The sequence below is a fragment of the Clostridium sp. genome (assembly GCF_036642255.1).
GTDB lineage: Bacteria > Bacillota > Clostridia > Clostridiales > Clostridiaceae > Clostridium_J.
Genome location: NZ_JAVWDJ010000004.1, coordinates 66,303 through 123,973, shown reverse-complemented (window position 1 = coordinate 123,973; position 57,671 = coordinate 66,303). Strand labels below are relative to the sequence as shown.

Annotated in this window: 54 protein-coding genes and 1 riboswitch (1 of these 55 only partly in view); all 54 genes read right to left on the bottom strand. The window is 30.8% G+C overall.

Features of this window, described 5'->3' with window-relative positions; translation table 11 throughout:
- Positions 1–83, bottom strand: the beginning of a protein-coding gene (gene rplU, locus RR409_RS03425; RefSeq protein WP_332556320.1) for a 50S ribosomal protein L21. It extends 229 nt beyond the left edge of the window; the window shows 83 of its 312 coding nt (coding positions 1–83); its start codon is at positions 81–83; its stop codon lies off the left edge, out of view.
- Between the two features lie 155 nt (positions 84–238).
- On the bottom strand, positions 239–1,702 hold the full coding sequence (locus RR409_RS03420) for an Rne/Rng family ribonuclease (RefSeq protein ID WP_332556319.1): 1,464 nt from the start codon (positions 1,700–1,702) through the stop codon (positions 239–241).
- A 21-nt stretch (positions 1,703–1,723) separates the two neighbouring features.
- Positions 1,724–2,428 carry a TIGR03936 family radical SAM-associated protein gene (locus RR409_RS03415; RefSeq protein WP_332556318.1) on the bottom strand — a complete coding sequence of 235 codons (705 nt, stop codon included), beginning with the start codon at positions 2,426–2,428 and terminating at the stop codon, positions 1,724–1,726.
- Entirely contained in the window at positions 2,406–4,256 is a 1,851-nt protein-coding gene (locus RR409_RS03410) for a TIGR03960 family B12-binding radical SAM protein (protein WP_332556317.1), read from the bottom strand. The genes RR409_RS03415 and RR409_RS03410 overlap by 23 nt, the downstream gene beginning before the upstream one ends.
- 185 nt (positions 4,257–4,441) lie before the next feature.
- A complete protein-coding gene (locus tag RR409_RS03405) occupies positions 4,442–5,293 on the bottom strand; it encodes a M50 family metallopeptidase (protein WP_332556316.1) in 852 nt (283 codons plus the stop codon).
- A 22-nt stretch (positions 5,294–5,315) separates the two neighbouring features.
- Positions 5,316–6,116, bottom strand: a complete 801-nt coding sequence (locus RR409_RS03400; RefSeq protein ID WP_332556315.1) for a M23 family metallopeptidase — start codon at positions 6,114–6,116, stop codon at positions 5,316–5,318.
- A 325-nt stretch (positions 6,117–6,441) separates the two neighbouring features.
- Entirely contained in the window at positions 6,442–6,813 is a 372-nt protein-coding gene (gene mgsA / locus RR409_RS03395; RefSeq protein WP_332556314.1) for a methylglyoxal synthase, read from the bottom strand.
- A gap of 193 nt (positions 6,814–7,006) precedes the next feature.
- Positions 7,007–8,104 carry a rod shape-determining protein RodA gene (gene rodA / locus RR409_RS03390; protein ID WP_332556313.1) on the bottom strand — a complete coding sequence of 366 codons (1,098 nt, stop codon included), beginning with the start codon at positions 8,102–8,104 and terminating at the stop codon, positions 7,007–7,009.
- 80 nt (positions 8,105–8,184) lie between these two features.
- Entirely contained in the window at positions 8,185–8,451 is a 267-nt protein-coding gene (gene minE / locus RR409_RS03385) for a cell division topological specificity factor MinE (RefSeq protein ID WP_332556312.1), read from the bottom strand.
- A 9-nt stretch (positions 8,452–8,460) separates the two neighbouring features.
- Positions 8,461–9,264 (bottom strand): septum site-determining protein MinD, encoded by an 804-nt coding sequence (gene minD / locus RR409_RS03380; protein WP_332556311.1) that lies wholly within the window; start codon positions 9,262–9,264, stop codon positions 8,461–8,463.
- A 15-nt stretch (positions 9,265–9,279) separates the two neighbouring features.
- On the bottom strand, positions 9,280–9,912 hold the full coding sequence (gene minC, locus RR409_RS03375) for a septum site-determining protein MinC (RefSeq protein WP_332556310.1): 633 nt from the start codon (positions 9,910–9,912) through the stop codon (positions 9,280–9,282).
- A 213-nt stretch (positions 9,913–10,125) separates the two neighbouring features.
- Entirely contained in the window at positions 10,126–13,047 is a 2,922-nt protein-coding gene (locus RR409_RS03370; RefSeq protein WP_332556309.1) for a penicillin-binding transpeptidase domain-containing protein, read from the bottom strand.
- A gap of 7 nt (positions 13,048–13,054) precedes the next feature.
- Positions 13,055–13,549: a rod shape-determining protein MreD gene (mreD, locus tag RR409_RS03365; protein ID WP_332556308.1), complete on the bottom strand. Its 495-nt coding sequence runs from the start codon at positions 13,547–13,549 to the stop codon at positions 13,055–13,057.
- A gap of 8 nt (positions 13,550–13,557) precedes the next feature.
- Complete coding sequence (mreC, locus tag RR409_RS03360; protein WP_332556307.1) at positions 13,558–14,403, bottom strand: rod shape-determining protein MreC; 846 nt, start codon at positions 14,401–14,403, stop codon at positions 13,558–13,560.
- Between the two features lie 2 nt (positions 14,404–14,405).
- The gene (locus RR409_RS03355; RefSeq protein WP_332556306.1) at positions 14,406–15,416 is read right to left on the bottom strand and encodes a rod shape-determining protein; all 1,011 of its coding nucleotides are present in this window, start codon (positions 15,414–15,416) and stop codon (positions 14,406–14,408) included.
- Between the two features lie 18 nt (positions 15,417–15,434).
- Positions 15,435–16,121, bottom strand: coding sequence for a DNA repair protein RadC (radC, locus tag RR409_RS03350; protein ID WP_332556305.1), 687 nt, complete (start codon positions 16,119–16,121; stop codon positions 15,435–15,437).
- A gap of 12 nt (positions 16,122–16,133) precedes the next feature.
- On the bottom strand, positions 16,134–16,709 hold the full coding sequence (locus RR409_RS03345; RefSeq protein ID WP_332556304.1) for a Maf-like protein: 576 nt from the start codon (positions 16,707–16,709) through the stop codon (positions 16,134–16,136).
- A gap of 10 nt (positions 16,710–16,719) precedes the next feature.
- Positions 16,720–16,980, bottom strand: coding sequence for a DUF4321 domain-containing protein (locus RR409_RS03340; RefSeq protein WP_332556303.1), 261 nt, complete (start codon positions 16,978–16,980; stop codon positions 16,720–16,722).
- Between the two features lie 253 nt (positions 16,981–17,233).
- Positions 17,234–17,950 (bottom strand): SPOR domain-containing protein, encoded by a 717-nt coding sequence (locus RR409_RS03335; protein WP_332556302.1) that lies wholly within the window; start codon positions 17,948–17,950, stop codon positions 17,234–17,236.
- Between the two features lie 174 nt (positions 17,951–18,124).
- Entirely contained in the window at positions 18,125–18,712 is a 588-nt protein-coding gene (locus tag RR409_RS03330) for a C40 family peptidase (protein ID WP_332556301.1), read from the bottom strand.
- Positions 18,713–18,851, bottom strand: a riboswitch (cyclic di-AMP (ydaO/yuaA leader).
- Between the two features lie 123 nt (positions 18,852–18,974).
- A complete protein-coding gene (locus RR409_RS03325; RefSeq protein ID WP_332556300.1) occupies positions 18,975–19,475 on the bottom strand; it encodes a hypothetical protein in 501 nt (166 codons plus the stop codon).
- 87 nt (positions 19,476–19,562) lie between these two features.
- The gene (locus RR409_RS03320) at positions 19,563–20,546 is read right to left on the bottom strand and encodes a tyrosine-type recombinase/integrase (protein ID WP_332556299.1); all 984 of its coding nucleotides are present in this window, start codon (positions 20,544–20,546) and stop codon (positions 19,563–19,565) included.
- Positions 20,547–20,732: 186 nt separating this feature from the next.
- Positions 20,733–20,990 carry an HPr family phosphocarrier protein gene (locus RR409_RS03315; RefSeq protein WP_332556298.1) on the bottom strand — a complete coding sequence of 86 codons (258 nt, stop codon included), beginning with the start codon at positions 20,988–20,990 and terminating at the stop codon, positions 20,733–20,735.
- 29 nt (positions 20,991–21,019) lie between these two features.
- A complete protein-coding gene (locus tag RR409_RS03310; protein WP_332556297.1) occupies positions 21,020–22,213 on the bottom strand; it encodes a pyridoxal phosphate-dependent aminotransferase in 1,194 nt (397 codons plus the stop codon).
- A 452-nt stretch (positions 22,214–22,665) separates the two neighbouring features.
- Positions 22,666–22,926 carry a stage V sporulation protein S gene (locus RR409_RS03305; RefSeq protein ID WP_017414479.1) on the bottom strand — a complete coding sequence of 87 codons (261 nt, stop codon included), beginning with the start codon at positions 22,924–22,926 and terminating at the stop codon, positions 22,666–22,668.
- Positions 22,927–23,382: 456 nt separating this feature from the next.
- Positions 23,383–24,933 carry a ribonuclease Y gene (rny, locus tag RR409_RS03300; RefSeq protein ID WP_332556296.1) on the bottom strand — a complete coding sequence of 517 codons (1,551 nt, stop codon included), beginning with the start codon at positions 24,931–24,933 and terminating at the stop codon, positions 23,383–23,385.
- Between the two features lie 316 nt (positions 24,934–25,249).
- Positions 25,250–26,284, bottom strand: a complete 1,035-nt coding sequence (gene recA / locus RR409_RS03295; RefSeq protein WP_332556295.1) for a recombinase RecA — start codon at positions 26,282–26,284, stop codon at positions 25,250–25,252.
- A gap of 167 nt (positions 26,285–26,451) precedes the next feature.
- Positions 26,452–26,994 (bottom strand): CDP-diacylglycerol--glycerol-3-phosphate 3-phosphatidyltransferase, encoded by a 543-nt coding sequence (gene pgsA / locus RR409_RS03290; RefSeq protein ID WP_332556294.1) that lies wholly within the window; start codon positions 26,992–26,994, stop codon positions 26,452–26,454.
- Between the two features lie 127 nt (positions 26,995–27,121).
- Entirely contained in the window at positions 27,122–28,459 is a 1,338-nt protein-coding gene (rimO, locus tag RR409_RS03285; protein ID WP_332556293.1) for a 30S ribosomal protein S12 methylthiotransferase RimO, read from the bottom strand.
- Positions 28,460–28,482: 23 nt separating this feature from the next.
- Positions 28,483–30,840, bottom strand: a complete 2,358-nt coding sequence (locus tag RR409_RS03280; RefSeq protein WP_332556292.1) for a DNA translocase FtsK 4TM domain-containing protein — start codon at positions 30,838–30,840, stop codon at positions 28,483–28,485.
- Positions 30,841–31,254: 414 nt separating this feature from the next.
- Positions 31,255–31,986, bottom strand: a complete 732-nt coding sequence (locus RR409_RS03275; protein WP_332556291.1) for an ATP-dependent Clp protease proteolytic subunit — start codon at positions 31,984–31,986, stop codon at positions 31,255–31,257.
- Positions 31,987–32,216: 230 nt separating this feature from the next.
- Positions 32,217–33,404: an aspartate kinase gene (gene dapG, locus RR409_RS03270; RefSeq protein ID WP_332556290.1), complete on the bottom strand. Its 1,188-nt coding sequence runs from the start codon at positions 33,402–33,404 to the stop codon at positions 32,217–32,219.
- A 16-nt stretch (positions 33,405–33,420) separates the two neighbouring features.
- Positions 33,421–33,696: a YlmC/YmxH family sporulation protein gene (locus RR409_RS03265; RefSeq protein WP_332556289.1), complete on the bottom strand. Its 276-nt coding sequence runs from the start codon at positions 33,694–33,696 to the stop codon at positions 33,421–33,423.
- A 59-nt stretch (positions 33,697–33,755) separates the two neighbouring features.
- A complete protein-coding gene (locus RR409_RS03260) occupies positions 33,756–35,039 on the bottom strand; it encodes a pitrilysin family protein (protein ID WP_332556288.1) in 1,284 nt (427 codons plus the stop codon).
- Positions 35,040–35,380: 341 nt separating this feature from the next.
- The gene (locus tag RR409_RS03255; RefSeq protein WP_332556287.1) at positions 35,381–37,489 is read right to left on the bottom strand and encodes a polyribonucleotide nucleotidyltransferase; all 2,109 of its coding nucleotides are present in this window, start codon (positions 37,487–37,489) and stop codon (positions 35,381–35,383) included.
- A 92-nt stretch (positions 37,490–37,581) separates the two neighbouring features.
- Positions 37,582–37,845, bottom strand: a complete 264-nt coding sequence (gene rpsO / locus RR409_RS03250) for a 30S ribosomal protein S15 (RefSeq protein ID WP_017414490.1) — start codon at positions 37,843–37,845, stop codon at positions 37,582–37,584.
- 151 nt (positions 37,846–37,996) lie between these two features.
- Positions 37,997–38,950: a bifunctional riboflavin kinase/FAD synthetase gene (locus tag RR409_RS03245; protein WP_332556286.1), complete on the bottom strand. Its 954-nt coding sequence runs from the start codon at positions 38,948–38,950 to the stop codon at positions 37,997–37,999.
- Between the two features lie 10 nt (positions 38,951–38,960).
- Positions 38,961–39,869 carry a tRNA pseudouridine(55) synthase TruB gene (truB, locus tag RR409_RS03240; protein WP_332556285.1) on the bottom strand — a complete coding sequence of 303 codons (909 nt, stop codon included), beginning with the start codon at positions 39,867–39,869 and terminating at the stop codon, positions 38,961–38,963.
- On the bottom strand, positions 39,869–40,828 hold the full coding sequence (locus RR409_RS03235; RefSeq protein WP_332556284.1) for a bifunctional oligoribonuclease/PAP phosphatase NrnA: 960 nt from the start codon (positions 40,826–40,828) through the stop codon (positions 39,869–39,871). Before RR409_RS03235 ends, truB begins: the two co-directional genes overlap by 1 nt.
- Positions 40,815–41,180 (bottom strand): 30S ribosome-binding factor RbfA, encoded by a 366-nt coding sequence (rbfA, locus tag RR409_RS03230; protein WP_332556283.1) that lies wholly within the window; start codon positions 41,178–41,180, stop codon positions 40,815–40,817. The genes RR409_RS03235 and rbfA overlap by 14 nt, the downstream gene beginning before the upstream one ends.
- Positions 41,181–41,198: 18 nt before the next feature.
- A complete protein-coding gene (infB, locus tag RR409_RS03225; protein ID WP_332556282.1) occupies positions 41,199–43,280 on the bottom strand; it encodes a translation initiation factor IF-2 in 2,082 nt (693 codons plus the stop codon).
- Positions 43,281–43,297: 17 nt separating this feature from the next.
- On the bottom strand, positions 43,298–43,612 hold the full coding sequence (locus tag RR409_RS03220; protein ID WP_332556281.1) for a ribosomal L7Ae/L30e/S12e/Gadd45 family protein: 315 nt from the start codon (positions 43,610–43,612) through the stop codon (positions 43,298–43,300).
- Complete coding sequence (locus RR409_RS03215) at positions 43,602–43,871, bottom strand: YlxR family protein (RefSeq protein ID WP_332556280.1); 270 nt, start codon at positions 43,869–43,871, stop codon at positions 43,602–43,604. Before RR409_RS03215 ends, RR409_RS03220 begins: the two co-directional genes overlap by 11 nt.
- 10 nt (positions 43,872–43,881) lie before the next feature.
- On the bottom strand, positions 43,882–44,997 hold the full coding sequence (gene nusA / locus RR409_RS03210) for a transcription termination factor NusA (RefSeq protein ID WP_332556279.1): 1,116 nt from the start codon (positions 44,995–44,997) through the stop codon (positions 43,882–43,884).
- A gap of 13 nt (positions 44,998–45,010) precedes the next feature.
- Positions 45,011–45,472 carry a ribosome maturation factor RimP gene (gene rimP / locus RR409_RS03205; protein WP_332556278.1) on the bottom strand — a complete coding sequence of 154 codons (462 nt, stop codon included), beginning with the start codon at positions 45,470–45,472 and terminating at the stop codon, positions 45,011–45,013.
- Between the two features lie 223 nt (positions 45,473–45,695).
- Entirely contained in the window at positions 45,696–50,036 is a 4,341-nt protein-coding gene (locus RR409_RS03200; protein WP_332556277.1) for a PolC-type DNA polymerase III, read from the bottom strand.
- A gap of 17 nt (positions 50,037–50,053) precedes the next feature.
- Entirely contained in the window at positions 50,054–51,103 is a 1,050-nt protein-coding gene (gene ispG / locus RR409_RS03195; protein ID WP_332556276.1) for a flavodoxin-dependent (E)-4-hydroxy-3-methylbut-2-enyl-diphosphate synthase, read from the bottom strand.
- 10 nt (positions 51,104–51,113) lie between these two features.
- On the bottom strand, positions 51,114–52,115 hold the full coding sequence (gene rseP, locus RR409_RS03190) for an RIP metalloprotease RseP (protein ID WP_332556367.1): 1,002 nt from the start codon (positions 52,113–52,115) through the stop codon (positions 51,114–51,116).
- A gap of 51 nt (positions 52,116–52,166) precedes the next feature.
- The gene (gene dxr, locus RR409_RS03185; RefSeq protein WP_332556275.1) at positions 52,167–53,324 is read right to left on the bottom strand and encodes a 1-deoxy-D-xylulose-5-phosphate reductoisomerase; all 1,158 of its coding nucleotides are present in this window, start codon (positions 53,322–53,324) and stop codon (positions 52,167–52,169) included.
- Between the two features lie 150 nt (positions 53,325–53,474).
- The gene (locus RR409_RS03180; protein ID WP_332556274.1) at positions 53,475–54,473 is read right to left on the bottom strand and encodes an AI-2E family transporter; all 999 of its coding nucleotides are present in this window, start codon (positions 54,471–54,473) and stop codon (positions 53,475–53,477) included.
- Positions 54,474–55,271 carry a phosphatidate cytidylyltransferase gene (locus RR409_RS03175; protein WP_332556273.1) on the bottom strand — a complete coding sequence of 266 codons (798 nt, stop codon included), beginning with the start codon at positions 55,269–55,271 and terminating at the stop codon, positions 54,474–54,476. It lies immediately after the preceding gene.
- Positions 55,272–55,290: 19 nt separating this feature from the next.
- Complete coding sequence (locus RR409_RS03170) at positions 55,291–56,049, bottom strand: isoprenyl transferase (protein WP_332556272.1); 759 nt, start codon at positions 56,047–56,049, stop codon at positions 55,291–55,293.
- Between the two features lie 303 nt (positions 56,050–56,352).
- Positions 56,353–56,910, bottom strand: a complete 558-nt coding sequence (gene frr / locus RR409_RS03165; protein WP_332556271.1) for a ribosome recycling factor — start codon at positions 56,908–56,910, stop codon at positions 56,353–56,355.
- A gap of 14 nt (positions 56,911–56,924) precedes the next feature.
- On the bottom strand, positions 56,925–57,656 hold the full coding sequence (gene pyrH / locus RR409_RS03160) for a UMP kinase (RefSeq protein ID WP_332556366.1): 732 nt from the start codon (positions 57,654–57,656) through the stop codon (positions 56,925–56,927).
- Positions 57,657–57,671: the final 15 nt, after the last annotated feature.

Below are 57,671 nucleotides of genomic sequence, written 5' to 3'. Positions count from 1 at the left end.
TCAGCCTCAAGTTTTTCAACGAATAAAACGTCTCCCTCTTGAACTCTGTATTGTTTTCCTCCAGTAAGTAATACTGCGTACATTAAATACACCTCCTCAATCCAGTCTCGCCATCTCGGGTACAATTTAAATAAATTTAGAATTGTTTTAAAAACCCTATGTGTGCGGTCTACAAAAGCCATTTTAACACATATAAATATCTTTGTAAAGAAATTTATATTCGTTTTATGAAACTTTACTAAATTGTAGAAATCTTAGTATAATCAAAAATCTTCATTCCTTCAAGATTCCTTATTTGATTTGCAAACAATAAAGGTTCTACCCTTACACCTTCAAAATGCGGTGTAAAGTTCATATAAACATTTCTGTCTAGGGTTTCTATAGAAGTTATGAAGTCTATAATATTATTTCTAATTTCCTTTTCATAACTAGAATCAATCTCTATAAAAATTTCTTTAACCCCTTGTTCTACTTTGATTCTATTAATTTTATTTCTTATTATATTGGTTAAATATGATAACTTTACCTTTTGACCTTTTCCTTTACAAGTTTCACAAGGTTCTAAAATAAAATCGTATATGGACTTTCCATATCTCTTTCTTGATATTTGAACTAAATTTAACTCAGTAAAAGGATAAATCATAGGATTACTTTTATCATCTTTAAATCCTTGTTTTAATGCATTTATTATTTTAGTTTTATGACTTTCATTTTTCATGTCTATGAAATCTACTAAAATGATACCACCTATATTTCTTAATCTGATTTGATGCACTATCTCTTTGGCTGCTTCTAAATTAGTGCTTAATGCAGTATCCTTAAATGTTGTAGCTTTTGTATTCTTTGCCGAATTTACATCAATAACATACATTGCTTCAGTTTTCTCTATAACAATGTTTCCCCCGCTTGGAAGATTAATCTTACTATGTCTTAAGGATAATATTTCATTTTCTATATTGTAATAATGAAAAAGTGATAATTCTTCTTTATACAATTCCAATGAGCAATTTTCCAAACCAGCACCGTCTAAGGTGTTTTCACAATACTTGTAATCTGCTTCACAATTTAAAGTCACTTTAATATTGCCTTGGTAAATAGAATTTCTCAATATCCTACTCAAAATTCCTTCATCACTATACATAACACCTAATTTGCTTGAGTATCTAAATTTTCTAACTATCTCTAAATAATTATTATTCAAACTGTCAATCTCTTTATTTAACAAGATTACATCTACTTTTTCAGATTTAGTTCTAACCACTATTCCTAAGTTCTCTGGTTTAATAATATTTTCCTTAATATAGTCTTTGAATTCTTCATCCTTAATTTTAGGAGAAAATTCTATGTTACTATGTAAGTTTGTAAGAACTATGTATGTACCTGGCAAAGAAATTTTTTCACTAACCTTCGGCCCTTTTTTATCTATTTCTTCTTTCAGTATTTCAACTAATACCTCATCGCCTTTTTTTAACGAGGTCCCTTTGATACTATTAGTAAGATTTAAGTAAGCGTTTTTGCCATACCCAATATCAACGAAAGCACATTTTATGGCCGGAACAATATTCTTTACTATTCCTTTATATATTTCTCCAACCTTAGGGGTATTGTCTTCCTCTTCAATATAGCATTCTTTAAGCTTGCCATTTTCCTTTATAGCAATCCTAAGTAATCTATCTTCTCTCTCTATAAAAATTTCCTTCAATTAATCACACTTCCTATGTTTTTAGAAAAATTTATTAAGTGGAACTAATGCATTACCTTTATAGGCATACATATCTATTCTCTCAATATCTATAAATGCATCTTTATCTATTGCTTCAACATTTTCCTTAATAAAATCACCTAAAAGACTAGCAGACAAATTCTCTCTACTTCCACAAGCAACTAAAGTTTCAAATTCTAAGGTATCTTTATCACTTATAAGTCTAAACTCTTTAATTAAAGGTTTTATATCTACTTCCTTTTCGCCACTTTTGGACTTTTTTACAATATTCCATTGTGGCATGGCATGAAGTTCTTCTAATGAGTTTAAACTTCGTTGATTATTGGTAGATCTAAACTTCATTAAATATCTTGCTCCATCAATAATTGCCATTGCTTGTGGAGCTTTGCTATTATCATTTTTTTCTACCTTCGTAACATCTATAAATCTTACTCCACTCGGAGAATTTTCATTTAATTTATTTAAAATAACTTCTGTGTCTATATCTTCCTTTAAAACTATATCCATGTACTCTCCGATAGAATAAACTCCAACTGAAAGTGGTTGTGCAATAGATATAGCCATATGGGGATTAAAACCCTTTGAGTATTCAATAGGAATACCTGCTCTTCTAATTATTCTTTGTATAGTTCTCATTAAGTCTAAGTGAGATATAAATTTAATCTCGCTTTCTTTGCTGTATTTAATTAAGTAACGCACCTTCAAAACACTTCCCCTCTTTAAAGCTTCTATTTATTCCACAGTTTGTACAGTTGCCTCTACAATCTGGAGTAACTATAACATTCTTAGCTTTTTCATTCTCATCAATTAAGAACTCTTTGTTTATTCCGATATCTATAAAATCCCAAGGAAGTATTTCATCATAGTTTCTCTCTCTATAAGCATAAAAGTCACCATCTACATTGCATTCCTTTAGTGCTTCTTGCCACAATTCAAAATTAAAATATTCTGCCCATCCATCAAAACGTGCACCTTTTTCAAAGGCTTTAATTAACACATCGCAAAGTCTTCTATCTCCTCTTGCAAATATCGCTTCCATATAACTTAATGGAGATTCGTGCCAGTTATAAATTATTGCTCTACTTTTAATAGAATTTCTCAATTTATAAATTTTATCCTTTACATCTGGCATCTTATCCATTGGAGCCCATTGGAAAGGAGTAAATGGCTTAGGAACAAATATTGATGTACTTACAGTAACCCTAAGACCTCTTTGTCTTATATGTTTAGGAACTGCAAAATATTGTTCAACAACCTTTTCTGCCAAGTCACCAATTCCTAATACATCTTCTATCGTTTCATATGGAAGTCCTATCATAAAGTATAATTTAAGAGTAGACCATCCTGCTTCAAAAGCACTTTTGCTTGATTCAAGCATATTTTCTTCTGTAACACCTTTATTTATTATATCTCTCATTCTTTGGCTACCAGCTTCTGGTGCAAAGGTTAATCCTGTTTTTCTTACCTTTTGAATTTCTTTAATTAAATCTACAGAGAAAGAATCAATCCTTATAGACGGTAAAGATACTCCAACTTTTTCTCCTTCATATTTTTTTACTAAAGAGAAAATAAGGTTTTGTATATCCGAATAATCACAAATACTTAAAGATGATAAAGATACTTCTTCATATCCTGTATTATTTATTAAACCTTCTACTTGATTTAAAAGCTTATCTGTTTTCTTTTCTCTAACTGGTCTATATATCATGCCAGCTTGGCAAAATCTACAGCCTCTTGTGCATCCTCTAAAGGTCTCAAGAACAACTCTATCATGAACTATTTCTGTGTATGGAACTATTAGCTTGTCTGGAAATATATTTTCATTAAAATTACTTATAATTCTCTTTTTAACTTTAGCTGGCACATCTTCAAATTTAGGTTCAAATGCCTTAATCGTTCCATCTTCGTTATAGCTTACTTCATAAAGACTAGGAATATATATTCCTTGAATTTTAGAAATTGCTCTAAGATACTCAGCTTTAGGCTTATTCTTCATTTCCTTAAACTTATCAAGAATCTCATGAATAACTTCTTCTGCTTCACCAATAACTACAATATCTGCAATATCGTATAATGGTTCAGGATTATATGAACAAGGACCTCCCAACATTACAATAGGATGTTTTTCACTTCGTTGTGAAGCTCTTAGAGGAATATCTGCCATATTTAGCATATTTAAAATATTTGTATAACTCATTTCATATTGAAGTGTAAATCCTAAAAAGTCAAATTCTGCTAAAGAATCTTTACTTTCAAGAGCATAAAGTGATGTATTATTTTCTCTTAAAAGCTTCTCCATATCTGGCCATGGTGCAAAACTTCTTTCACAAAAAGTATCTTCCCTCTCATTTAGAGTGTAATATAATATTTTAGTTCCAAGATGAGACATTCCCACTTCATATACATCTGGAAAACAAAAAGCATATCTAATGTCTACTTTATTTTTATCTTTATTATAAGAGTTGAATTCTCCACCAATATATCTAGCAGGTTTTTCAACTTTATAAAGTATATCGTCAGAAATTGTATTCATAAAAATTCCTCCTTAAGTTAATTCAATTACTTATTTTATCACAAGGTGGTAATATTGCAAGAAATTTACCATTATATAAAAGTTAGAAGTTAAAATAGTTTATTCTTCTGTGTTGCTTTGTATATTAAGTTATTATACTTTGAGTCTACCTATATTCTAAGCTATATAATATAAGTTTAATCCTACTAGTTAGAGTTATTTTCATATATTAATTCTTCTAAAGTTATATTTCCTGATGACTTTAGGCTATTTAGAATATCTTCTTCATATAGTATATCCACCACATTCATATCTTCATCAAGAACGGTGAATACATTATACTTATTTTTATCCACAAGTTCTAGCAGCTGTAATAAGGATAGCTTATAATACACTGAAATAGTTTTATTTTCAATATAACCACGTTTTATAAATTTTTCCTTTTTCTTTATAATATAGCCCATAATTATATACGCTATCCTCCTTTTTTCCTTATAGGAAACGCTCAAAATAAAAATAGCTATCAAGGCCAAGTTAATATTAGATATACCCATAAGCACGGATGCAAAAAAACCTAGTAGAAAAATATATCCTATAATTATACTTATTCTTAATGCTATTTCATTAGCTTTTTTATATATTAATCTAGTAGCCAATATACTTCTTAAAACCCTTCCTCCATCTAATGGAAATACAGGAATTAGATTAAATATTCCTATAACTAAATTATATTTCATTATATGGTTTATAAAATCGCTTTTACAAAAATAATTAATACCGAAACAGAGTAAACCAATAACAAAATTCCCAACTGGCCCACTTATTGAGATTATTAAGTCCTCTTTAGGGGTTGCCTCTTCTAAATCCTTTAATTTAAGAACCGTCCCAATAGGATAAATTTCTACTGTAAATCCTGAAAACCCCAAATATCTTGCTACTATTAAATGCACACATTCATGAATTAAAACTATTATAAATCCCATAAAAAGTTCTGATTTAAATCCAATAATTAAAATGATTATTATATAAGGAATTAGGTATTTGCTAATTCTAAACAATTATTTCCTCCTATAAAAATTGCTATATAACTAAGTAGTCTGTTACCTTTTGCCTTTCTCCCATATATAATAATTCAAAATAAAAGGTTTTAAAATTAGGAAAATCCGGCTTTATTTTTCCAATAACTTGACCCTTTTCAACCTCATCCCCTACTTTTACCGTAACTTCTGTAAGATTATTATATTTTGTTTCTATTCCTTTGCCATGATCTATAACAATATAAGTGCCAAAACTTCCATCGCTATCAATTTTTTTTATTTTCCCTTTTTGACAGGAGTTTATATCACTCTCATTATCCAACTTAATCCACAGCATATTTTCCTTATTTACGCCCTGTATTAATAATGAAGTGCTATCTTCTCCATTAGAATTATTCATTGATACTGGTAGCGCATAATCTGTTTTTACTTCATCTTGTAGTGTTTCCCCACCAGTAATGGTGCTCCTTATTTTTTCAATAAACATGATACTTTTAGTTTCAACTTCTTCAAAATTAAACTGTTTTACTTTGTCTAACATTGTGTTAATGTTGTAACTTTTTTCTATAACTTCTTTACTAAAGTCATATATATCCCTAGTATAAACATTATTAAAGGTCTTACAACTTAAAAGAACAATCATAAGAAATAGTACAACTGTTAACTGAATTATGAATCTACTCCCAAAATTCTGGAATCGATTTAAAATAAAATTACCTTTTCTTCTGCTTAATTTATACGAATTCATATTGCTTGTACTAATTTTTTTGTTCATATTTTGTCTGGAAGTTTGTCTTGGAATTGAGGAGTAGTATCTTTGATAATAATCATTATAGTTACCCATTCTTTTCACCTACACTAATAAGATTTTCATTAATAAATATATTACACTAGTTAAACTTTATGATTAAAAAATAAATTTTAACTAAGTTTAAGAAAAACAAACTTTCTCAAACCTATGATTAACCCCAATATTATTTCTTGTAAATTTGCATTTAATTAAAATTTCCACTCTAAGTTCACATGAATTTAAGATAGTTCAATAAATAAAAGAAGCATTGGAGGATTTTTCATTCCAATGCTTCTTTTTTAATTAAAGTATTCATGTTAATTTTTAAAGATTTATATTATGTCTACAATTGACCTGTGTAAATATTTCTGAATTAAATTTATTCTCTATTCTTTAACGCTTTAATCACTACTTCAGCAGTACCTAGATTGGTTGCTAGTGGTATGCAGTGAACATCACAAAGTCTTATTAATGCGGTGACATCAGGTTCATGGGGTTGTGCTGTTAATGGATCTCGCAAAAAAATTATAACATCCATCTCACCTTGAGCAAGTCTTGCTCCAATTTGTTGATCTCCACCTAAAGGTCCAGATAAAAATCTATTTACTGTAAGCCCTACAAATTCACTTATAAGCTTTCCAGTAGTTCCCGTTGCATATAACTCATGCTCACTTAATACATCCTTATATCTTTTTGCAAAGTCAATCATATCATCTTTCTTTTTATCATGAGCAATTAACGCTATTCTCAAAAAAATTCCTCCCTAAAATTAAATTTTACCTATTATATTAAAAATACAATTATTATAAAGATCAACACTAGAATAAATTTATATTTTTAGATCTTTAATCTTATATTTTGTACTTCATATTTACTAAATGTTGCTTCTATTCAAAGAAAATTAAGTTCCTTTTATAAATGTAGATTTCCTATGTTTAATTACTTTAAAAGTTAATCTTATTCCTTCGCATACCAACATTTAATACAAGAGCTAAGGAAATAAAATTAGTGAGCATTGAACTACCTCCATAACTTACAAAGGGTAGTGTAATTCCTGTAATAGGCATAATTCCAATAGTCATACCCATATTTTGAATTACAGAAAATAATAATGATGCTATTACTCCTATACATATAATACTTCCACTTAAATCCTTAGAAGTTTTTGCAATGGTTATTAACTTATAAAGTAATATTCCATATAGAGTTAAAAGAAATATAGCCCCTAAAAATCCCCATTCCTCATTTATAACAGCAAAAATGAAATCTGTGTGATTTTCTGGTATAAATTTATACTGTTTTCCATTTAAAAATCCTAAACCAAAGATTCCACCAGATCCTATGGCAATTCTCGATTGCAATAGCTGAAATCCATAAGTTAGCTCAAACTTCTCAGGATTTAAAAAGGATAACAATCTGCCCTTCCAATAAACTGGCATTAATGGAGAGTTCCAAAGACCTACTACTATGACCAATACAGTTGATAGCCCACCTACAATAACTCTCCAATCAAGATTTGCAACAATTAAAATCCCTAATACAATAAAAAAAGACACCATTGTAAGTCCCATATCTGGCTGGATTACAATTAATAACATAGGTATAGCTGCATACATAAGTACCTTTGATAAATTTTTTATTGTATTAATGTTGCCCTCTAAATCTTGTATTACCCTTGCAATCATTAATATCATACCTATTTTAGCAAACTCACCTGGTTGTATAGCTCTTTGCCCTATTTTTATCCATGCATTAGCACCATTTACACTTTGACTGAATATATCATTTATCAACAATAGTGTTACTGAACTCCAATAGATTATTGGTGCGTAATTTAATATCTGAACGTAATCTACAGTTAATATAAAGTAAGTTGCTACTAACCCAATAATAAGCCAAAAGAATTGAAGCCTAGCGTAGTAAAATCCTCCTGAGCCGTATATGTTTATTATACTAAATAATACTATCATGCATATAGTACCAATTATACCAAAATCTATATGTTTTATTAGTTTATCATTTATCTTAAAGTTTTTTATCATTAACATCCCTCCAACATAAGTATGATTATATCACAACAATAAAAAAAATAAAGCTATGTACAAACATAGCTTTACTTTTTTTATCTTGATTTTATTTTTTTTATTGGAATACTAGCAATAAGTGCTGGACAATGTCCTTCAAATTCCTCTGTTCTTGTTAATTTAACTTCCACTTCACCATCATCTATTTCTGCATAGTTAGAAATAACTTTTAGTAGGTCTCCCTTAATCATCTCTAAAAAGTCTGGTGAAAAATCAGCTCTATCATGTATAAGTATCAATTTCAACCTATCAGTAGCTATATCTTTTGAAGCTATTTTATTTGAAAAAATCTTAAAAATATCCATGCTTACCTCCTATTTGCCACCAAAAAATTTTTTAAGTGTTGCAAGAAATCCGTTTTGAGAATTTAATGCATTGAAGTCAATAAACGGTACTTCTTCTCCTACAATTCTTTTAGCAATGTTTTTAAATGCTTGTCCAGCAAGTGCTGTTGTATCTAAAACTATAGGTTCACCTCTGTTAGTTGATACTGTTACTTTTCTATCATCAGGAACTACACCTATAACCTTAATAGCTAAGCAATCTTTTATATCCTCTATATTAAGCATATCCCCATTTTTAGTCATTTCAAAATTAATTCTATTTACTACTAACTCGTGCCTTTCTAGTCCTTTAGCATCTAATTTTCCAATTACTCTATCAGCGTCTCTTACAGATGTTATTTCAGGATTTACAACAATAATTGCCCAGTCTGCACCAACTACTGCATTTTCAAAACCTTGCTCTATTCCTGCAGGGCAATCAATGATTACGTAGTCAAACTCTAGCTTAAGTTCGTTTACGATTTTAAGCATCTCGTTAATCTCTACGTCATTCTTATCTCTAGTTTGGGCAGTAGGAAGTAAAAACAAGTTATTAAACCTCTTATCCTTAATTAATGCTTGTTTAAGCCTACATCTGCCTTCTATTACGTCTAAAAGAGTAAATACCACTCTATTTTCGAGTCCCATTAATACATCTAAATTTCTTAAACCAGTGTCTCCATCTATAACAACTACTTTCTTGTCCATTGCTGCAAGGGCAGTCCCAATATTTGCAGTAGTAGTAGTTTTTCCAACTCCACCTTTTCCAGATGTTATTACTATAGCTTCTCCCATTTCATACTCCCTCCATTAAATATACTTATTTACTAAGTATGGTTCAACAATAATACTTCCATTTTTAATTCTTGCAAGTTCAGGATATTGCGGCCTTATATTGTCTTCTGGTGATCTTGTTATTACTCCTGCAATCTCAATTATCTGAGGTTGCAGAGAAAAAGCTGCTACGAAAGCCTTCTCATTTCCATTGCTTCCTGCATGTACAGCTCCCTTAATACTCCCTAATACAATAATATTTCCTGCTGCATAAACCTCTGCACCAGGATTTATATCACCTACTAGCACCAGATTTCCTGAGTATTCAAACTTTTGCCCACTTCTAATAGTTTTTCTTACAAATTTAGTTCTACCTTCATTAACTCCAGTAAATATCTTATTTTCACGTTCGCCGGAATCATGATAAATACAATCCCTTATCATAAACTCATCGAATAAAATATCCTTAATTTTAATTAAGTCTCTTTCATCCATTTGTTTAGTATCCATGGTAATATGTACAGTGGCTCCCCTATAGAACCTTCTTGTAAAAGATAATTTTTTTATAAGGCTACTAATTATTTCCTCAGTATTTTTAAATTTATTAACATCAATTACTACATTTAGCCCCTCTTTATTTCCTTTAAACACTATTCTGTTATCTTGCATATGTAACCTCCACATACTGAGATACTTCTATTATTTCAACGAAATCTTTGAAATTCCTTCTAATTATTACACAAAAATCAATATAATTTAAAAATATTATGATAATTTTAAAATTTTGGGGTTATAAACTTACTAATTAAGAAAAAATACAAAAATAACAAGTGTAAATACCACTTGTTATTTTTGTATTTTACTTATTAAAAATCACTTCACTTATCTTCCTTCATTTAAAGTTTCATTTCCTGGAGTCTGATTTGTGGTATTTTCACCATTAGTGCTTTCTCCATTCTTACTTTCTTCTATAACAGTTCCTGCATTTCCTGCTTGTTCTTCTCTACTATACATAAACTTATATCCTGGATATTGTGAAGTTATTTGGTCTCTGAAATATTCTTCATAAATAGCCCTTGCAATTGGTGCCCCATATCCACCACTACCTCCATCAAATATTACAACGCAAGTAACAATCTCTGGATCATCATAAGGTGCAAATCCTAAATACGTACCATAAGCTGTTCTTCCAATTGCATCTTCAATATTCTCATTTACGTTAGCAGAACCAGTTTTACCACCATTAGCTATTGGAAAGCCTTTAAATGCATTTACAGCTGTACCTTGCTCTCCTGCTGTAACGTCTCTCATACCTTTTTTAATTGCATCTAAATACTGAGCTTTTATATCTACATGATCTATAAGTTTTGGTTTGAATTCTGTAGCTTCGCCTGTTACAGGATCAACAATCTTGTTAACTAGTTGAAGTTCATATCTGTTACCACCATTTACTAATGTAGCCATATAGCTTGCTAGTTGTAATGGAGTAAAATAATTCATTCCCTGGCCTATAGATGCATCATAAGCATTTGCTGCAGAATTAATATATGAGTTAGCATCATTAATTGAATAAATTATAGCTAACATAATACCCTCAATATCATCTTCTGTATAACCCAATGCTTTAATCTCAGCATTTGAATTTATAACATCTTTAATTAAAGGTTCCATTACTTCTTTAACTTTTGCTTCAGTATTTTTATTTTCTTTCGCCATTTCACCTTTAATAGCTTCTATTAAATTATTCTTCTTCTCATTAATTTTCTTAATCTCTTCGATTTCTTTATTTGTACCAGCTTCTTTAGCTTTGATTATATTAAAAGGCTTATATTGGTTTAACTTTGTATTTAATGAATTAGAACCTTTATTTAAAAACTCAGCCAATTGATTTATGTATACACTTGACTGTCTATTTCTACTAGATTCATAGTTATAAACTTGGCCGAAATTCTCAGCGATTTCAATTCCTGTACTAGGTTCTAAGTCACTATTAGGTGGCACACCCAATCCAAAGCCCCAAGCATATTTAGCAATCATATCTAATGCAGCTGGACTTTCTCCATATTTATCATACAATCTATCAGCTACATCAAAGAAAAAGTAGTTGCAAGAAACCTCTAGTGCTTTTGCTACGTCAATAGCACCATGTGAACTATGTCTTTGATTATATATCCAGCAGGCACCTTTATAGTCTGCATATCTCTTATTATATGGTCCATTATCAACGATTTTTGTAGTTACATCTATAACTTCCTCAGTAAGTCCTGCCAGCGCAGTTACAGGTTTGAAAATAGAACCTGGAGGTATTAGTGCTAAAGATGCATAGTTATAAAAAGGTTTAGGAAAAATATCATACAAGTCTTGTCTTATAGTTGTATTTCCCTCTATTGTTGTATCGATTGGAAACATCCTATCTAAAAGAATTTTAGCTCTTTCTGCCGCTGGTAGATTCATTTCCTTTTCTGTCAATAGTCCTCTTTTATTTATTAGTCCTTTTTTAGCAATATATTCCTTACCCATTTGTTCTAAATTAGGATTAAAGTAACGTTCTGATAATTCTGGCGTCAATAGCCCTGGAACTGTAAATATGCTTGGGTCATATCCTGGTTTGCTTGCCAATGCTAAAACCTGACCTGTCTTAGCATTTAAAACTATAGCAGCTCCTCTAGTAGCATTACTTACATTACTTGTTCCCATAACACCTTTTTTCTGCATCTCTTTCATAGTGTCATCTAAAGCTTTTTCAGCTGCTTGCTGTATGTTTTTATCTATATTAAGTTGGATTGTTTTTCCTGGATACGAATCCGCTTCCACTATGGTTTTAACTTTTCTACCCTGCTTATTTACCTCAATAATTTCTTGACCTTTTGTACCCTTTAAATAAGTTTCAAAAGCTGCTTCTAACCCTGCTTTCCCTACATTATCTGTGCTTACGTCATATCCTTTTTCCTCAAACTTTTCACTTTCCCAAGGATTTATTTTTGAAATATATCCTAAGAATGCTGAACCCAAATCACCATTAGGATAATGCCTTATAGGCTGAGTTTCTACAATAATCCCAGACATACTCGCCTTACGTTGCTCAAATTCAAATGCTGCTTCCTTACTAAGATTATTAGCAATAACTACAGGTTTATATCCTGAAAAACTCTGCATTTTAATGCTATCCTTAACAATCATATATCTTCTTTGCACTTCAAGGCTGTACGACTTATCAATACCGTAATCTTCCAAAAGCTTATCATAAACTTCTTGAACAGGAACCTTTAAAAGTTCTTCATCTAAAAGTTTTTGATCTTCCGGGGTCAGTTCTTCCTTCTTCTTATCCTTGAAAATAGCTTTCATTACTACATCGTCGAAGCCTCTATCTTTTTTAAATCTTATCTCTAACCATCTTTTACTTTCTTCATCAGTGGATTTGAATTTAAATGCTAATTGTCCATTTTCTATTACAATAGGGAACTCATCCACCATATAAATGTTGTTTTTATCAAGCACTTGAAAAACTTCATCCATGGTTTCAAAAAACATTTCTTTACTTTCTTCTGTTTCAGTAAACATTAATATATAACTCTGTTTACTAGTGGCTAAAAGTTCACCTTTTAAGTCTACAATATCTCCTCTTGCTGCTACCTTAGGAACATTTTTACTCGACTTTTTATTAGCTTCTTCTCTATATTCTTCCACCATAATTACTTGAAGGTAGAGTAATCTGCCTATTATAGTAGCAAAAATCAATCCCATAGCAATGAAGAATATATTGAACCTGGAAAAACCTGATTTATCCTTTTTTTTATTCACCATACGCTCTTTAGAATCTCCATTCCTTTCTCATAGTTTTTGTTTCACTTAACTTGAAAACAAGCTTATATAAGAAAATTGATACTATCATATCATATAGAGCCTTGTATAAGATTACAGAAATGCTGGAACTCTTAATGTTCAGCAACAACAAAATTCCTAATACAAATAGCCCCTTTAAAAAACTTAAAAAGAAAGCTGAAACTATAGGTACAATTGACTTATCTTTAAATATGCCTTTACCAATTTGCGATGCTAATAAACAAACTAGCATATTGCTGAGCATATTTATACCTACACCATGGAAAAAATACAAATCTTGAAAAGCTCCTGAAAAAATTCCAAGTAATATTCCTTCTATTGGACCATTTATAATTGAATATGAAATAATAAAAACTAATAACAGACTTGGAAAAATATAATTTATAGAAAAAAAAGTTACTAAGGTATTATCTAAAATTAGGAGAAACAAGGTTATTAACAGTAGATACATTATCTTCTTCATATAGTCACCTAATATTTAACTTCTCTAGTTTCTTTAGGTACTACAATTAAAAGCTGTTCTAGCTTATTGAAGTCCACACTAGGTTTAATTATCGCATTTTTCACCACTGATGCCTTGTCTTCTTCTACTTCTATAACTTCCCCTATTTTAATACCTTTAGGATAAATTCCGCCAAGTCCAGAGGTTAATATAGTATCTCCTTTTGCAATTTGAGATTTTATTGATAACCCTGTAATTTGTGCTAGAAATCTATCTTCATTTCCCTTATACCCTTTAACTATTCCGTCACTTTCTTGAGTAGTTGAAATATAACCAGCTACAGCAATATTTTCATTAGAGATAGATTGTACTATTGACCAGTTAGTTCCTACTGAAGTGACCTGTCCAACTAAGCCATCTCCAGTAATGGCAACCATCCCTTTTCCAATCCCTGAATTAGTACCCTTATTAATTATATATCCATCTAAAAAATTTGCACCACTGATACCTACAATATCACTACCAACATAATTATATTCATTTCTTAAATCAGTAAAGTTAAGCATAGCTCTTAATCTTTGATTTTCTTGTTCAAGAATTACATTTTGTGTAGCTTTATATTCTAAATTTTCATTTTCGCTTTTAAGCTTTTCATTTTCCTTTTTTATGTCATTAATATTCAAAAGGAAGCCAAGTGAGCCTTTGACTTCATTTCCAATTTTATATATTACCCCTTGAATAGAATTTAAGGTAAAACCTACTCCATTTCCCACAAAAGACATTTTCTCTCTTTGTACTGAGTATCCTATTAAAAACAAAAAGCATACTGACAGTATAACTACTATAACTGCCAGTTTGTTTCTTATATTCTTCATAACTATCTTCTCTTACTCATAATGTCTATATTATCTAATGCCTTACCAGCTCCTATAGCAACACAATCAAGTGGTATCTCTGCTATATGAACAGGCATATGTGTTTCGTGGTGAATTAAACGGTCTAGCCCTTTCAGTGCTGCTCCTCCACCAGTAAGCATTATACCTTTATCCATAATATCTGCTGCTAACTCTGGTGGTGTTTTTTCAAGGGTAGTTTTAATTGAATCAATAATTGCTGCTACAGGTTCCTTTAGTGCTTCTCTTACTTCTGACTCTGCTATTTCAACAACTTTTGGTAGTCCTGTAACTAAATCTCTACCTCTTATTTCCATAGTTCTATCTGGGTCTCCTAAATCAAAAGCTGATCCTAAATCAATTTTTATAGTTTCTGCTGTTCTTTCACCTATCATTAAATTATATTGCTTCTTAATATAAGCAATAATTGCTACATCCAATTCATCTCCAGCTACTCGAAGAGATTTACTAGTAACTATACCTCCTAGTGAAATAATAGCAACTTCAGTTGTTCCTCCACCAATATCTACTACCATGCTTCCAGTGGGTTCGTTTACTGGAAGTCCAGCTCCAATTGCGGCAGCCATTGGTTCTTCCATCAAATAAGCCTCTCTAGCTCCAGCACTTTTTGTAGCTTCTTCTATAGCTCTTTTTTCTACTTCTGTGACTCCAGAAGGGAAACATACTACGATTCTAGGACTCTTAAAGGCATTTTTTGCTCCTACCTTATCTATAAAATGTCTTAGCATTTTTTCAGTTACATCAAAATCAGCTATAACCCCATCTTTCATTGGTCTAATAGCAACAATATTACCTGGTGTTCTTCCTATCATTTGTTTAGCTTCATTTCCTACTGCTAAAACCTTACCTGTATTTTTATTAATAGCAACTACTGAAGGTTCCCTCAATACTATACCTTTTCCTTTAACATAAACTAACGTATTAGCAGTTCCTAAATCTATTCCCATATCTCTTGATTTTGCAAAAAATCCCATAAACAATCTCCTCTCTATTTATAAAAATCCTTTTTCTTTTAAGCTAGTATAGGTGCCATTACCAATTATAATATGATCTAAAACTTCTATACCTAATAATTTTCCACACTCTTTTAACCTACTCGTAATATTAATGTCCTCCTTACTAGGCGTTGGATCACCTGAAGGGTGATTATGACAAATTATAATTGAAGCACTACTACATTTAATGGCCTCAACAAATACTTCCCTTGGATGGACTATTGAACTATTTAAACTTCCCATAGAAACATCCGTAACCTTTATGACTATATTTTTAGTATTTAACATAATAATCTTTAAATATTCCTTTTTTAAATGCCGCATATCCTCCATAATATATTCTGCAACATTTTGCGGCTCCGTAATCTTAATTTCCTCGCCGGATCTAAAGGATTTAAAACGCTTTGAAAGTTCAGAAAGGGCCATAAGTTGAGTGGCTTTAGCTTCCCCAATCCCCTTTAATTCTTGTAAAGTTTCAAAACCGGAACTTAAAAGACCGTTTATTCCCCCACATTGGCAAAGTATTCTATTACTTAAATTTAAAATATTTTCTGATTTACTACCTGTTCTTAAGATTATGGCTAAAAGTTCACCGTTAGACAGGCTTTCAGCTCCATACCTTAGAAGCTTTTCTCTGGGTCGTTCATTTTTAGGTAAATCTGTAAGTTTAATTTTTTCTTCCATTATAAAACTCCTTTAAAGATTTACCCCCATCTCCTCAAACATTGAATATAATCTATTAATTGAAAGTCCTACCACATTATAGTAGCATCCCTTTATGCTTTCCACAAAAATAGCACCATTATCCTGAATACCATAAGCCCCTGCCTTGTCAAAAGGTTCTCTTGAGCCTATATATTTATTTATCATGTCATCTGTAAGGTGCATAAACTTCACTTCTGTACATACACAAGTTTTCTTTATTTCCTTACTACTTGAGTCTATTAATACTATAGCCGAATAAACATAATGAGTATTGCCACTTAGCATTTTAAGCATAGAATAAGCATGCTCTTCATCTATAGGCTTTCCCAAAATGTTCCCTTTATAAAAAACGATGGTATCACAGCCAATTATTAATGAATGTTCTTGCACTTCCCTTAATATATCTTCTGCTTTTTTTTGTGCTAATGTACAAACATATTCACAAACATCTCCATCATATTTTATACTATCTTCATCAAAGTTACTCGCTATAATTTTAAAGTTTGTTGTCAATCTCTGTAAAAGTTCTTTTCTTCTAGGTGATGCCGATGCAAGTACTATGTTCATAAAATCACTCCTATAGTTTTCTAAATAGTATTATTGCCAAAATCACACCTATAATAGACATTAAATTAACATTAAACCCAAAACCAAAAGCTAATTCTATAACCTTTAGATCTAGTAAAAGTGGATTCCTTAATCCTATGGAGTAGGCTTTTCCTAAAAAGTTTAATACAGTAAAATTATTGGCCAAAATTTCTCCGATAAAACTACCTGATATGGCACCTAACAATACAACAAAAACATACTCTTTAGTCTTCATATCTCCACTTTTCATTAACATATCCCCCATTTTAAAACTAAAATTTCATATACTTTTTTATCTTATATAGTTTAACACTTAATATATGGTTACACAAGGCTATAACATATTTTTTAAAAATATTTTATAATTTTGTTATTTATTAGAATATAATGTTATTGCTATGTAATATTATACCTAATTTTGTAAGATTATTGTTCTATATTTCACAAAAATAAAGAAGAGTGTTAAAAAACTTTTAACACTCTTCTAATTTCACATTCTAATATTATTTTTTCAATAATTTTAACTTATTATAAGTTACACCAATCATCTCAGCAGCTTTAGTTTTATTTATTTCCTCAGGAAGATTTTGAATATAGGTTTTTAGCTCCATTACATCTTTATAGTGCTCCATTCCCTCTTCAAGAGGCTGAAGTGAATTAGCCCAACTTTTTAGTTCAGTACTTTTTATAGATTTTATATTTGGCTCTGACGCCTTATTTATTATTTTAAAATTAGCTTCGATTATTTGACAAAGCTCACCTGTAGATAAATCTTCATAATATACATCTAATGTAGATTTACTATAATTAATTCCCTTCTCCTTAAGGATGTTAGCAGCACTTTCCCATTGATCCTTAGAATATACACCAAAATACACCCTAAATAAATCGCCTTCCTCAACTATAAATGGATTTCCTATATTTTCAGCACTCTTTCTTAATGTCTCTGCATTTTCTTTTACTTTGAATACTCCACACTGTAAAAAATAGAAGCTATGATTAGGTTGTCCACTGTTAGCTTTTTTACCTTCCTCATTATTAATATTTTCTTTATTATCTGTAACTTTTGTAGGTGATTCTTCCCCGTTTTCACCCTGGTGAAACAAAAATGATAATCCTGTACCAAGTGTCAATGCTATCATTAAAGTAACAATAAGGTACATGATAAAATTATTTTTATTCTTATTCTTTTGTTTAATATTATATCTTGTGTATTTCATTTTATCACCCCAGTCATTTATTATAGAAATTCATATACTTAATAATGCCTTTACCTCATTATAGTGAGATACTGAACACACTTAATCAAATTGTAGTATATTGCAATTCTATAATAATCTTTATTAATCATATCTATTTAATATGATAAAAAAAAATCGACAAATATTGTCGATTTAAAAAATTCTTCTTGCTCCTGCATACCTAACTGTATAATATGAACTATCCAAATCACTTATCATCACTTTTCCACTAGACGCTGCATGAATAAACTTACTGCCTCCTGTATAAATTCCTACATGTGATATTGCTCCATCTGTATTAAAAAACACTAGATCTCCAGGTGATAATTTATCCCTTGATATGGATGTTCCCATTCTAATTTGAGAATGAGTGTAGTGCGGTAAATCAAATCCAAAATTTTCATACACAAATTTTGTAAAACCTGAACAGTCAAAAGCATTAGGACCTTCTGCTGCCCAAACATACGGTTTTCCAAGATGTTGTTTTGCATACTGAACAACTTCATAAGCCTCTTCTGGAACATTTAAGTTTCCACCTCTAGAGTAGCTATTTCTTTCAGCTTCTCTATCAGGAACCTTTATAGTTTTTCCAGTTGATAAGTTTACTGTTTTTACAATCACTTCAGTATTTACCTTCACCACAACATCTGCTTTAACTTCATCTGCATTACTAGTGCCAATTATTATAAAAGTGAAAATTAAGGTTGTAAAAAAAGTTTTTATTAGCTTTTTGTTAGACATTGATTCTCCCCCCTAGTTTCCGAAGTTAGCTGTCGGGTCGGACGGTGGTTGTCCTACTAATTTAATTATTAGATTAACCCCCAAATTTGGTTCCTCCGTACTTATAATTCAACATTATAAGATTCAACTATATATTTTATTATATTATATTAATTATAATTTATTCCATTATTTTTCGTCAACTTTTTTCGTGTTTTAAATTTCTACAATAAATACATTATATAAAATTCAGCAGAGAACTCTTCTCTGCTGAAGAAGTGCCTTATTCGAAATACATTAAACTAAGCCTGGCTATTCGTCTTACAAGCTTTCTTGCTCTTTCATATTTTATACCATTCATTTCTAAAAATCTATATATGCCTGGATTATTTTTTTCAATTTTTTCTACAATCCTATCTAATCTACTATAATTACTATTGTAATATTCTAACCCTTTATATTTAGGTAAGGATCTTTTTTCTTCATAATTAGAATCTCTTTCCTCAATCATTGCATTGACATCTGTGTATATATTGTCTTCTTTCCAAATGCTGTGATCTTCTATTACACTAGTGGTTTTTCCCACAAATGGCGTAATTCCTCCTAAAGAAAAACTTCTTTCCATTGGATTGATTAAGTTATTCATAGGCATCATACCCATCATACAGCACATAGACATAAATTCTTTCATCTCTTCTGGAATACTAGAATTATCCATTGGAGCCATTGGCACAAATTCATATTCTTCGTAAGTGACTTCGTCTCTATCCTGTTGAAAACCCATAACATACCTCCATTTTATTCATATAATAAAATGTATGCATATAAATTTAAATACATTCTAGTTTATTTATAAATTGATTTATTATATTTATAATAAATCAATAATATCACCTGCATTGTCTTTAAGTTTATCAATTGAATGAATATATCTATTGGTGGTAGATATATTTTTGTGTGCAGCAAATTCTCTAACTTTTTCAATTGTAACACCCTTTGTTATAGCAATAGTTATAGCTGTATGTCTTGTGGAATGCACCCTTAAGTTTTTATCGATATTTGCACTTTTACACGCTTTTTTGATCATGTAATTTAAAGTACTTGCATCTAGTTTTTCTTTATTATGCTTGTTTAATGAATGACCTATAAATAAATATGCATCTTCATTTTTTTGAAAAGATCTTCCACTTTCAATAACATAAGCATATATAAGTTCTTTCACTTTAGGTTGTAACTTTACCATATCTAACTTATTACCTTTTCTAGTAACCTTTATTACATCATAATCTCCATATTTAACAATATCCTTTAACTTTATATTTATAATTTCCGATTTTCTTAATGCAGTAGTTAAAGCTAAAGATAAAAGTGCTTTATTTCTTAAGCCTAAAATAGTCGATGTATCTATACTATTTAACAAAACTTTGCACTCTTCCTCTGTTAAAAATGCTGTTTCTTCATTATTTATTGTTGGTTTCTCCTCCTTCAAATTACTAAAAGGATTAAATTTAATTATTTGAAAACCACTATTATTATCTACATACTTCATAATCCACTTATATAATGCACTTAAAGAAGATATTTTTCTATTTATTGTGGCTGATGATAGACCTTTACTTTCTAGCTCCAAAATAAAATTCTGAGCATGAAAAATATTCACTTTTATAATATCATCTAAAGTAATTTCCTCCACTTTATTTACTTTGAAAAAATCCTTTATATCTCTTTCATAACCTAAACTAGTGTGTTTACTTTTCAAGCCTCTAATATCTAAAAAATATTGAATAAAATGCTTTTTCTTTAAAATATCAATCTCATTAAACTGATCTGCAATTTTAACCATTTCTTTATCCATGTTATCACCTTTAAAACTTTATATTACCTAACCTTTTACGATTTATCCATATCTAGTCACTGAATTTAATATTATTGAAATTATATATTTTTCTGTTATTGTTAACTTATTTTTAGAAGTTTTTATATACTAAATTTGTTTATGTTCATGTGAAAAAAACTGCTACAATTGTAGCAGTTTAATTTATTATTCAAAGCTTTCTAATAAGGTAATAATCTCTTTTAGTGCCATATTTTCATCAATACCTTTTGTACTAATGATTATTGTAGCTCCCATGCTTATGCCAAGTGATAGTATACCAATCAAACTTTTCGCATTAGCACTTTTCCCATTATACTCAACTTTTACATCGCTTTTAAAACGAGTTGCTTTCTGCACTACTAAAGTTGCCGGCCTTGCATGAAGTCCCTGAACGTTATTAATTTGTATTTCTTTTGATACCATATGTATCACCTCATTCTTTTAGAACATTGTTACTTTATTTCACTTACAAATTTTTCTATTCTGTCTAAACCATTTTTTATATTTTCCATAGAAGTAGCATAAGAAAGTCTTATAAAATTATCAACACCAAATGCAATTCCTGGTATTACTGCAACTTTCTCTTTTTCTAATAATAATTCCCCAAAAACTAAAGAATCTTTTATTATTTTTCCATCTATTTCTTTGCTTAACAGCTTTGATATATTTACCATTACATAGAAAGCACCCTGTGGTTTTACACAAGAAAGATTGTTTATAGAATTAATTCTATCTACCATAAAATCTCTTCTAGATTTAAACTCTTTTTTCATATTTTCAACTTCTCTTTGATCACCATTTAAAGCTTCTACTGATGCATATTGAGAAATTGAGCATGGGTTTGATGTTGTATGACTTTGTATATTAGACATTAATGCTGTAATTTTTTCACTAGCAGCAGCATATCCAATTCTCCAGCCAGTCATAGCATAAGCTTTTGATACTCCATTAATTACAATAGTTCTATTATAAGCATCATCACTTAAACTTGCAATTGAAACATGACCTTCTTCTCCATATAATAACTTCTCATATATTTCATCTGAAATTATTAATAAATCTTTTTCTTTTGCAAAATTTGCTAATGACTCAAGTTCATCTCTTGTGTAAACAGTTCCTGTTGGATTGTTTGGACTGTTTATAATTATTGCTTTTGTTTTTTCTGTTACTGATTTCTCTAATGCTTCAACAGTGAATTTAAATGCATTCTGTTCCTCAGACTGAACAAAAACAGGAACTCCATCCGCAAGTTGAATTAACTCAGGATAACTTACCCAGTATGGAACTCCAACTATAACCTCATCACCAGGATTTAGTATTGCTTGAAAAACATTTGCTAAGCTTTGCTTTGCTCCTGTAGAAATAATAATTTGAGAAGTTTTATAAGTTAAATTGTTGTCTTCCTTAAACTTCTTAACAATAGCTTCCTTTAACTCAATTATACCTGATGCTGCAGTATATCTTGTTAGTCCTTGCTCAATAGCTTTTATTGCTGCATCTTGAATATTTTTTGGAGTATTGAAGTCTGGTTCTCCAGCCCCAAATCCAATAACGTCTATTCCTTCTGCTCTCATCTTTTTAGCTTTTGCAGTAATTGCTAAAGTTAGTGATGGTGAAATTTGTGTAGCTTTTTTTGATAATATCATATTATGTACCCCCAAATTTAATTCTTCTTTTTTAATTTAAATTTTTAATCAATAACTTATATAACTATTCTTCATTAAAATTCTAAATTTTATTACTATAAAATCATAATTATAGAGAGAATTAATTTTTGAATTGTAACCTTCATTTTATAATAAAATGAAAGATAAACATCATAATAATAATATAGCATTTATTAACAATAGTGTAAACCTTTAAAATCACTTTATATAATTTATTTATCAATTAATATGTTTTCTTACAATTTTAAAAACACACTAACCACTTCCACAAGTATATTATCACAATAAAATGTATTTTAGAATAACTTATCTTCTTTAAGACTCTTGTATAATTCTTAGCAAGTGTCTCATCTTTTAAAAATCATTATTGAATAATAATAAAAAAGTAAAGAATTCAAAGGAATTCTCTACTTTATATAAATATATAATAACTATTTAGGCTGAACAATTAATCTAATTGCTGTTCTTTCTTCCCCATCAATTTCGATATCTGTAAATGCAGGTATACATACTAGGTCTACTCCACTTGGAGCAACAAAACCTCTTGCAATAGCTACTGCTTTAATTGCCTGATTAATAGCGCCTGCTCCTATTGCTTGAATTTCCGCTCCTCCTTTTTCTCTTAAAACTCCTGCTAATGCCCCTGCTACAGAATTTGGACTTGATTTTGCTGAAACTTTTAATACCTCCATAATAAACCTCCTAAGTTAAACTTTATTGTTGTATTATATTAATTCTACAGATATTACAAAATTCCTTTAAAATCATTAATATTTAATTTTGAAAATTTAATCACTTCTATATTTTGTAATAGCTATAAAAATTTCATTTACTAATAGGAAATATTTTAATTTACTCAAAAGAGCTTGGTAAATTAAAATATTACTCCTAAAATTAAGTTCTAAACTATTACTTTACGTATTTTGATTAAGCATTATATAGCCTTTCTATATAAGTTACAACATTACTTCTACATTACAAAAACACCACAAACAATTTATAAATAAAGAGGGTTCAAAACACAAATAGATATTTCTACAGTTCCACTATTTCCTTGTGACATTCTGTATATTTAAAAAAATCTTCTTAAATTAGAACATTAATTGTTCAAATTTAAGAAGATTTGTTGTCTACAAAGTTATTATTTTCTATTTGGCATATTCTATTGATCGTGTTTCTCTAATTACATTTACTTTGATTTGACCAGGATATTCTAGTTCACTTTCTATCTTTTTAACAATATCTCTAGCCACTTCAACAGCGCCTGCATCATTAATTTCTTCTGGTTTAATCATAATTCTAATTTCTCTTCCAGCCTGAATGGCATATGACTTTTCAACGCCCTCATATGAATTTGCAATTTCTTCAAGTTTTTCTAGTCTCTTAATATATGCTTCTAAAGTTTCTCTTCTAGCACCTGGTCTTGCAGCAGAAATAGCATCAGCTGCTTGAACTAAGATTGCTTCTAAGGATTGCATTTCTACATCACCATGGTGAGCTGCTATAGCATTTACTACTATAGGGGATTCATGATATTTTTTAGCAATCTCTGCACCAATTAGTGCATGTGGCCCTTCGACCTCATGATCAATTGCTTTTCCTATATCATGTAATAACCCTGCTCGTTTTGCCAACGTAGGATCAATTCCAAGTTCAGATGCCATAAGTCCTGCTAGGTAAGATACTTCAATGGAGTGTTTCAATACATTTTGACCATAACTGGTTCTGTATTTAAGTCTACCTAAAAGTCTAATTATTTCTCCATGTAATCCATGTATTCCTGTTTCAAAGGTAGCCTGTTCTCCCTCTTCCCTAATATCGTTTTCAACATCTTTCTTAGCCTTTTCAACCATTTCTTCAATTCTTGCTGGATGTATTCTTCCATCAACTATAAGTTTTTCTAAAGCTATTCTTGCAACTTCTCTTCTAATAGGATCAAATCCTGAGAGAATAACTGCTTCTGGTGTATCATCAATTATTAAGTCTACTCCAGTTAAGGTTTCAAGAGCTCTAATATTTCTACCTTCTCTTCCTATGATTCTTCCCTTCATTTCATCATTTGGAAGTGAAACAACATGCACTGTAGACTCTGCAACATGGTCTGCTGCACATCTTTGAATAGCATATGTTATGATTTCTCTAGCCTTTTTATCAGCCTCTTCTTTAGCTTTTGACTCTAAATCCTTAATCATAATTGCAGTTTCATGTTTAATTTCTTTTCTTACTTCATCTAATAAAACCTGTTTTGCTTCCTCAGATGTAAGTCCTGATAATCTTTCTAATTCTTCTCTTTGTTTTGTATACAAATCTTGTATACTTGACTCTAATATTTCAACTTCCTGTTGCTTTTTATTTAGATTCTCTTCTTTTTTCTCAAGAACTGCGCTCTTTTTATCTAAAGATTCTTCTCTTTGAATTATTCTTCTTTCAAGCCTTTGGATTTCATTTCTTCTTTCCCTTAACTCCTTTTCAGAGTCAGTTCTTAGTCTATGAACCTCTTCCTTAGCTTCAAGAATTGCCTCTTTCTTCTTTGACTCTGCTTCTTTTTTAGATTCATCTATAATTCTTTTTGCCTCTTCTTCAGACTTTACTATATTCGCTTGAGATATATTTTTTCTTGTATAAATAACAACAAAAATTCCAATTAAAATAACAATGAAAAGTACTCCTACTAATAAAATAGTTGTATTTATTTCCATTTAACTAACACCTCCTTTGCTTATTTTAGGATATCTATTTGTAATAAATTGAAAGCTAGAAAAGGTGTCATATTTATTCAATTGGTAGCAATTACATTATGCTAAACCAGTATTTGTATATATTTTATATTAATTTTACACTAATGTCAAGGTTATTGCCAAATAGTACACATAACTCGCATAATGTTCTACATTAATTCTTCACAATATTTACAATATTTATACTTACATTCCAAATTTGTAATTATTTTTTATTATAACTTGAAAAAGTAATAGGTAAGCTACTCTTACTTACCTATTACTTTAATCAAACTTTTTATTCTTTAATTTTTTCTTCTACTTTAGCTACTGGTTCTTTATATAAAGGTAAATTATATTTTTCTCTAATTTTATTCTCAATTTCTAATCTTACTTGTGGATTTTCTTTAAAGAAATTTTTAGCATTTTCTCTTCCTTGACCAAGTCTAACATCTCCGTAAGCAAACCATGCCCCACTTTTTTGTACTATCTCTTCTTTAACCGCTATATCAAGAACATCTCCTTCTTTAGAAATTCCTTGACCATACATTATGTCAAATTCAGCTTGTTTAAATGGTGGTGCTACTTTGTTTTTTGTAATCTTAACCTTAGTTCTGTTTCCAAGGAACTCGTCTCCTTGTTTTATAGTATCAACTTTTCTTACATCCATTCTTACTGATGCATAAAATTTAAGAGCTCTTCCTCCTGGAGTTGTCTCTGGACTTCCAAACATTACTCCAACCTTTTCTCTTAGTTGATTAATAAACACAGTAACACACTTAGATTTATTAATAGCACCTGCAAGTTTTCTTAATGCTTGTGACATTAACCTAGCTTGAAGTCCTATATGAGAATCACCCATTTCTCCCTCAATCTCAGCTTTTGGAACTAGGGCAGCAACAGAGTCTACTATTATTACATCTATTGCACCTGAACGAACTAATGCTTCAGCAATTTCAAGTCCTTGCTCCCCTGTATCTGGCTGAGATACAATTAGATTATCTATGTCAACTCCCAATGCTTTTGCATATACTGGGTCTAGCGCATGTTCTGCATCTACAAATGCCGCAGTTCCACCAGCTTTTTGAGCCTCTGCTACAATATGCAGTGCCACTGTTGTCTTACCTGAGGACTCTGGTCCAAATATCTCTATAATTCTACCTTTAGGAACTCCCCCTATTCCTAATCCTATATCTAAGCCTAAACAACCTGTAGAAATAGCATCTAAATTCATAACACTATTTTCTCCAAGTTTCATTATTGATCCTTTTCCAAATTGCTTCTCTATTTGACCCATTGCGGCTTCTAATGCTTTTAATTTTTCATTATTCATATATTTTCCCCTTAGGGTTCACCATCCTTTCAAGTATCGAACATTCGTTCTGTTATTATTATATAATAAAATTTCTTATAGGTCAACTATATAATATAATAAGAAGTTCCTACATTTTATTAGCAGGAACCTCTTATAATATTTACCATTCTGTTTACTTTTAAACACTACTTATCCATTCTTATGGCATTTTTATTTTTCACAAAATAGTCTACTCCAGAGATTATTGTTATAATCACAGAAATCACCATGGAAACTAATGTAAATATATTTATCCACTGAAGAGGATAACTTAAATAAATTAATCCTGATATTATAGCAACGATTTGAACAACAGTTTTTGCCTTTCCCCAGTTACTAGCAGCAATAACTAATCCTTCAGATGCTGCTAAGGTTCTTAATCCTGATACGGCAAATTCCCTTGCAATAATGATCATAGCTACCCAACCAAAAATAACTCCTCTTTCTACTAGAGCTATTAAGGCAGAGGTAACCAATAGTTTATCTGCTAATGGGTCCATAAACTTCCCAAAGTTAGTAATTTGATTTCTAGATCTAGCAATATATCCATCCAACTTATCTGTTATTGAAGCAACTATAAATATAACAGTGGCAATGAGGGTTCCCATCGCAGAGTTTAATGATATAAAGATTAAAAATATAGGTACTAATATAATTCGTAATACGGTAAGCTTGTTAGCAAGATTCATTATACACATCTCCTACTTCCACTTTAATACTTAACTATCTAACAACATTGAGGAATTAAATTAAACATCCTGAACTTTATTAGGCATTAATCTTCATCCGCAAGTTTTAATTAAACAGAAATTGTTATTATTTAATAGGACTATCAACAATTTTTCCAATTAAATCGTATTCTAATGCATCTACGATTTTAACATTTATAAATTGTCCCATATTAATAATATTATCACACTTTATGAAAATTTCACCATCAACTTCAGGTGCCATTTCATAACTTCTGCAAACATATTCTCCATCTTGTTTATCTTCTACTATAACTTCGTAGATATTACCTATTTTTTCCTTGTTAATCTGCTTTGATATTCTTTGTTGAATACTCATTAACTTATGATATCTTTCTTCTTTTAAACTATCTTCTATCTGATTATCCATTTCAGCAGCTGCTGTACCCTCTTCTTGTGAATACATGAACACTCCAAGCTTATCAAATTTCACAGTTTCCACAAATTCTAAAAGCTCATTAAAATTTTCTTCTGTCTCCCCCGGAAAACCTACGATAATAGAAGTTCTTAGTGTTACATTAGGAATGGACTTTCTTAGCTTATTAATATTTTCTAAAATTGCCTTTTTTCTTCCTCTTCTTTTCATTGCTTTAAGAATGTCATCACTAATATGTTGTACAGGTATGTCTACATAATTACACACCTTATCATTGGTGGCAAACTCATTAATAATATCATCAGTTAACTCTTCAGCATAACAGTACAATACTCTAATCCATTTGATGCTTTTAATCTTTGTAAGTTCCTGTAACAACAAATGAAGCTTTTGTCCACCATAGATATCTATACCATAATTTGTAGTATCCTGTGCTACTAAAATTAATTCTTTATACCCATTAATTGCAAGTTCCTTAGCTTCTACTAGGATATCTTCAATAGTTCTGCTTCTATATTTTCCTCTAATTTTCGGAATTGCACAATAAGCACATTGATAGTTACATCCTTCTGAAATTCTTATATAAGCAGTAGTACCACCAGTTGTTACAACTCTTTTTCCGATATTTATATTTGAATCACTATAATTCGTAAAACAACTTTTTTCACCTTTACTTAAGGCTTTATGTATAGCTTCATTTAATTTATCATAATCATTAACCCCTAGAATTATATCTAATTCAGGGATAAGTTCTAAAAGTTCATTTCCATATCTTTGAGTTAAACAACCGGTAGCAACTAATACCTTACAGTTATTTTCCTTTTTGTATTTAGCCATTTCTAGTATAGTATCAATTGATTCCTGTTTTGAGGTTTCGATGAATCCACAGGTATTTATCAATATAATGTCTGCATCTTCTGGTTCATTTATAACTTCATAATTTGTCTTTAAATTTCCTATTATAATCTCAGAATCAATTCTATTTTTATCACAACCTAAATTAACTACTCCAACTTTTAACTTTTCCACTAGTTTTCCTCCTGTTTTATACATTATCCTTCGTAATCATTATCCCTTATAAGCACTTGTCTTGGCTTACTTCCATTTCTACCTGAAATTACACCTTGTTGCTCTAATTGATCAATAATTCTTGCCGCTCTATTATATCCTATCTTCAACTTACGTTGCAATAGCGATGTGGATGCCTGATCAGTTTCTAAAACTACTTTAATTGCTTCATCTAAAAGATCATCTACATCATCTTCTTTACCACTAGCATTTACTTCTATTTGATCAATTATTTCTTTTTTATATTCTAACTCTTGTACACCATTTTTTACAAACTCTACAACTCTTTCTACTTCTTCTTCTGAAACAAAAGCTCCCTGTATTCTAATTGGCTTAGCTTCACCAACTGGATAGAATAGCATATCTCCTTTACCCAAGAGTTTTTCTGCTCCAGAAGAATCCAGAATTGTTCTAGAATCAATTTGACTAGATACAGCAAAGGAGATTCTTGATGGAATATTAGCTTTTATTACTCCAGTAATTACATCTACGGAAGGTCTTTGTGTTGCTATAACTAAGTGCATACCCGCAGCTCTTGCCATTTGAGCAAGTCTTCCTATATAATCTTCAATATCATTAGGACAAACCATCATTAAATCAGCAAGCTCATCAATAATCATTACAATCCAAGGCAACTTTTCTTCAATTATTCCTTTATTGGCCAGTTCATTATATCCTTCTATATTTCTCACATTATTATCTGCAAAAACCTTATATCTACGTGTCATTTCATTTACAGCCCAATTTAAAGCACCTGCTGCTTTTTTGGGTTCGGTGACAACTGGTATTAAAAGATGAGGTATTCCATTATATATATTAAGTTCAACAACCTTAGGATCAATTAATAATAGCTTTACATCTTCAGGAGAATATTTATATAGTAAACTTATTAAAAGTGTATTTATACACACACTCTTTCCTGAACCTGTAGCACCTGCTATCAATAGGTGAGGCATTTTAGTTAAATCTGATACAATACAATTTCCGCCTATATCCTTCCCAAGTGAGAATGCTAAGTTTTTGTTTGACTTACTAAACTCATCTGACTCAATAACCTCTCTTAAAAATACAGGGGATAAGTCTTTATTTGGAACCTCTATACCTACTGCTGCTTTTCCTGGGATAGGTGCTTCAATTCTTACTCCCGAAGAAGCCAAATTCAAAGCAATATCATCTGCTAAATTTACAATCTTACTGACCTTAACTCCCACATTAGGCTGTAACTCATATCTAGTAACAGAAGGTCCTTTAGTTACTTGAATTACTTTAGCTTCTACTCCAAAACTCAATAGAGTTTCTTGTAATTTATTTGCACTATTAAGAAGATCTTTCTTATCTCCTTTTTTCATATTTAAAGCTTCATTTTTTGATAATAGCTCAATAGAGGGATGCTCATATTCATAATTAATATCATTAGATGAACTATTGATTTGAATTTCCTCTTCTACTTGGGATTTAATTATCTCATTGAATTTTTTATCTTCTGCTATAATTGTTCTTTTTTCATAAACTGATTCTTCTTTTTCTTTATGTTCTTCCTCACTTTGTTCCATAGATTTCATAAAATCAATTATTTTTATTTTGTTATTTGAAATTTGAGAATAATCATCTTTAGCAAGATTTTCTTCTTTAAATTCTTCAACTACCAATTCATTACCGATTTTTATTTTATCGTTCTTTTTGTTCTTTTCCTTCCCCTTATCTTTACCCTTTAAAAATAATTCCTTACCATCATTGATTAAATCCTTTAAGGTTATTTCATTAATCAATGTTACAGAAATAATATATAAGGCAAACAATATTACATAAGTTCCACCTGTACCAAACAATCTAAAAAGAGGTACAGTTAATAATAACGAAATAACGCCTCCATGAAAAGCACTTTCCTGGTCAAATTGTGCAACTATAGCATCTGATAAGTATCCTTTTACGTAGAATTCAGATAACATAGTTATTTCCATTAATAAAAGGGTAGTACATAGAAATAAAACTATTCCATAAAATCGTTTATTAAACTTAAGCCTACCATCTGTAGCAATATAATTTAAACCTATAAATATAAAGAATACTGGTAATACATAGGCTCCTACACCAAACATTCCTGTAAAGAACTTATTAAAAAATATTCCCATAGTTCCTGATAATGATGTTGGATCAGAAAACAAGGTTGAAAAAAGACTTAATAAGATTAGCACACCTACAGTAATTAGCAAAATTCCTGTAAAATCAAAACTTTTTTCTCTTTTATTTTCTGTATCGGCACCTACTTTTGTGGCCTTTGTACGACTTTTTTTACTACTTTGACTATTTTTTGCGTCTAGCTCTTTTGTTTTTTTTGCCACAATATCACCTCCACCTTAAATATTTCTACACTATAACTGAATTTCCTTTATTTTATCATGGTTCCATTAAATTCATACTATAATTATAGTCCAAAATCAAATATTTAGGCTATATATTTAATTTTCTTAAATGCACATTAATAACTTCAAAGGTTAAATTATTAATTTTCCACGTAAACTTTTAATTATAGCTGTAGAAAAAAATGTTTTTAATTCTATGATCTTAAGTTACCTTTGGAGCATTAATTTAATAATATAATTCCTTGTTCGTTAATCTACATAATAAAACTAGCAAGAAAATTAAAATTTTCTTGCTAGTTTTATCTTAAAATAAATTTAGATTTTACAATTCACTCTTAGCTTTTACCAATTTAAAAATATAGCACTGATTTCCCATTACTTATGAAAATTTTATTAATCTCCTATTAATTCATTTAACTTATCAAGTGCTTGCCTTATTCCCCCAACTTCATCAATTAATCCACACTCTACCGCCTGCTTACCTATTAGAATAGTTCCTATATCATTTAAAAGTTCATCTGTTTGACTCATTAAATTTCTAAAACTTTCACTATCAATTTTAGAAGTTCTTACAACAAACTCAACTATTCTTTCCTGCATTTTTTTAAAGTATTCAAAGGTTTGATTTACTCCAATAACAAATCCGTTCATTCTAATTGGATGCACAATCATAGTGGCAGTTGGAGAGATAAACGAATAACTAGATGATGTAGCTAATGGTACCCCAATAGAATGTCCTCCACCAATGACAATTGAGACTGTAGGCTTACTTAAGCTAGCAATCATCTCCGCAATAGCGAGTCCTGCTTCTACATCTCCTCCAATAGTATTTAATACTACTAAAATTCCCTTAACCTTATCATCTCGCTCCATAGCTATAAGCTGAGGAATGACATGTTCATATTTAGTTGTTTTAGTCTGTGGATTTGATATATTATGACCTTCTATTTGACCTATAATGGGTAATATTTGAATTCTCTCGTCAGGATGAGCAACAGTCATTACCCCAACTTCTTTAAGATTGGACACTTCTTCACTTGGTCCGTTTTTAAGCTCTTCCTTCTTCACTTCTTCTTTTTCACTATTAATTTTTTTATCCAGCTTTTTTTTCTCCATTTTTGACATAACTCATTCCTCCTAATTCACATTTATTGTGTGCATTAGGAGGAAATAATATACTTATAATATACTCCTGATATAAATCATAAAAAGATACATTAACCTTAAATACATATAAAAGAGTCATAAACTTTTTATAATTAAAATTACAGAATTGCTCCTACTAACTTATAGTAACTCCTAAGCCATGAAGATAACTATCATTTATTATAATTCTTGTAAAAAATCTTCTCATACTAGCCTAAGTTAAATTCCTTATGAAGAGCATTAATAGCTTTATCAGTATGCTTAGATTCTACCAAACACCAAATGGTCATATGTGAGTCCGCAGTTTGTAATACTTCTATCTTTTCTCTCGTTAATGCCTTTAGTATTTTAGCCATTACTCCTGGTATACCCCTCATTTTAGAGCCAATGATAGCAATTTTGCTGCAATTTTCTACATAAGAACAAGGTAAATTAATTTGCTGAGCTATTTGCACAAATTTATCTAAGTCATAATTAGTTATGGTAAATATTTTTTCTTTCGGGAAAACATTTATTAAATCTATACTAATATTTTCTTCTGCTAGAATATCAAATAGATTGTAATAAGCTTCCTCATTATTATCACTAACTCTAATTTGAACTCTATTATTCATATGAGTTATTCCAGTAATTATATTTTCTTTATCCTCAACAAAATTACTAATTATAGTGCCTTCACAATCTGTTAAAGTATTCTTTATCACAAGAGGAATGTTATATTTTCTTGAAATTTCAACTGCTCTTGGATGTATAACTTTAGCTCCTTGATCTGCAAACTGAAATACTTCATCATAACTAATATTTTGAATCAATGTTGCATCAGATACTATTCTTGGATCCGCTGTCATTATGCCATCTACATCTGTATAAATCTGAACTTCTTCTGCCTTTAATGCAGCCCCTAGTATAGCACCAGTAACATCACTACCACCTCTACCCAAAGTAGTTATAAATCCATCCTCGCTAATTCCTTGAAATCCAGCAACCACTGGAATTTTACCCTCTTGTATTATCTTATATATCTCATCTGGCTTTACTTCTAAAATTGTAGCATTATTATAGACATTGTTAGTTTTAATACCTGCTTGACCACCAGTTAACGGTACTGCTAGGATATCTTCCTTATATAAATCATCACATATTATAACTGTACTTAGTATTTCTCCACAAGCCATCAATATATCTATTGCCTGTGGATTATTTCTTTTAAAGTTATCTTCCACTAGGGAAAGTAATGTGTCTGTAGCATAAGGTGCACCCGTTCTCCCCATTGCAGATACAACTACAACAGGAGTATAACCTTGCTGCATAGCATTCTTTATTTTTTTTACTACAAGTTTTCTGTTTTCCTCGCTAGATACTGAAGTTCCACCAAATTTTTGTACTAGGATTTTCATTGCTAAACCTCCAAATTTATATATGAGATCTCCTTAGGGTTTCACCATCAATGTCTATTATTATGGTTCTAGAACCAATTTTTTTAACATATTCCCATGGTACTTCAAGTACATCATTGTTCCGGAATAAGGTAAAACTGCCTTTGGATTCAGTTAATAATAAAAGTTTAAACTCACCATTTTCATCTATTACTATATCATTATTACCTAGAAAACTGTATTTGTCACCATCATTAATATTTATAATCTCATACCTTTCCATTTCACTAAGATATTTTATATTATCTTCCATAAATAATCACCTCACAATAATTCTCATAGATTACTATGAGAATTATTGTGAATATATACCTATTTTTTATCTACTTTAATCTCTATTAGGCTATCTTTATAAATTTCTTTTAACAAATTCATGTCTTTTCCTACAAAGGCGCTATTGTAAATGCCTTTTCTAAAAGTCATATCCATAACATTATTTATTTTTTCATAATTAATATTATCAATTTTATTTATAACATCAGTAGGAGTGTTTATTTTGTTTTTGAACAATACCGATTTTCCATTACTAAACATTCTACTACTGGTACTTTCTAACCCTAAAATATAACTTCCTTTTAGCTGTTCCTTTGCTTTATGCAACCTATTGTTTGAAATTTCATTAACAGAAAACTTTTTAAGCTCATGATTTATAGTTTCCATAGCTTCCTTGATATACTGTGGGTTTAGTCCTCCATATATATTTACAGAGCCTGTATTTATATGAGAGGTGATAAATAAATATATAGAGTAGCATATTCCTAATTCTTCTCTTATTTTTTGAAATAAAATTGAAGATGCTCCTCCTCCTAGCATATTAGAAAGTAATATAAGGGTATATATATCCTCGTGACCAATTTCTAGTCCTGGTATTCCTAGGGTAACATGCAATTGTTCAATATCTTTTTTTCTAAAAAAATTGTTCCTTTCAATGATTGGAGAATTGTATTTAGTTATACTTTTATTTTCACAACACCAATCTCCAAAATATTTTTCTACTAATTTTTCAATCTGTGACATGTTTACATTACCACAGATGGATATAACACAGTTTTCAGGTATGTAATAACGATGTAAATAATCAATTAATAATTCTTTACTAAAACTTCTTACAGTATGTTCATAACCTAGTATAGGCCTAGATATTGAATCCTTCTCCCAAACTGCTTTAGAATGTAATTCCATCAGTACATCCTCAGGAGAATCTTCGCTCATATTTATTTCTTCTATTACTACTCCCTTTTCCTTCTCAATGTCTTCTTCATTAAACTTACTATTGAAAAGCATATCTGATAATATTTCTAACCCAAGTTCTAGATAATTATCAAGTAACTTTACATAATAACAAGTGGCTTCTTTACCTGTAAAAGCATTGATTTGGCCACCAACATCTTCAATAGCTTCAGCTATCTCCTTTGAAGTTCTATTTTCTGTACCTTTGAAGAGCATATGTTCTATAAAATGAGAAATCCCATTATTTATATGATTTTCATTTCTCGACCCATTTTCAACCCATAATCCTACTGAAACTGAATTGAATTGTTCAATGTTTTCTACCACAACTCTTAGTCCATTATTAAGTTTAAATATATTATACATGCATTTAATCCCCTTTACATATTATGATAAAAAGGTCTTTTTCTATAGTATTTAGTTTAAACTAATACTATGTATAGTATGCCAAATACTATCATTTTGTCATAGTTAAAAATAAAAATCGAAAAACTTTATTGAAGCAAAACAATTAGTTCATCTATTTAACTTATGCATAATTTATGTTGTTTTATCACTTAGGCGTTAACTTCTAAATGTTTCTAAATTCTAAGCTTCATATTACTTTGTTTACATCAAAAATTTGTGTACTAACTTTAGATTATACCTTAGCTTTATCAATATTTCATCATAATATAAAACAAAAAAATAAAAAGGCATACGCCCTTTTATTCTTCTGTTTTATTTTCTTCACTATCTTTTATAGCATCTTTTCTTGATAAGTTAACTCTGCCCTGTGAATCTATTTCAGTAACTTTAACTAATATTTCATCACCAACTGAAACTATATCTTCAACTTTATTTACTCTTGCAGTATCTAATTTAGAAATATGAACTAAACCTTCTTTTCCTGGCATAATTTCAACGAATGCACCAAAAGTTGCAATCTTAGTAACTTTACCAAGATAGATTTCTCCTACTTCTACCTCTTTAACGATATCTTTTATAATTTTCAATGCTAAGTTAGCACTTACACTATCATTAGACATAATAACAACTTTTCCATCATCATTAGTATCTATTTTAACTCCAGTATCAGCTATTATCTTCTTAATAACTTTTCCACCAGGTCCAATTATATCTCTAATCTTATCTGGTTTAACCTGAATAACATACATTCTTGGTGCATATGGAGAAATTTCTGCTTTTGGCTCTGCTATACACTCTTTAATCTTATCTAAAATATATAATCTAGCTTTTCTAGCGTCTTCGATAGAAGTTCTTATGCAGTATTCTGATAATCCTTTAATTTTAGTATCAACTTGAATAGATGTTATTCCTTTTTCTGTACCTGCTACTTTAAAGTCCATATCTCCAAAGAAATCTTCTATTCCTTGGATATCAGTTAAAACTTCTTCGCTAGTTAAATCTTCATTTGTAATTAATCCCATAGCTATTCCTGCTGCTGGTCTCTTAAGTGGAACTCCAGCATCTAATAACGCTAATGTGCTTCCGCATACACTAGCTTGAGATGTAGATCCATTTGAGCTTAGCACTTCAGATACAAGTCTTATTGTGTATGGGAACTCTTCTTCAGAAGGAATTAGTGGTTCAAGTGCTCTTTCTGCTAAAGCTCCATGTCCTATTTCTCTTCTTCCTGGTCCACGTAATGGTTTAACCTCACCTACACTGTATGCAGGGAAATTATAGTGATGCATATATCTCTTAGTCTCTTCTTCTCCAAGACCATCTAATATTTGAACTTCTCCTAATGCTCCCAATGTAGCTACAGTCATAACCTGAGTTAACCCTCTAGTAAATAGACCTGTACCATGGGTTCTTGGAAGCAATGAAGTTTCACAGCTTATAGGTCTTATTTCATCAAACGCTCTGCCATCTGGTCTTTTTTTGTCTACTAACATCATATGTCTTACAATCTCTTTTTGAAGATTATAAACTACTTCAGCTACGTCTGACATTTTGCCTTCATATTTTTCTGCAAACTCTTCGTTGATTTTTTCTTTTATTTCATCAACTTTAATATTTCTATCACCTTTGCTAGTAGTGTACATTGCATCTTTTAACATATCAAATGCAAAATTTCTTACATCATTTTCTATTTCTTCATCAATTTTATGTAACTCTGGAACTATTTTTTCTTTACCAAATTTAGCTCTTGCTTCTTCTTGGAAAGCAACAATTTTTTGGCATTCTTGGAATCCGAAGTTAATAGCATTAATCATTATTTCTTCTGGTATTTCATCTCCACCAGCCTCAATCATCATTACTCTTTCCTTTGTTGCACATACAGTTAAAGACATAGAACTTAGTTCTCTCTCTTTAGCAGTTGGATTAACAACAAAGTTACCATCGATTAAGCCTATTGATACAGTACCTACTGGATCTACAAATGGAATACTAGATATATATAATGCCATTGATGCTGCATTCATTGCTAATATGTCAGGAGCATTATCTTGATCTACAGACACAACTGTACAAACAACTTGCACATCATTTCTATATCCTTTTGGGAATAGCGGTCTTATTGGTCTATCTATAGCCCTCCCGTTAAGAATTGCCTTTTCTGATGGTCTACCCTCTCTCTTTATAAATCCTCCTGGAATCTTACCAACAGCATATAATCTTTCCTCATACTCAACACTTAATGGAAAAAAGTCTATACCTGATCTTGGCTTTTCTGAAGCATTTACGTTAACAAGTATTACTGTATCTCCATAATTCATGAAGATAGCACAGTCTGATAGCGCTCCAACTCTTCCAAATTCAACTTTCATTTGTCTGCCAGCTATAGTAGTATCAATTGTATTTATCATATATTGGCCTCCTTTCGCCTTCTAATAATATTATTGTCAAATATTTATAATTTATAAATAGTTAAAATAATAGAGCGGCTTTGCCGCTCTTACTATTTTCTGATTCCTAATTGAGCAATTATAGTACGATATCTCTCTATATCTTGCTTCTTAACATAGCTTAAAAGTCCTTTTCTTTGACCAACCATCATTAAAAGACCTCTTCTAGAATGGTGATCTTTTTTGTGAACTCTTAAGTGATCAGTTAATTCTTTAATTCTTGCAGTTAATAATGCTATTTGCACTTCTGGAGAACCTGTATCTCCTTCATGTCTTGCATATTTAACCATTATTTCTTGTTTTGTTGCCTTATCCATCGTAAACACCTCCGAAAGTAAATCGCCAGATGCCATGTATTCCGTCGGCAATTCAGGAAACATAGCATAAGGTTCCTTTAGAATTATATCAAACAATTCTTCTTTTGTAAATTATAATTTATTATATTTACTAAATTGTAATAGTTTATCTTTATATTGAGCATTTTTCCTGGCTATTAGCAAAATTTTTATCTTTATCTAATTGTGTTTTTAAATCGTCAAGACATTGAAATTTCTTTTCATCTCTTATTTTAGTCATAAAACAAATTTTAACTTCCTCATTGTATATGTATTTATTAAAATTCAAAACATGAGTCTCTATGCTTAGTTTTTTACCTTCTACTGTAGGGTTATATCCTACATTAGTAATTCCTTTGTAAATCTCATTCTTATATAATACACAAGTATAATACACTCCACCTTGAGGAATTATAAATTTTTTATTATAATCTAAGTTAATAGTTGGAAACCCAATCGTTCTTCCAAGTTGTCTTCCCTTTATAACTTTTCCAGTAAGCATAAGAGGCCTTGTTAAAAATTTATTAGCTCTTTGAAGGTTTCCTTCTTGTATATGATGTCTTATAGCTGAACTACTCACAACTTCTTCATCTACAATAACAGGTTCTACAATTGTTAGTTTGAACCTTAAAGTGTCACTGAATTCCTTCAATAATTCTGTATCACCAAGATTTTTATATCCAAATCTATAATTAAACCCTACAATAATGCCTTCAGCGTTATAGCATTTTTTAAGATTTAATATAAAATCTTCTGGAGTAATTTTCATGAATTCCTTATTAAAATCCATAAGGTTAACCATGTCCACTCCTAGGTTTTCTAATACCTGTATCTTTTGTTCATTATCCATTATTAATTTTGGAACTAAATCTTTATTTATAATAGCAAGTGGATGATTTTTAAAAGTACATACCATTACTTTTGCTCTTAAATCTTCATTTCTTACAACTTCATTATACTCTCTTGCTTGATGTATAGCATTTTCAATGAGCGCTTTATGGCCTTGATGAATTCCATCAAAACTACCTAGCACAATAAAGGTAGGATTTTTTACTTGACTCTTAAAATTATCTCTAAGTATTTCCATAATTATTCACTTATGCAAAAATCTTTAATAATTTCAAACCTAATTCATTTTTATATGCTATACCAATAAGAGTATTATTTTTATTGTAAACTATATAATGATTCATATCTTTCAAGTTGGCGGTAATACTTTTATCCATAACCGCTACCCCATTTAATAATAGCTTTTCAAACTTTTCATCCACATCTATTTTATCATAATTATTAAAAGCACTATCAATTGGTAGTACATATTCCTTTATATTCATCTCATTTAACTCATTAATATTAATGCTATTCTCTTTGGTAAAGCTTCCTGTAGCATGCCTTTCTAGGCTCCACATCATAGCACCACAACCCAGAGTTCTTCCTATGTCATAGCATAAGCTTCTTATATAAGTTCCTTTAGAGCACTTTATAAGTATCTTTACAATTGGAATATTTATATCTAGTATCTGTATATTGTAAATAGTGATTTTTCTTCCTTGTCTTTCAACTTCTATACCTGCTCTTGCTAATTCATAGAGTTTTTTCCCATTATGTTTAAGAGCAGAATACATGGGTGGAATTTGCTCTATTTCTCCAACATATGAATACACTGCTTCTTTTACTTGATTTTCTGTAACGTCTACACTATGCTCCTCGATAACAGTTCCTTCTCTATCATAGGTATCGGTAACTACACCAAGCTTTAATTCTGCTTCGTAGACTTTATAGTCTTCCATAATAAACTCGATGGATTTAGTTGCCCTTCCAATGCATACTGGGAGAACTCCACTTGCTTCAGGGTCAAGAGTACCACAATGTCCAACTTTTTTATTGTTAGCTATTTTTTTTATTTTTCTAACTACATCAAAAGATGTCATACCCGTTGGCTTGTAAACATTTATAATTCCACATAACTCTTTAGGTATGTCATTACATTTTTTATCCAAAATCATTATATCAACTCTTTTTCTAATATTTCCATAAGTTGCTTTTTAATAGTATTAATATTTCCATTAAAAGCGAATCCTGCTGCTCTTATATGTCCTCCACCATTAAACTGTTCTGCAATACTTCTTACATCTATCTTGTTTTTGGATCTTAGACTAACCTTAACACCTTCATCACTTTCCTTAATTAAGGCTACTACTTCTGCTCCTTGGATCATAGTACCATATGTAATTACATCTGAAGTGTCTGAGTTTTCAAGCCCTAAATCTTCTATCATACCTTTTGTTATATACATAAACACTACATTCTCATTTAATTCTAATGACATAGAGTCAATAACTTTACCAAAAAGTTTTACCCTATGAAACTTTTTATTATCAAAGATTGTTCTGTGAATTTCACTAAAGTCTAATCCAGTGTTAATTATATCTCCAGCAATATTATGAGTCACAGAGGTAGTATTAGAATGTCTGAAAGATCCTGTATCTGTTAGTAATGAAGTATATAATGAGGTTCCTATTTCTTTATTTAGCTTTATGCCTAATAGTTGAAGCATTTGATAAATAATTTCTCCTACAGCAGAAGAATTAGTATCAACAAAATTATAGTCTCCATATAATTCATTGGAAAGATGGTGATCTATATTAATTAAAGTATACTCTCTATTTTCTTTTTCTATCTCTGCATTAATTCTTTTAAAGTCTCCACAATCTAATACTATTACTAACTCTGTACCTTCTTCTACCTTAAATCTTTCTCCAGTTATTTCATCACTAAATGGCAAATATCGAAAAACTTCAGGTATAGTTTCTTTGGATAATATATAGCAATTCTTATTTAGTGCCCTAAGCCCTTGTAAAAGGGCTGTAGCACTTCCTAAAGAATCACCATCTGGTGAAGTATGAAAAGTTATAGCAATGCTTTTACTATCCTTAATAGCCTTAAAGATATTATTCATTATCATTGCTATCTTTCTCCTTTATAGCTTGAAATAATGTGTTAAGTCGTTGTGCTTTATCTAGAGTTGCATCAAGCTCAATTAGCACTTGAGGAACATGTCTTAGCTTAACATTTTTACCTATTTCTTTTCTCATAAAACCTGTTGAGCTTTTTAAGGCTTCTAATGTGCCTTGCTTTTCCTCTTCATTTCCAAAAATACTAACAAATACTTTTGCATAGCTTAAGTCTTTACTTACATCAACATCAGTTACGCTTACCATAGCAGTTAATCTAGGATCTTTAATTTTATTTTGTATTGTATTACTTACTTCTTTTTTTATTTCCTCATTAATTCTACCGCCTCTATAATTTCCCACGTAACTCAACTCCTTACATTATATTTGTTTAGGTTTAATTTCTTCCATGATGAATGATTCAATTATATCGCCTTCTTTAATGTCATTAAATTTTTCTACGCTTAAACCACACTCATATCCTGCAGCAGCTTCTTTAACATCATCTTTAAATCTCTTTAAAGATGCTAAAGTAGATTCAAACACTACAATACCTTGTCTGATAACTCTTACACTACTATTTCTTGTAATCTTACCATTTAATACATATCCACCTGCTATAGTACCAACATTAGAGATTTTATAAACCGCTCTAACTTCACATCTTCCTTGAACAACTTCTTTATATTCTGGCTCAAGCATACCCATCATTGCAGATTTAATATCATCTAAAGCATCATAGATGATTCTATAAGTTTTTATATCTACATTATCTTTTTCTGCTACAGTAATAGCATTATTATCAGGTCTTACGTTAAATCCAATTATTATAGCATTTGAAGCATATGCTAACGACACGTCAGTTTCAGTAATAGCTCCAACTCCGCCATGAATAACTCTCACTTTAACATTGTCTGTAGAAAGTTTTTCTATAGACTGTCTTATAGCTTCTACAGAACCTTGTACGTCTGCTTTAACTATAACACCAAGTTCTTTAACTTTACCTTCTTGAATTTGGCTATATAAGTTCTCCATAGAAACCCTGTTAGAAGCTTGAAAATTATCTTGTCTATTTTTCTCTTTTCTTGCTTCTGCCATATTTCTAGCTGTTTTTTCATCTTTAACTACAATAAATCTATCTCCAGCTGCTGGCACTTCGGAAAGACCTAAAATTTCTACTGGAATAGATGGTCCTGCTGATTTAAGTTTTTTACCTTTATCATCAAGCATCGCTCTTATTCTTCCATAAGTAGTACCAACGATTATAGAATCTCCAGTAGTTAACGTACCATTTTGAACTAATAGCGTAGCTAGTGGCCCTCTTCCCTTATCAAGTTTAGCTTCAATTACTGTACCTTTAGCATTCCTGTCTGGGTTTGCAGTAAGTTCTAACATTTGAGAAGTTATTACTACCATTTCTAATAAAGTGTCTAATCCTTCTTTAGTATGTGCAGACACTGGTACAACAATTGTATCTCCACCCCAATCCTCTGAAAGAAGCCCGTGTTCAGTTAACTCTTGCTTAACTCTATCAGGATTTGCTGATGGTCTATCCATTTTATTTATAGCTACGATCATAGGAACTTTAGCTGCTTTACAGTGATTTATAGCCTCTACAGTTTGTGGCATTATACCGTCATCTGCAGCAACAACTAAAATAACTATATCCGTAATTTGTGCTCCTCTAGCTCTCATAGCTGTGAAGGCTTCGTGTCCTGGTGTATCTAAAAACGTTATTCTCTCATCATTAACGTCTACAGTGTAAGCACCTATATGTTGAGTTATTCCACCAGCTTCAGTATCAGTGACTTTTGAATGCTTTATAGCATCCAATAATGACGTTTTACCATGGTCAACGTGTCCCATTACTGTTACAATTGGTGGTCTCTTCATTTCAGTATCTTCTGTTTCTTCTATAGTCTCTTCATATACTTCTTCTTCAGCAAGTTTTCCTGCTTCTTCTTCTTTAAGCACTGCCATAGATCCAAACTTTTCTATAACTTTTTCAGCTATATTAAAGTCAATCTCTTGGTTCATATTTGCCATAACACCTTCAAAAATAAGCGTTCTTATTACTTCTACTGGTGGTTTTTTTAACTTTTCAGCTAGATCTTTAACAATAATTGTTTTTCCAAGTTCTATTACTTCATCTACTGAACCATCGTTACCTGAACCTGCTTCTCTCTTTTCAGTTATGCCTTTTCTACCCTTACTATTTTTTCTCTCTTGTTTGTTAATGTCTTCATTTACTAACTCTTCATACTCTTCAATGATTTCTTTCTTTCCTTCATTTAAGTCTTGTTGTTCTGAGTACAGCTCTTTTATAAGTTCAGCATCCTCATCATCTATGACACTCATATGATTTTTTGCCTCAATACCAAACTCATCCATTAAAACTGTTATAAGTTCTTTACTTGATACTTCTAATTCCTTAGCTATTTCATATATTCTTACTTTTGACAAAACTTTCACCCCCGAATTTACGCTTGTTTGTTTTCATTCCATAACTGTAATAACTTTTCACTCATGTTTTTGTCTTTTACACATAACACGTTAATCTCTTCCCTACCTAGGCAATGTCCCAATTCATTTTTAGAAACACTTTCTATGGTAGGTATATTTCTGTCACTACAATATTTTTTAAATTTATTTTTAGTATTCTCAGCACATTCCAAGGATAAAACTGCTAAATTAACCTGACCTTTTTTTATGATCTCTTCGCACTTATTATATCCCTCTACTAGGTTACCTGATTTTTTGGTAAGTCCTAAGAATTGAAAAAACTTATTCTGCATTCTCTATCTCTTCTTTCAGCTTAGCATAAATCTCTTCGCTAATCTTACTTTCTAAATTTCTCTCTAGTCGCCTTGTTTTAACGGCCTTTTCAAGGCACTCTGTACTTCTACAGATGTATGCTCCTCTACCAGGTTTCTTTCCATGTAAATCAATAGAAATCTCATTTTCCTTGTTTTTTACAACTCTTATGAGCTCTTTCTTACATTTCATCTCCATGCAACCTGTGCACATTCTTTGTGGTATCTTCTTAGTCTTCATAAGATATCACCTACTCCTCAGAATTATTTACTTCTTCAGCAACAGTGGAAACCTCTGCAAGTTCAACTTTTTCTGCTTGTGATTTACTTTTTATGTCTATTTTCCATCCTGTTAACCTCGCAGCTAGTCTTACATTTTGACCTTCCTTACCAATAGCTAAAGAAAGTTGATTGTCATCTACTACTACTTTTGCACTTTTGCTATCTTCATTTACTGTCACACTAAGTATTCTTGCCGGACTTAATGCATTTGCAATATATTCTTCTGGTAATTTATTCCATTTTATGATATCTATCTTTTCATTTCTAAGTTCATTTACTATGTTTTGAACCCTTATACCCTTTGGTCCAACACATGCACCCATAGCATCTACATTCTCATCTTTTGAGTGTACAGCTATTTTAGTCCTAGATCCAGCTTCCCTAGATATACTTTTTATCTCTACAACGCCACTATATATCTCAGGAACTTCAAGTTCAAAAAGCCTTTTAACTAAACCAGGGTGAGTTCTAGATACTACTATTTGTGGTCCCTTTGGTGTCTTTTTCACTTCTACAATATAAAGTTTTAACTTTTCATTGAATTTATATTCTTCCCCGGGCATTTGTTCATTAGGTCCTAATACCGCCTCAAGTTTTCCTAAATCAATAAACACGTTTCCTCTATCTTTTCTTAACACTGTTCCAGTAATAATATCATATTCCTTTGTTATAAACTCATCATATATTATAGTTCTCTCTGCTTCTTTGATTCTCTGTATTACTACTTGCTTTGCTGCTTGAGCTGCAACTCTACCAAAGTCTCTTGGAGTTACTTCAATTTCTGCAATATCCTCTAAAGAGTATCTTGGGCTAATTTCCTTAGCATCCTCCAGAGATATTTCTATTACATCATCATATACTTCTTCAACTACTTCTTTTAAAGAAAAAACATGAGTTTCTCCTGTTTGTCTGTTCATTACAACTCTTACATTTTGATCTTTAGTTTGTGATTTTGCGAAGTTTTTCTTGTATGCAGCTACTAGTGCATCTTCTATAGTACTAAATAACAATTCTTCACTAATGCCTTTTTCAGCAACCAATTGTTTTATGGCATCAATAAACTCATCTTTGAATCCGTCTCTCATTATTACTTCCTCCTTATAAAGATGGATTTAAACTCACTGTAGAAACCTTTGACCTTGGTATAGTAACATCATTGCTTTCAACAGATAAAACTAAATTCTCTTCATCAAAACTCTTCAGTATTCCATCGTATTTTTTCTTTCCATCAACTAACCCTTTTAGGTTAACTAGTACATTATTATTTATATATCTATTAAAGTGTTCTTCAGAGTATAGTGTCCTAAATACTCCTGGAGAAGAAACTTCTAAATTATATTCTTCTGATATTGGGTCTTCAACATCTAACACTTCACTTATAGCTTTGCTTACTTTTACACAGTTATCTAATGCAATACCATTATCACTATCTATGTAAACTCTAAAAATATTCTCTCCAGCTTCCTTCACATATTCTAGATGATAAAGTTCAAATCCATTAGCTTCCACTATAGGCAAAGTTAATTTATTAAGCTTTTCTATTAATCCATTATTTTTCATGGCAATTACCTCCTTTTTAATATTTTCCTTCATTTATACTAATATTAAACCTATAATTATAATTAAAACGCAACTTTTAGGTTGCGTTTTAATAAAGAGAGAGTAGGAAAAAAACGTCCTACTCTCTGAAGCAAAAATATCTTAACTTACTAAACTAAATATTATTATAACATAACACAACTTGCAATACAAGGAAAAACTTTTCCATAAATGTTTAACCTATTTAAAATAAGGAAAGTTGATTAGTTTCTGGTAAGTCTCCAAGAGCGCCATGATTACTTAGTGCTTCTATCACAGTTTTTGTTGCCTTACTTCTATTTCGTAGATCTTCTTTAGAGATAAACTCTCCATTATTACGCACTTCTGCAATAGCCTTTGCTGCATTTACTCCAACACCTTGAAGTCCACTTAAAGAAATTCTTATAAAGTCACCTTCTACAGTAAACTTTGTTGCCTCTGATTTATATATGTCCACTGGTAAGAATTTTATACCTCTTTTATACATTTCATAGGCTAATTCCAAAATAGTAAGTAACCCCTTCTCCTTTGTACCCATATTATTTCCCAGGGCATTAATTTCATCCATTTTATCTTTAATGGCTTCTTCACCTTTGATTACAATATCTCCATCAAAATCATCAGCTCTTACAGTAAAGTAAGTAGCATAGTAAGCTTTTGGATAATAAACTTTAAAATACGCTATTCTTACTGCCATCATAACATACGCAACAGCATGTCCTTTAGGAAACATATATTTAATTTTTTTACAAGATCCTATATACCAATCTGGAACATTATGCTCTCTCATTATAGCCTCATGATCCTCTGATAGTCCCTTGCCCTTTCTAACCTTCTCCATAATATTAAAGGCAGTTTTTGGAGGAAGTCCTTTATAGATTAGATAAACCATAATATCGTCCCTTGTTGATATACAATCCTTTAGCGTGGTAAATCCTTCTTTTATATAATACTGAGCATTATTAAGCCATACATCTGTACCATGAGATAACCCTGAAATTCTCACTAAATCTGCAAAAGATTTAGGCTGGGTATCAATTAACATTTGTCTTACAAACTTTGTACCAAACTCAGGAATTCCGTAACTTCCAACCTCACATCCTAATTCTGCTGGTGTCAATCCTAATGCATCAGTAGAAGTAAATATACTTATAACCTTTGGATCAGATAATGGTACAGTTTTAGGATCAATTCCAGTGATGTCTTGAAGCATTCTAAGCACTGTAGGATCATCATGCCCGAGAATATCTAACTTAAGCAACCTACCACTAATAGAATGATAATCAAAATGAGTTGTAACAATATCCGAATTTGGATCATCTGCTGGTCGTTGAATCGGACAAAAGTTAAATATTTCATTATCACTTGGTACAACCATTATTCCACCAGGGTGTTGACCTGTTGTTCTCTTGACACCTGTGCATCCTAAAGTTAATCTTTCTATCTCAGCAATATTTGTATTTACTCCTCTTTCATCAAGATACTTTTTCACATATCCATAAGCAGTTTTCTCAGCTATGGTACCAATAGTACCTGCTTTAAAGGTATATCCCTTACCAAAGAGCACCTCTGTATACTTATGAATATCACCCTGATTATCTCCTGAAAAGTTTAAGTCTATATCCGGCTCCTTATCTCCTTCGAAACCTAAGAAGGTTTCGAAAGGTATATCATGGCCATCCTTTATATATAAAGACCCACATTTCTCACAATTCTTATCTGGCAAATCTACTCCAGAACCAACAGAACCATCCATAAAAAACTCACTATGCTTACAATTTGGACAAACATAATGTGGTGGCAATCCATTAACTTCTGTAATATCCGTCATAGTGGCAACGAAGGATGAACCTACCGATCCCCTTGAACCAACCAAATATCCATCAGAAATGGACTTAGCTACTAATTTATGAGCAATAAGATAAAGTACTGCATATCCATTACCAATAATAGAGTTAAGTTCTTTATCCAACCTTTTTTGAATAACCTCTGGTAAATCCTCTCCATAGATAGCCTTAACTTTTTCCATAGTCATATTTCTTATATCATCTTCGGCTCCAGGGATCTTAGGAGGATAAGTTTCATCAGGAATTGGCTTAATAATTTCTATAGATTCAGAAATATTTCTTGGGTTTGTTATAACTACCTCTCTTGCCTTTTTATCACCTAGATAGGAAAATTCTCTTAGCATTTCTGTAGTTGTCTTCAAATACAATGGTGGTTGATTATCCGCATCATCAAATCCTTTACCTGCCATTAAAATCCTTCTAAAAGCTTCATCTGTAGGATCTAAAAAATGCACATCACCTGTAGCTACCACAGGCTTATTGTAATAAGTACCTAATTCGCATATTCTTCTATTCAATTCCCTTAAAGCTTCTTCATCTTTAACTGAATTCTTCTTAATTAAAAAATCATTATTTCCTATAGGTTGGATTTCTAAATAGTCATAAAAATTAACTACATGCTCTAGATCTTGAAAGTTTTTACCACTCAAAATCCCCTTAAATACCTGCCCAGCCTCACATGCAGAGCCAATAATTAAGCCATCTCTATGTTCCTCTATTAAACTCTTAGGCATCCTTGGCCTTCTATGAAAATGATTTAAATTAGAGTAGGATATTAACTTATATAAATTTTTTAACCCCTGTTGAGTTTTAGATAATATTATTACATGATATGTAGGAGCTTTTTTTATATCAAAAGTTTTTAAATATTCTCTATTAAGACTATCTATATCTGTAATTTCTTGATCTTCTAACAATTTAAAGGATCTTAACAATATTTCTCCAGTGGCTGCAGCATCATCTACAGCTCTATGATGGTTTTCTAAGGAAATATCTAAGTGATCACAGATAACGTTTAGTTTATGTTTCTTTAACTCCGGGAATAAAAATCTTGCTAAGGGTAATGTATCTAAAATTCCATTACTAAATTCTACGCCTATCCTTCTACAATTAACTTTAATAAAACCAGTATCAAACTCCGCATTATGAGCAACTACAATGCTATCGTTTATAAAGTTCAAAAATTTAGGCAGAACTACTTCAATTGAGTCTGCATCTTTTACCATATCGTTATTTATCCCTGTAAGTTCTGTGATTTTATATGGTATTGATCTGTTAGGATTGACAAAATAGTTAAAGCTATCAATGACCTTACCATTATGAATTTTTACTGCCCCTATCTCAATAATTCTATCATTTTCACTCGAAAATCCTGTAGTTTCGATATCAAACACTACAAAAGTATCATTAAAGGTTTTACCTCTAGAATTTATGGCTATAGGTACTCCATCATCTACAAGATAACCTTCTATTCCATAAATAAGCTTTATATTATGTTTTTTACCTGCTTCCATCGCCTCAGGAAAAGCCTGTGCTACCCCATGATCCGTAATGGCAATGGCACTATGTCCCCATTTAGCTGCTCTGGCTACAAGCTTTCCAGCACTTGTTAATCCATCCATAGAACTCATGGTTGTATGAGCATGAAGCTCAACTCTTTTCTCTTCAGCAGTATCCATTCTTTCTATTTTTTTCAGTTTTACTATACTCCTTGCTGTAATTACAAGTTCTCTAGTAAATCTATCAATTTCTACTTCTCCATAAACTTTGCAATGAAGCCCCTCTTTAAGTTCTCCTAAAATTTTATCCAAATCATCATTTGCTCTAGGATATATTTTTACAGTTATTGAACTTGAGTAGTCTGTTATAAATGCAGATGGAAATACCCTTCCACTTTTGCTTTCAAATATATTTACTTTAAATATATCTCCAGTAATTGCTACCTTTCCGGAACTAATATCTAGCTCTTTGATAGCCACAGCTTCTTCGTTTATATTTCTTCCAAATATAACATTCTCATCAAGTGGTTCTTGACTCTTCTTATATTTAACGTAATCCTTAGCCTTTTCTTTATTTGCAAATGGTTTATCAGCATTTTCTTTTTTATCTTGAGGTTTATCAGAAGATACTTTTATATTTGATAATGCTTCCTTGATAATAGTTGTGTTTTCTAATTCTTTTTCATCAAAGTAGTTCTCACCTTTAACACTATTATCAACCACCATATTCACAGAAATATTTAGTCCAAACATATCCCTAACTGTCTTTTTAACGAGGCTTTCTATATTTTTATTTTTTAATACGTTGCACATAAAAACATTGGGTAAATACAGTACAACGATATTTTCACTTATCTTTTTTTCAGCTTTCAACAATATACTCTTTATAGACGGAAAAGATGAGGCCACAGAATTTACTACATCTATCCAGTATTCTCCTGCTACCTCATCAATAGAAACATTATCAATATCCCTATACCAAAGAACTTCAATATTCGAAAAACTATTTAGTCTTTTGCAAATTAAGCTAATTAATAAATTTTTCTTTTCTTCACCTAAATCATATTTATATTTTAAAGCTACCCTTAACTTCTCACTTTTTTTAAGGTATTGAATCCTGAGTATTTTAATATCTTCATCAATATTATATTTATGTTCATCTATATCTGCCTTTAGTAATTCAACTAGGCTTGCATTCATGAAATTACCTCCTAGTTTTAAAGTTTATCAATTTCTTTTAAAAGTTCTTCCACTAAATCTTCTTCTTTCACTTTTTTAATGACTTCACCTTTTTTAAAAATTAATCCCTCACCATTTCCACCAGCGATACCAATATCTGCCTCTCTAGCTTCACCTGGTCCATTTACAACGCAACCCATAACTGCCACTTTAATATTCTTATTTAAGGCAGCTAATCTACTTTCAACTTCCTCCGCAATTTTTATCAAATTTATCTGCGTTCTTCCACATGTAGGGCAAGACACAAACTCTACCCCTTCTTTATGATATCCTAAGGATTTTAAAATTTCTTTTCCTACCCTAATTTCTTCTGTGACTTCTCCTGTAAGGGAAACTCTAATTGTATCTCCAATACCTTGTGAAATAAGAGTTCCTATTCCCACACTAGATTTTATCGTTCCTCTCCAAATAGTGCCTGCCTCTGTAACCCCCACATGAAGAGGATAATTCACTTTTTGGGAAATCATTCTATAACTTTCTATCATTTGCACTACATCAGAAGATTTGATAGATATTATTATATCATAAAACCCTACAGTTTCTAATATTTTGACATGGTTTAATGCACTCTCTACTAGTGCTTCTGGGCAAACTTTCCCATACTTTTTCAACAATTCTTTTTCTAATGATCCAGAATTTACACCAATCCTAATAGGAATATTTTTTGCCTTAGCGGCTTCTGCAACAACCTTCACTCTTTCAATACTACCTATATTACCTGGATTGATTCTTAGCTTAGAAATGCCATTTTCTATTGCCTTAAGTGCAAGTCTATAATCAAAATGAATATCCGCAACTAAGGGTATATGAATTTCCTTAACTATATCTTTTATAGCCTCTGCTGCCTCCATATCCGGAATAGCGCATCTTACTATATCACATCCTGCTTCTTCTAATTTTAAAATTTGATTTATTGTACTTTTTACATCCCTAGTGTCTGTATTAGTCATAGATTGTATTGCAATCTTCGAATCTCCACCAATATATATATTTCCGACTTTTATCTTTTTTGTAACTTTTCTTATCATTTTATCACTCCTAGAATTGTATAGGATTTATAATATCCTTAAGTAACACTAATACCATTAAGGCCATTAAGGCTAAAAATCCATAATAATTAACAGTAGCAACCTTTTGTTTGTCTACTTCTTTCCCTGTTATGATTTGAAATAATAGTAGTAATATCCATCCACCATCCAAGGCAGGAAAAGGAATAACATTAAATATTGCAAGCTGAACACTTAAATAAGCGGTGAAAAATAGTAAGGTTCCAATCCCAGCTTTAGCTGCTTGCCCAGATACTTTAATTATGGTAATAGGTCCTCCTACATCATTAGCACCTACATTACCTTTAAATAACTGTCCAAAAAAGCCTAAAGTTTGTCTACCCATACTAACTGTTTGATTAAATCCATGAGATATAGATTGAATAAAATTAGGTTTCACTACTTGTGTTTTTATTCCAATTATATATTTATTCTGAGCCTCATCTATTATTGGCTTTATATTAAAATCTAGTTTTTCACCATTTCTTTCAACCTTCATTTGCAAGGGCTTTCCTTCACCAGTTAAAACTTCATTTAAAAAATCTTCCCATGTAGTAACTAACTTGCCGTTAGCTTCAATAATCTTATCTCCAGCCTTAACTCCTGCCATCATAGCTGGAGCATCCTTAGAAACCTCTGCTATTATATTAGTGCTATGACCTTGAATTCCACCTGCTGCTGCAAATAGAACTATAGCTAAAATAATATTCATTATTGCACCAGCTGAAACAATTGTAAGCTTTTGAAAGGAAGTTTTAGAACCGAAGGCTCTTGGATCTGTTACTGTTACATCCTCATCTTCACCATACATCCTCACATATCCACCAACCGGAAATAACTTTATGAGATATTCTGTTTCTTTACCTTTTATTCCAAAGAGCTTTGGTCCCATACCTAAAGAAAACTCTAAAACCTTCACTCCATTTATCTTAGCTAAGATAAAGTGACCGAATTCATGACCTATGATTAATAAACTAAAGGCCAACAATGCCATAATTGCATAAGGTATATTTGATATTATAGTTTGCAATGCTTATCTCCCCTTTTATATACTATATTTATTTAAAACATATTCCCTAACTCTTTTATCTATGTCTATAATTTCTTCTAACCCCGGACTATCTATGAATTCAAAAATATCCATAGCTTCACTTATTATCTCTTCAATTTGTAGATATCTAATTTTACCATCCAAAAACAATTCTACAGCTATTTCATTAGCACCATTAAAAATCGCAGGCATATTTCCACCAATGTTCCCTGCTTTATAAGCTAGACTTAAACATCTAAATGTATCCATATCTGGTCTTTGGAAGTTTAAGGACGTTAAATTATAAAAATCCAGCTTTTCAGCAATTGCTTGTTGTCTTTTAGGATAGTTTAATGCATATTGAATTGGTAATCTCATATCAGTACTTCCTAATTGAGCAATCACACTTCCATCAATATATTCTACCATGGAATGAATAATGCTTTCTGGATGAATAACAACTTGAATATCGCTATAAGGCACTCCAAATAAGAAATGAGCCTCTATAACCTCAAGTCCTTTATTTACTAATGTTGAAGAATCGATAGAAATTTTTTGCCCCATGTTCCACTTTGGGTGCTTCAATGCTTGTTCTGGTGTTATATTCTCTAATTCTTCTCTTTTTTTACCTCTAAATGGCCCCCCTGAAGCTGTTAAAATTATTTTATTTACCTCTTTAGGATTATTTCCTAATAAACTTTGAAAAACTGCACCGTGCTCTGAGTCAACCGGTAGTATATTAACTCCATTTTCCTTAGCTTCCTTCATTACAATTTCTCCCGCCACTACTAAAGTTTCCTTATTGGCAAGAGCTATATGTTTTTTCGCTCTTATAGCGTTTATTGTTGGAACTAACCCTATCATTCCTACCACAGAGGTTACAACAATTTCTATTTCTTTCAAAGTAGCAATATCATTTAAACCTTCAAGTCCTTGTAGAACTTTAATATTTCTATTTTTTTCCTCACAATACTTCTTAACTTCTTCATAGCTTTTATTATCCATCATTGCCACGTACTTTGGATTAAATTCTTCAATTATATCTATAATTTTTTCATAATTCTTATTTGCAGATATGCCTATTAGTTTAATTTCATTATTGCTATTTCTTATTACATCTAAAGTTTGTGTTCCAATAGATCCTGTTACCCCTAATATACTTATATTCTTCAATTGCATCTCTCCTAACTATCTTTTATATACAAATTTCAATAACATTTAATCAATGTACATAAAATAAACTAAATATTATCGGCATGATTTTCCTCATTAGTTTCCTAAATCTTTTTTCACATCACTGAAGTTTATAATCACAAAAATTACTTATGTTTTATTTGTTTTTACAGAGTTGAATAAAAGCTCATTCACTGTAACCACATATATTACAGCCATAATTATCCCCACAAATCCAGACACTTTCATTCCAACATAAATTGCTACTATCATTGGTAATGGATGAATATCTAAATTATCACTCATAAACTTAGTCTCAATGATTTTAGCATAAAAAATTAATAAAATATATAAGAGCAAAAGTCCTACTGCAATTACATATGCGCCTTTAGAAACATTATACAATATTAATGGTCCAAAGACAAAAACAGTTCCTATAACTGGAATTATATCTAATATCCCACAAACTATTCCTAGCATTAATGCATTATCAACTTGTAAAATATAAAATCCGCAGATTGTAATTATGGTGTTCATAATTACTACCATTAAGATTACTTTAAAAACTTTATCAATTGCCTTTGCTCTTTTTATGATAAAATCCATATTTTCCTCGGTTATTATCTTTGCCCCCACATTTAACACAGCATCTTTATCCTTTATCAAAAAATAAGCAGCTATATTACCTATAAAATATGTTAAAATTCCATCGGTAGTATATACTGCTCCTTTTGTTAAAAAATCTATATTATTTATAGATTTAGAAGTTATATTAAATAAAGTTTCCTTTAATGTTACAGGTGTTATTTTTTCTGTAAATATAAAGCTATTCCAAATATCAACTACATAATCTATAAAACCATTATATTGATTTTCAATGAAATAAAAAATTTTATTATAAGTAAAACTTCCTATGAAAATTAATAAAATAATAAGCAAAGTGTTGATAAATAATAACGATATAAAAGCGCTTACCCTAGGTGAAAATATATTTCTTTTACTTAAGAATTGATAAATTGGACTTGTAGAATAAATTAATACAAAAATTATTATAATTGGTTCCAAATAACTATTCATAACTCGAGTCAATAATAAAAATATTACCAATAAAATTATTACATAAATTAAGTTTTTATATCTTTCAATCACCTATATCCCCACAAAAATTGTTATATAATAGTATACTACTACTGATACGAAAAGTATGCTATCAAATCTATCTAAAATCCCACCATGTCCTGGAATGAGATTGGAGTAATCTTTAACTTTAGCATATCTTTTAACAGAAGAAGCAACTAAATCCCCAAACTGACCAAATATGCCTCCTAATATTCCTATTACCACATAGTGATATAGCTCTATGCTTACGCCATATCTTCCTATAACATATCCAAATATAGTACATCCTACAATACTTCCAAGTAGACCACCTATTGAGCCTTCTATAGTTTTTTTAGGACTTACTTTAGGAATAAGCTTATGTTTACCAAAATATCTTCCAAAATAATATGCTAAGGTGTCGCATCCCCAAGATGAAATAAATATTAACCACACCAAAAAATTACCGTATGACTTCAAATTAACTAGGACTATAAAACTAAAAAATATAGCTACATATAAATACCCTAAAATAGTAAGGGATATATCAATAAAATTATATTTAGTATTCAAAACAGGTATTATCATCAATATAAATATTGCTCCTATCAATGTAAAACTTTGATAGGTTATATTAAAATTAGGCCCTAAGTTTATATAATAAAATATACATAACCCATATCCCATTATTGAAATTGGATTAAATCCACATTCTCTACTAGTTTTATAAAATTCATATATTCCGAAAATAGATAAAATTAATATTAGAAACTTTAAATAATACCCACCTAAAAATAAAAATATTAGCAATGGAGCTAATGTCATCGCCCCAATATACCTCTTATTCATTAAATTCACTCCTTATAAACTATACGCCACCAAATCTTCTATCTCTATTTTGGTAATCAATAATAGCACGTTGCAGATCTTCTTCTCTAAAATCTGGCCAATTTATGTTTGAGAACCAAAATTCAGAGTATGCACTTTGCCAAAGCAGATAATTACTTAATCTTAATTCTCCACTTGGTCTAATAATTATATCTGGATCGGGCATTCCTCGAGTATAGAGATGGTTTGAAATTACATCTGTATTTATATCACTAATCTTAAGTGTACCTTTGACAACTTCTTCTGCTATTTCCTTAATCCCAGCAACAATTTCATCTCTTCCGCCATAATTTAATGCAATATTTAAGGTTAGCCCATTATTATTTTTTGTTTTTTCACTAGCAACCTTAATAGATTGCTGACAAGATTCAGGTAACTTACTTATATCTCCAATCACATTAAAAACAACTTTATTTCTATGCAATTCCTCTATCTCTTTTGCTATATACTCCACAACCAACTTCATTAATGCCGAAACTTCCTCTTCCGGCCTCTTCCAGTTTTCAGTGGAGAATGCATAAAGGGTAAGATATCTCACTCCTAGTCTACTACATTCTTTTACAATACGTCTTATAGTATCCATTCCAGCTCTATGCCCAAAAGTGCGTGGTAAGTTTCTTTCTTTTGCCCATCTTCCATTGCCATCCATTATTATTGCAATATGAAGAGGAATTCTATTTTTATCTAAAAACATATCTCTAGATTCTTTTTTTCTTTTTTTATTAAAAAACAATCCCAAGTACTCTCTCTCCGTTTCATATATTAAAATTATATTATTAATTCTTATCAACTTAACAATATAATCTAATTTCAAAATTAGTTAGGAAAAATAACTTTTTATTTCTCCGTGCTATTGCTCTTTTTATATAAGCTACAATAATTTTGTTTAGCTTAAACATCTTCACTCAAATTTACTTTTTCAAGGTATGGTAAATATTTTTCAGCACCAATATGTCTATCGAAAAATCTACCCCTGAAACTTGTTGTTAAATACCTGATTTTAACAATAAAACCTGCAATATTGCAGGTTTTATTATTAATATTACACAGCCATAATTTCTTTTTCTTTGATTTCAATCATTTTATCTATTTCTTTTATAAATTTATCTGTTTCCTTTTGAATATTCTCTTCTGCTTTTTTTGCTTCATCTTCAGTAATCGTACTATCTTTTTTTAATGCTTTAATTTTATCATTCGCATCTCTTCTAATAGATCTTATAGCAACTTTAGCTTCTTCACCAGTTTTCTTTATAGTCTTAACCAGATTTCTTCTTGTTTCTTCTGTCAGTTCAGGAATTATTAATCTAATAGCTGAACCATCATTGGTAGGATTTAATCCTAAATCTGATTTTAAAATTGCCTTTTCAATATCCTTTAAAGAGCTTTTATCCCACGGCTGAATTAACAACACTCTTGGTTCTGGAGCCGAAACTCCTCCTAGTTGATTAATTGGCATCATGCTACCATAGCACTCTACTTGAATTCTATCTAGCATTGTTGGATTTGCTCTTCCTGCTTTCATTGTCGCATATTCAGTTTTCAATACTGAAATGGTTTTATTCATTTTTTCATCAGTATTTTTAATAATATCCTTTACCATAGAATTACCTCCATCTATTTATTGCATTTGCATGTATGAGATGATACTAGTGTACCAATATCCTCACCTTTTATAGCTCTGATAATATTCTCAGGTTTATCTAATCCAAATACAAGTATTGGAATATTATTATCCATACAAAGCGAAGTGGCTGTGGAATCCATAACCTGTAAGCCCTTTTCTAGCACTTCTATATAGGATAATTTTTCATACTTAATAGCATCATTATATTTATATGGATCTTTGTCATAAACACCATCCACTTTTTTAGCAAGTAATATAACTTCTGCTTCAATTTCAGCAGCTCTTAATGCTGCAGTTGTGTCTGTGGAGAAATATGGATTTCCTGTACCTGCTGCAAATATTACAACTCTTCCTTTTTCAAGATGTCTCATGGCTCTTCTTCTAATATAAGGCTCTGCAATTTCTCTCATTTCTATCGCTGTCTGCACCCTAGTATTAACTCCAATAGCTTCTAAAGAATCTTGTAGCGCAAGTGCATTTATACAAGTAGCTAACATTCCCATGTAATCTGCAGTGGTTCTATCCATTCCTTCACCACTTCTACCACGCCAAATATTGCCACCGCCAACAACTGCTCCAACTTCAACTCCCATTTCCACTAAATTCTTAATTTGCACAGCAATCGAATGTGCTACGTCAAAGTCAATTCCGTATCCTTTTTCCGCAGCTAATGCTTCGCCTGAAAGTTTAAGCATAACTCTTTTGTATTTTGCAGCTTCCATATATATTATACCTCC

What these genes read in the sequence shown, in the direction of transcription:
- RR409_RS03410 (WP_332556317.1), bottom strand. Translation starts at nt 4,256, where the DNA reads ATGAATACAATTTCTGACGATATACTTTATAAAGTTGAAAAACCTGCT.
- RR409_RS03235 (WP_332556284.1), bottom strand. Translation starts at nt 40,828, where the DNA reads ATGATAATGAATAATATCTTTAAGGCTATTAAGGATAGTAAAAGCATT.
- RR409_RS03400 (WP_332556315.1), bottom strand. Translation starts at nt 6,116, where the DNA reads ATGGGTAACTATAATGATTATTATCAAAGATACTACTCCTCAATTCCA.
- RR409_RS03245 (WP_332556286.1), bottom strand. Translation starts at nt 38,950, where the DNA reads ATGGAAATACTTAGAGATAATTTTAAGAGTCAAGTAAAAAATCCTACC.
- RR409_RS03355 (WP_332556306.1), bottom strand. Translation starts at nt 15,416, where the DNA reads ATGGGATTTTTTGCAAAATCAAGAGATATGGGAATAGATTTAGGAACT.
- RR409_RS03255 (WP_332556287.1), bottom strand. Translation starts at nt 37,489, where the DNA reads ATGATAAATACAATTGATACTACTATAGCTGGCAGACAAATGAAAGTT.
- RR409_RS03215 (WP_332556280.1), bottom strand. Translation starts at nt 43,871, where the DNA reads ATGAAGACTAAGAAGATACCACAAAGAATGTGCACAGGTTGCATGGAG.
- RR409_RS03370 (WP_332556309.1), bottom strand. Translation starts at nt 13,047, where the DNA reads ATGGTGAATAAAAAAAAGGATAAATCAGGTTTTTCCAGGTTCAATATA.
- RR409_RS03175 (WP_332556273.1), bottom strand. Translation starts at nt 55,271, where the DNA reads ATGAATAAGAGGTATATTGGGGCGATGACATTAGCTCCATTGCTAATA.
- recA (WP_332556295.1), bottom strand. Translation starts at nt 26,284, where the DNA reads ATGAATAATGAAAAATTAAAAGCATTAGAAGCCGCAATGGGTCAAATA.
- RR409_RS03335 (WP_332556302.1), bottom strand. Translation starts at nt 17,950, where the DNA reads ATGAAATACACAAGATATAATATTAAACAAAAGAATAAGAATAAAAAT.
- nusA (WP_332556279.1), bottom strand. Translation starts at nt 44,997, where the DNA reads ATGAGAGACGGATTCAAAGATGAGTTTATTGATGCCATAAAACAATTG.
- rseP (WP_332556367.1), bottom strand. Translation starts at nt 52,115, where the DNA reads ATGGCATTGTTGGCCTTTAGTTTATTAATCATAGGTCATGAATTCGGT.
- RR409_RS03305 (WP_017414479.1), bottom strand. Translation starts at nt 22,926, where the DNA reads ATGGAGGTATTAAAAGTTTCAGCAAAATCAAGTCCAAATTCTGTAGCA.
- RR409_RS03345 (WP_332556304.1), bottom strand. Translation starts at nt 16,709, where the DNA reads ATGAACATAGTACTTGCATCGGCATCACCTAGAAGAAAAGAACTTTTA.
- minD (WP_332556311.1), bottom strand. Translation starts at nt 9,264, where the DNA reads ATGGGAGAAGCTATAGTAATAACATCTGGAAAAGGTGGAGTTGGAAAA.
- minE (WP_332556312.1), bottom strand. Translation starts at nt 8,451, where the DNA reads ATGGATATTTTTAAGATTTTTTCAAATAAAATAGCTTCAAAAGATATA.
- truB (WP_332556285.1), bottom strand. Translation starts at nt 39,869, where the DNA reads ATGATTTTGGATAAAAAATGTAATGACATACCTAAAGAGTTATGTGGA.
- RR409_RS03340 (WP_332556303.1), bottom strand. Translation starts at nt 16,980, where the DNA reads ATGAAAAGTGGAGATATGAAGACTAAAGAGTATGTTTTTGTTGTATTG.
- mreD (WP_332556308.1), bottom strand. Translation starts at nt 13,549, where the DNA reads ATGAAGAAGATAATGTATCTACTGTTAATAACCTTGTTTCTCCTAATT.
- mreC (WP_332556307.1), bottom strand. Translation starts at nt 14,403, where the DNA reads ATGAAGAATATAAGAAACAAACTGGCAGTTATAGTAGTTATACTGTCA.
- RR409_RS03220 (WP_332556281.1), bottom strand. Translation starts at nt 43,612, where the DNA reads ATGCAGAATAAGTTTTTTCAATTCTTAGGACTTACCAAAAAATCAGGT.
- frr (WP_332556271.1), bottom strand. Translation starts at nt 56,910, where the DNA reads ATGGTAAAGGATATTATTAAAAATACTGATGAAAAAATGAATAAAACC.
- minC (WP_332556310.1), bottom strand. Translation starts at nt 9,912, where the DNA reads ATGCAAGATAACAGAATAGTGTTTAAAGGAAATAAAGAGGGGCTAAAT.
- dapG (WP_332556290.1), bottom strand. Translation starts at nt 33,404, where the DNA reads ATGAAAATCCTAGTACAAAAATTTGGTGGAACTTCAGTATCTAGCGAG.
- RR409_RS03310 (WP_332556297.1), bottom strand. Translation starts at nt 22,213, where the DNA reads ATGATATTATCAAAAAAAGCTACACAAATTTCACCATCACTAACTTTA.
- rimP (WP_332556278.1), bottom strand. Translation starts at nt 45,472, where the DNA reads ATGAAAAATAATGGATTAATAGAAAAGCTTAATAAATTAACTTTGCCT.
- RR409_RS03315 (WP_332556298.1), bottom strand. Translation starts at nt 20,990, where the DNA reads ATGGTATCAAAAGAAATACAAATTAATAACGTTCAGGGACTTCATGCA.
- rodA (WP_332556313.1), bottom strand. Translation starts at nt 8,104, where the DNA reads ATGATAAAAAACTTTAAGATAAATGATAAACTAATAAAACATATAGAT.
- RR409_RS03330 (WP_332556301.1), bottom strand. Translation starts at nt 18,712, where the DNA reads ATGTCTAACAAAAAGCTAATAAAAACTTTTTTTACAACCTTAATTTTC.
- RR409_RS03260 (WP_332556288.1), bottom strand. Translation starts at nt 35,039, where the DNA reads ATGTATAATATATTTAAACTTAATAATGGACTAAGAGTTGTGGTAGAA.
- RR409_RS03265 (WP_332556289.1), bottom strand. Translation starts at nt 33,696, where the DNA reads ATGGAAGATAATATAAAATATCTTAGTGAAATGGAAAGGTATGAGATT.
- RR409_RS03325 (WP_332556300.1), bottom strand. Translation starts at nt 19,475, where the DNA reads ATGGGTTTTCAACAGGATAGAGACGAAGTCACTTACGAAGAATATGAA.
- RR409_RS03320 (WP_332556299.1), bottom strand. Translation starts at nt 20,546, where the DNA reads ATGGATAAAGAAATGGTTAAAATTGCAGATCAGTTTAATGAGATTGAT.
- pgsA (WP_332556294.1), bottom strand. Translation starts at nt 26,994, where the DNA reads ATGAATCTTGCTAACAAGCTTACCGTATTACGAATTATATTAGTACCT.
- RR409_RS03275 (WP_332556291.1), bottom strand. Translation starts at nt 31,986, where the DNA reads ATGTCAAAAATGGAGAAAAAAAAGCTGGATAAAAAAATTAATAGTGAA.
- rpsO (WP_017414490.1), bottom strand. Translation starts at nt 37,845, where the DNA reads ATGGATAAGGCAACAAAACAAGAAATAATGGTTAAATATGCAAGACAT.
- pyrH (WP_332556366.1), bottom strand. Translation starts at nt 57,656, where the DNA reads ATGGAAGCTGCAAAATACAAAAGAGTTATGCTTAAACTTTCAGGCGAA.
- ispG (WP_332556276.1), bottom strand. Translation starts at nt 51,103, where the DNA reads ATGATAAGAAAAGTTACAAAAAAGATAAAAGTCGGAAATATATATATT.
- RR409_RS03200 (WP_332556277.1), bottom strand. Translation starts at nt 50,036, where the DNA reads ATGAATGCAAGCCTAGTTGAATTACTAAAGGCAGATATAGATGAACAT.
- radC (WP_332556305.1), bottom strand. Translation starts at nt 16,121, where the DNA reads ATGGAAGAAAAAATTAAACTTACAGATTTACCTAAAAATGAACGACCC.
- rny (WP_332556296.1), bottom strand. Translation starts at nt 24,933, where the DNA reads ATGGAAATAAATACAACTATTTTATTAGTAGGAGTACTTTTCATTGTT.